Raw genomic sequence first — 56733 nt, 5'->3', positions numbered from 1 at the left:
CCATTGTTGCTTCGCTTGTCCTGTTCGGATTCTGGTTCCACCGTCATCGGCAATTGTCGATGGAAGCGCGGGAGGAATGGGAAGAACGCTCGGCGACACGGACCAAGACGGTCAAGGGTGTCGACCGGGAGCACTTCCTGCGCATCTATGTATCCGGTCATGAACCGCGATGGGCACTTTATGCAGGCGGAACCTTGCTGGTGGCCCTGCTGACAACGCCCGTCATGGGGGTTGGGCTGATGTGGCTGTGGCCGATCATCGTCCTGGGGCTGGATGGCGGACCCTGGTATGATGTCGGTTACTATCCGTGGATGTTCTACATGTTCTTTGGAATGTGTTTCAGCTGGGCTGGCGTCGCCTTTGTCATGGCCCGCCTCCACCATGTCCGCCGCCCCGAACCCTTCAACGCGGCCCTGATGCGTGCCCGCGGAGAACCGCTGGACGAGGTCGTCATCCCTCGCAAACGACCGGCCTGGGCCAAAAAAGTGCGACCGTTGGCCAAGGAAGGCGCGCAAGCTGCGATGATGAGCGAGCCCCCGGACGACCCAGAAGACCTTACGATTTCGGCAGCATGGGTTGAGGGAGAAAATTCGGAAACCCGGTTGGTGGTCTATTTCACTACCGATCGGGACGGCGCTGAGCTGTCCCAAGTGCCGGATCTTGAAATTTCGAAATCAAGTCTGAGCCGGGGAATTTCGGAACTAGAACTGGCCGTCCCCGATGTATCAGTATCAATCACTGAGGCATCCAATCCGGTAGTTATAGAGTTTAGCTCGAACGATGGCGGTCTGACCTATGAAGTGCGCACGCTCACTGAGGGTACATCAGGTGTTCTGATCGATGGTAGGTTCAAGCGCGCAGCTATTGTCACAGGACTTCAGTCTGTTCTTTATGTGCTGCGCGAAGAGCGCCCTGTTCGTTAGGTTTGCGTCGGATCAGGGAATATATCCGGCAACGTCACCTGTTTCGAAAGAAAGGGAGAACTGCGAATGCAATATCTCCACACCATGGTCCGCGTGACGGACATTGATGACAGCCTGCGTTTCTACCGTGACGGGCTCGGTCTGAAGGAATGCTCCCGTTTTGACAGTGAGCCGGGACGTTTCACCCTGATTTTCCTGGCGACGGACGAGGATATCGCGCGCGCGGGTTTCGAGCCGGGTTCCGGCAAGGTGCCCGATGGAATGCCCTGCGTGGAGCTGACCCATAACTGGGATCCGGAAGAGTATGGCGGTGGCCGCAATTTCGGGCACCTGGCCTATCGCGTGGAGAATATCTACGAGCTCTGCGCCCATCTCGATGCGATGGGATACACGATCAACCGTCCGCCGCGTGATGGTCATATGGCCTTCGTGCGTTCACCGGACGGCATCTCGGTCGAACTCCTCCAGCGCGGCCAAAGCCTCGCGCCGGAAGAGCCCTGGTCGTCGATGCAGAACACCGGCAGCTGGTAAGGCGCTTCAGACCGAACTTTCACCATAGGGATCGCGGGCCTTCATGTCGGCAAACGTCTTTCCGGGTTCGTCCTCGAAAGACTCGGCCAGAACCGTGAGGCGCTCGATCCGATCTGCCCGGAAATGCCTGAAATCATTTCGCATCTCGCACCAGGCCGAGAGCAGCCAGACGCGCCCGAAACAGGTCAGCGCCAGCGGACGTACAATCCGTGTCGTGTTGTCATCACTCAGCGCTGTGTAGCGAATGCGCAACTTGCGGCGATCGGCGATAGCGTTGCGCACCGGGGCAAAGGCCTCGGGGCGCACGGTTTCATCCAGCATGGTCGCGAACAGGGGTGCGGAGCGAAGACGCTGTCTGTGCGTATCCGGCAGAGCGTGTTCGATCTTCGACAGAGCTTCGGCGGCGGCGGAAGCGAGGTCCTTGTCGCCGGTCGCCCGAACAAAACGCGCGCCCAGGGCCAGCGCATCGAGTTGTTCAAAGCTGAAGGTCATCGGCGGCAGATCAAAGCCCGGGCGCAATACGTAGCCGACACCGGCTTCGCCATCGATGGGGGCGCCGGAGCCGATCAGATGGGCGATGTCCCGATAGATAGTGCGCTCGGAGACTTCGAACTTCTCGCCCATTTCCTGCGCGGTGACAGCGCCGGGTGCGGCCTCCCGAAGAGCCTGGACAATGCGGATCAAACGTTCGGCGCGTCTCATGACGTCTCCTGACCAAATCGAATGTCGGGAATATGTCAAGATTTGCAAAACACAGCAAGCCGGACCCCTCATGACAGGAGGCTGACAGTAGGGGCGCGCTAAATCCTTGGGGTGTTCACCCCAACAGGAGATCTGAAATGTCCAAACCCGTATTCGAAATCGTCACTTATTCTGTCAAAGATCCGGCCGAAGCCCAGAAGGTCCGCAGCGGCCTGAAATCCGTTTTGTCGGCTTTTCCGGGATTTGTCAGCTGGCGGCAGTTTGCCTCGGCGACCAGTGATCGCCGATTTGTCGACCAGGTCGAATGGGTCAGCCTTGTTTCCGCGCAATCCGCACAGGAGAAATTCATGGCTGACCCGGCGGCCCAGGCGTTGATGGCCCAGACCGAAGAGGTCCATGCCATGACTCATGTGGTGGAGCAGGTCTAGGCGGCGACAACGTTCTGCATGGTATAGAGGGCTGGCTCACGGCCCTCTCCATCTGCAAACATCCACCGTGCCGCTTCCAGGGCACCATTTGCGAAAATGCGCCGGTCAAACGCCCTGTGCGATATGGTGATCTCCTCCAACTCCGCGATGAAGCGGACGGAATGCTCACCGACAATCGAGCCTCCACGGGAGGTTGCGAAACCAATCGTTCCGGTTTCGCGCGGGCCCATCGAGCCTTCCCGGCTCCAGATGGCGGCTTCCTCGAGGAATATGCCCCGCTTCTTTGCCGCCGCTCTGCCGAGCATGACGGCGGTGCCTGACGGAGCGTCAGCTTTCATCTTGTGGTGGGTTTCCGTGATTTCGATATCCCAATCGCGTGCTGGCAAGGCGGCGGCCTGAGCGACCAGGGCTTCGGCAACAGCAACGCCCAGCGAAAAATTGCTCGCTTGCAGAATGGCAATGCTTTGAGCGGCAGCGCTCAGCATCTCCTCCTGTTGAGCGGTCAGACCTGTCACACCCGATATCAGGGCCGGTCCACCCAGGGCCGCCAGACGCTGAGCGGCGGACACTGTGGTTCCCGGCAAGCTGGAATCGATTACCAGATCGGCACTTTCAACGGCTTCTTCCAGATGTGTTTCCGCTGATACGCCGATGGGGCGGCGCTCAAGTATCTCGCCGATATCATGGCCGGCAAACTGGGATTCCCCGCGCACCAGCGCACCGACGAGCTGACAATCAGAACTGTCAAGAATGGCGGAGGAGATGGCGCGGCCGAGGCGGCCTGTCGGGCCAAGCACGGCGATACGGATCGGTCGGGTCATGAGGTGGCTCCAAGCACGAGATCAGCGACTTTCTCGAAGAGGTAGGAAGCGATGATGGGCAATACCGGGATCAGGATATAGAGCGCAAAACGCTGCGTCACCGAGGGAGACAAAGGCCATTCGGGACGTTGTTCAATCCATTGCTCATAATCCGTCAGTCCGGCCAGGGCGGATGCCGCCTCTACATCGCCCGCCAGTGCAGCATCCCGCAGCAAGGCCATGCGTTCATGGATGCGTTCGAGTTCGGCTGATTTGGCTTCGCGGATCTGTTCATGGGCGGGTTTGACAGCGCTCCAGAAGACCCACATGCCACCCGCTATGGAAATACCGATCGAGATCAGGCCCACGGTCATCTGAGAGGGGGCGGCGACGAACAACAGGAGTACAGCGGCCATCAACAGCCAGGACAGCGCAGCACGCAGGCCGATGCGTCCGAGCACATGCAGCCTGTCGAGATGATAGAGATCAACTTGCAGATGATCCCGAACCAGCGTCTTCAGCTCGCTGCTTTCGCGCGCCACATCTACACCAGCGCGCACGCCAAGACCGTAAAGGAAGGGCGCAAAGACCAAAAACCACAGTCCGATCGAGGAGAGATAGCGTTCCAGGGTACCGGCATTTACAACGATCATGAAGGCGTTGAAGCCAAGCCCGGCAAGTGCCCCTGCCGCGAAAAAGCCCAGATAACGCCCTCGCCAGCTCACCGGTACACCAGCCGCGAAGGCGCGGGCTGCATTTTCACCCGAGGGTTTGAGCGCTCGAACCAGATCTTCTTCCACTGCTCTCCACAGGCGAACACCATTTTCGCTGAGCGAGAGTGCCGAGGTGAGGATCATGGACAGGACAAAACCGATCCAGACAACACTCGGAAAGCTGATCGAGCCGTCGGCTGCAACTTCATAGATCGGTGGGCGTTGCGTGATATGGCAGATCAGCAGGAAGCTACCGAAACTGATCACAAAAATCGCAATGGTTGTGCCCCAGAAGCCGAACGGAGAGCGGCGATAGAGAAGGTTCTCCATCGGCGTATAGCGGTCAGACTTGGGGTCGAGTTCAGCGTGTGGCATCGGCGCGAAACTAATCCGAGCCGAGTGGCGATGTCACGATGCGATTTTTCCGAGTCGTGGCCTAAGCGCTCGGGCGGCCGTCCTCGGTGGTAACGTCGTCCCAGAACTGTTTGACACGATTGAAGAAACCGGCGCTGTCAGGATTGCAGTTCTCGCCGGAAAGATCGCAGAACTCCTTCAGCAATTCCTTTTGTCGATCACACAGATTGCGCGGAGTTTCCACAAAAAGCTCTACGATCATGTCGCCTCGCGTGCCGCCACGCAGACGGGGCATGCCCTTGCTGCGCAGGCGCATGCGGCGGCCAGTCTGGGCGCTTTCCGGGATTTTCATCTCGGCCTTGCCGCCCTCAATCGTCGGGACCTGGATGGAACAGCCCAGAGCGGCCTGGACCATGGAGGACGGGGCTCGGCAATAGAGATTAGGGCCGTCACGCTCGAAAATCTCGTGTGCGCGGACGGAGATGAAGATGTAGAGATCGCCGCGAGGACCACCGCGGGCTCCGGCTTCACCTTCGCCGGCGAGGCGAATGCGGGTTCCATCCTCGACCCCGGCAGGGATGGTGACGGAGAGCGTACGGTTCTTGCGGACACGACCCACGCCATCACATTCCTGACATGGGGTAACGATGTATTTGCCGCGACCACCACATTGCGGACAAGTCTGTTCCATGGTGAAAAAGCCCTGGCTGCGGCGAATGCGGCCAGCACCATGACAGGTCGGGCAGGTTTCAATCTCGGTGCCGGGCTCATTGCCTTCGCCATCACAGCGTTCGCACTCCAGCGCCGTTGGAACCTCGATTTCGGCTTCCTTGCCGTTGAAGGCGTCTTCCAGGGTAACTTCGAGGTCGAACCGGAGGTCTGCGCCACGGGCCGGACCATTGGAGCGTCCGCCGCCACGGCGTCCGCCCATTCCACCCATGCCAAAGACCTGCTCGAAGATATCGGCGAACTCGGCCGCGCCGGCGCCACCGCCGAAAGGACCCTGGCCGCCACCGCCCATTCCGCCCTGTTCAAAGGCAGCATGGCCCATGCGGTCATAAGCGGCGCGCTTGTCTGCATCGGCGAGCACGGCATAGGCCTCGCCCACTTCCTTGAAGTTGGCCTCGGCTTCCTCGTCGCCCGGATTGCGATCTGGATGGTATTTCATCGCGAGCTTGCGGTAGGCGCTTTTCAGCTCCTTTTCGTCAACACCCTTGGAAACCCCGAGGATTTCGTAGAAATCGCGCTTGCTCATCTGTTTTCACCATTGGGCAGCACCAGCACCGCGTTCTGACGCATTTGCTGGGCGACCTCATATCCATGTTCAAGACACAGGCCCGGCGCACCATCGGTAATGGCAGCGCCTGCATGCAAGGTCTCGAGCAATACTGTTCGTGGCCATTTTTCACGCGGCCACATCTTGAAGAAGGCCGAGAGCACAGGCTCTTCGAAACCTTCGATATCCATTTTCATGATGTCGACATGGTCGACACCGGCGTCTTCCAGCACCATCGACAGGGGTTTCATCGGGATGGTCCCGTCTTCATCCGTGTCATTGATGCGGACTTCGCCGCGATTGCGATCATCCTGGATCAGGCTGATCAGCTTTTCCTCAGCGCCAAGCGCGAAAGGTGCGACGTGAACATTCTTTGCATGTGATGCCTGAAGATTGAAATTCAAGCGCCGGCGGTTTTCTTCGTCAGGCTCGACCGCGATTACCTTCACAGGGCGATCAAACTTGCGGGCATCTGCGAGGACGGAAAGCGTGTAAAGACCGGCATTGGCTCCGGCGTCGAGAAAGACCAGAACGCGTTCGCGCGGGATGTTGCGGATGGCGTCGCGAATTGCGGTGCGTTCCCCACTGTCCCAGGTTTTAGAGCCGACAAAGGCGCGTTTCTCACAGCGATTGTCGCGCATGTGGACACGCGCATGCTGGCCGGGGAAGACCTCGACATCCGCGATATCACGGCCACCCGACATCAGGATGCGTCGAACCACGCTCTCCGCTGCGCGACGCATGCGGTCGCCGGGCAGTTTCATGGCGGCACGGCGTAGCCATTCCTCCGAAGGAGAAAGAGAAAACGCCCCGTAGGGCGAGGATACCGGGTCGAATTCGCTCATGACCGCCCCCTAAAGCCTGACCGGCCGGGCTTACACCCGGCCGGTTTGATCAGACCTTAAGCGTCTTTTTTGGCGTCGTCGTCAACTTCGGAGAATTCCGCGTCGACAACATCATCATCGCCAGAGGCCTCGGCACCGCTCTCTTCAGAGCCGGCTTCAGCCTGTTGGGCGGCATACATGGCTTCACCAAGCTTCATGGCAGCCTGTACCAGGGCCTGGGTCTTTTGCTGGATAGCTTCGAGATCTTCGCCATCCTTGACCTCTTTCAGCTCGTTCAGTGCGGTTTCGATGGCGTCCTTGTCGGCCGCCGGAACCTTGTCACCAAATTCCTCGAGCTGTTTCTCGGTCTGGTGGATCATGGCTTCGGCACCATTGTGGGCCTCGACCAGTTCACGCTGTTTCTTGTCCGCTTCGGCATTGGCCTCGGCGTCCTTGACCATCTGGTCGATATCGCCGTCGGACAGACCACCGGAAGCCTGGATGCGGATCGCCTGTTCCTTGCCGGTCGCCTTGTCCTTGGCGGACACGTTGACGATGCCGTTGGCGTCGATGTCGAAAGTGACTTCGATCTGCGGCACACCACGCGGAGCCGGCGGAATGCCTTCCAGGTTGAACTGACCGAGTTCCTTGTTGTCGGCCGCCATTTCGCGCTCACCCTGGGCGACGCGGATGGTCACGGCGTTCTGATTGTCATCGGCCGTGGAGAAGACCTGGGACTTCTTGGTCGGGATGGTCGTGTTGCGCTCGATCAGGCGGGTGAAGACACCGCCCAGCGTCTCGATGCCCAGCGACAGCGGGGTCACGTCGAGCAGCAGGACGTCTTTCACGTCACCCTGCAGTACGCCGGCCTGGATGGCGGCACCCATGGCAACCACTTCATCCGGGTTCACACCCTTGTGCGGGTCCTTGCCGAAGAAGGACTTCACGGCCTCCTGGACTTTCGGCATGCGGGTCATACCGCCGACCAGCACCACATCGTCAATGTCAGATGCGGACAGGCCGGCATCTTTCAGGGCTTTCTTGCACGGCTCCAGCGTACGCTTGACCAGGTCCTCGACCAGGGCTTCCAGCTTGGCGCGGGAGAGCTTGATGTTGAGGTGTTTCGGGCCGGACGCGTCCGCGGTGATGAAGGGCAGGTTCACTTCATAGGAGGTCGCAGAAGACAGCTCTTTCTTGGCTTTCTCCGCTTCTTCCTTGAGGCGCTGGAGAGCCAGCTTGTCGGCCTTCAGGTCAATGCCGTTCTCTTTCTTGAACTCGTCCGCAAGGTATTCAACGATGCGCAGGTCGAAGTCTTCACCACCGAGGAAGGTGTCGCCATTGGTCGCCTTCACTTCGAAGACACCATCGCCGATTTCCAGGACGGAGACGTCGAACGTACCGCCGCCGAGGTCGAAGACAGCAATGGTCTTGCCGTCGTTCTTTTCCAGGCCATAAGCCAGGGCCGCTGCGGTCGGCTCGTTGATGATACGGAGCACTTCCAGACCGGCGATCTTGCCGGCGTCCTTGGTCGCCTGACGCTGGGCATCATCGAAATAGGCCGGGACCGTTATGACAGCCTGGTCGACTCCCTGGCCGAGATAGCTTTCAGCGGTCTCTTTCATCTTCTGCAGGATGAAGGCGGAGATTTCGGACGGCGCGTATTTCTTGTCGCGGCCCTGGACCCATGCCGCATTATTGTCGGACGGGACGATCTTGTAAGGCACCATGCCGGCGTCTTTCTGGACCGTCGGATCGTCCATGTTGCGGCCGATCAGGCGCTTGATGGCGAAGAAGGTTTGTTCCGGGTTGGTGACAGCCTGGCGACGCGCCGGCTGACCGATCAGGCGCTCGCCGTCTTCGGCGAAGGCCACGAAGGACGGCGTCGTGCGCATGCCTTCGGAGTTTTCGATGACTTTAGGCTGACCGCCCTCCATCACTGCGACACAGGAATTGGTGGTACCAAGGTCGATGCCGATGACCTTACTCATATTTTCTCTCCGTATTCTCGGCGGAACTGTCCCGGCCGGGCCTGACCTTCGAGCGAAGCGCCAGACGCCGCGTTTGACAGCCCCCGCGGGGATCGTCTGTTAGCTACCGGTGATGCCGACACCGGTCAGTGGTTCAAGATTGGCGGGGAATACCCCTGCCGTTGATAGGCGATTTAGGTAGTGCAGGCAGAGAGCGCAAGCCTTGTAACAGAATCAATTTCAATGCTGTGCAGTCATATGAGATGCACCGGGCCAGCCGATCGCAGGAAGCGGGCTGACCAAAGCGGGAGTGGCGGCCTATATCTTCGGTATGACCGACGCCTTTTCCATGCCCGCCGGATTTCGCTACCTGCCCGAATATTTCGGTCGGAACGACCAGGCCGAGCTGATCCAGGCGGTTCTGGGTGCGCTCGCCAGCGCGCCTTTCTGGCGCCCGGCCATGCCGCGAACCGGGCAACCCCTGTCCGTGCTGATGACCAATTTCGGTCCGCTAGGCTGGGTGACCGACAAGGAGAAGGGCTATCGCTATGAGCCGTCACATCCGCAGACCGGCGCAGCCTGGCCTTCATTGCCGCAAAAGCTTCTGAGCCTGTGGCAGGAGGTGGCGAATTATCCGGCCCCGCCGGAAGCGTGTCTGGTTAACTGGTATGCGCCGACCAGCAAGATGGGCATGCATATCGACTGGGACGAGGAGGCAACGGATGCCGCCGTGGTCTCGATCTCGCTGGGGGACAAGGCGCGTTTCCGCCTCGGCGGCCCGAAGCGAGGCGGCAAGACGGCGTCCATGGTCCTCTCCTCCGGCGATGTGGTCGTGCTGGGCGGTGATGCACGCCGCTGTTATCACGGTGTGGACCGGATCTATCCGGGCACCTCGACACTGCTCCGCGAAGAAGACTTCCCGGGTGGCGGGCGCATCAATCTGACGATGCGACGGGTAACGATTCCGGCTTCGTCTCCCGAGTAATCGCCGGAGTGTTTCGGTGCTCGTTAGTGTCGCGAACGACTTCAAACCCGCGCGCTTCTGGGCAGTTTTCCCCAGTGAGAAATGATCCGACGGTCATCTCCCTTTCCCACCGGACTTCCGCAATCGGTTGAGCGCGTACAACACGAATATCTGACGGTATGCCCGACAAACCGGACAAGGCCTCGCGGATGCCGACAATGATACTATCCCCAGCCGGGCCATCCCCTATTCCATGCGGCCCGACGATCCGGACGCCGCCCATCGCCAGCACATTGGCCACTTCCGGCTCGACCCGGAAAACCGGCGTTCCCCGACCGTAACACACCGTGGTGGAATTCGGGTATGAAATCGTCTGATAGCCCGCGATTACGTAGTCCCCGGGAGGGAGCTGCGTCACGTAGGCACTGGTCTGGTACTCCGCGAGCGGCGTTCGGATGTGGACGTAGTTAAGCTCGTTGCCCATCCCGACGGTCAGGACCCGGCGCGGCCCGGAAAAGGCGCCGGCTTCCAAGTCCACGCCTTCCAGAATGAGCATGTGCCCGCGAGCAAGCGAACGGTCGATCAGCACAAGGGCATCGTCGCCGGTCGGGTCGAAGCTGTAACTTGACGGCAAGGTGGATGCGCAACCTGCGGCGAACAGAGCCGCCAAAAACAAAAGTACCCGCATGTATTCCTCCCAGTACACGTCCTCTACGTGTATACTGCTCTCTCACATGTGATCAAACGCCCGGCTTAGACATTGCCCCGATCTAGGCAGTAGGCCTCGCCTTGCCGGACTTGCGGGTAGCCGTATGGCAGCAAGAAAACTCGGTGCGTGGTGTCTGGGTAGGCGATCAGCACCGCAGCCTCCCACTCCGAAACCAGTATGGAATAACGCATGCGGTCCAATTTTGACATGACGATGTTGTGGCGGTCGGCGACGTCGCTGACATTTTCGTATCCGCCCACGACGCAAACATGGGACCAGGCTGGCCCGGGAAATTGTCGCCAGTCGATGAACAAATTGGACGTGTCACCACGGTCGAGTGACGCCCGCGACTCGTCGACCCTTTGCATGATCCAGCGATAGTGCGGATCGCTGCGTTGATATCGGAATGGCTTGTAGGCAATCAGCAGAAACGCCGCACTGAGCAGCAGTGCGAACCAAAACAATATCCACCGCATAATATTTCCTCGTGCATCCGGTCCGGTGAAGGTTAAATCGAGATCAGGGCACGCACCCCAGCCGCCCCGACCGTCACTATAAATACCGGCAGCATGATCCTGACCACGCGAACCGCCCAGCTTTCGGGCAGGAAGAGGATGTCGCGTACCCAGCGCGGATCATCCTCGGCGACACCGGACCAGCGGCGGGCCAGGGTTTGCAGGATACAGCGTCCGCCATTGAGCTGGAGCCCGACGAAAATACCGATCGGCGGCAGCAGCGCCCACAGGGCCAGTGTCTGGCCCTGGCCGCTCAGGGCATACCAGCCCAGCGGCCCCAGTGTCGCTATACAGACGGCAAAGACAAGGGTGTGAACAAGCTGGAGCAGGAAAAGCGGCGACATGCCCCTAGTGCTGCTCGGGCAGGTCCTTGTCGTCAAGTTCGTCCATCACAGGCATGAAGCGCATATCGGTCATCGGTACAGAACGGCCGTGCTCCTGAACGATCCTGACATGTTTGCGCTTGAGGCCGCGCGGCTCCGATACCCCGCAGGAATGCGCGATCATCTCGACATGTTTGACCACCGTATGCGCGTACTCGGCGACCCGGTCGGCCTTGTCCTTGACCACCAGCCCGCGCTGCAGGCTTTTCTTGTGCGTGGTAACGCCGGTTGGACAGGTGTTTTCGTGGCATTTCAGCGCCTGGATACAACCGAGCGAGAACATGAAGCCCCGCGCGCACTGGACGAAATCAGCGCCGGAGGCGAGCGCCCAGGCGACGGCACCGGGAATGATCAGCTTGCCCGAGGCAATGACGCGGATGCGTTCGCGAAGGCCATGGCGTCGCAGGATTTCCGTGACCATGGGCAGGCTTTCCCGGATCGGCAGGCCGACATTGTCCATCAGGGCCATCGGGGCCGCGCCGGTACCGCCATCGCCGCTATCCACGGTAATGAAATCGGGCGCGCTGTCCTCGCCGCGGCCCTTGATGGCAACGGCCAGCTCGTCCAGCCAGCCATAGGCGCCGACAACAAACTTGATACCGACGGGCAGGCCCGACACGTCGCGAATGCGGGCAATCATGTCCAGCAGGTCCTCGACACTGTCGATCTCAGGGTGGCGATTGGGCGAGATGGACGCCTTGCCGACCGGGATGCCGCGGATCCTGGCGACTTCCTTGTTCACCTTCTCGGCGGGCAGGATACCGCCCTTGCCCGGCTTGGCGCCCTGCGAGAGCTTGAGTTCGAACATCTTGACCTGGGGCGTGGCGGCGACTTCGCGCAGCTTGTCGTCAGAGAGATTGCCCTGTTCATCGCGTACGCCATACTTGGCGGTGCCGATCTGGAAGACGATGTCGCAGCCGCCCTCCAGGTGCATCGGCGACATGCCGCCCTCTCCCGTATTGTACCAGACGCCCGCCTTGGCCGCGCCGCGCGAGAGCGCCCTTACAGCCGGCTTGGACAGGGCGCCATAACTCATGCCCGAGATGTTGAAGAAGCTCGGCGCATCATAGGGTTCGCGGGCAAAGGGCCCGATCCGCAAGGGCTTGGTGGCGGCGCCATCATCATCAAGAACCGGGAAGGGGCAATTGACGAAAATGGCGGTGCCAACGGGGGTCAGTGGTTTGGTCGAGCCGAAGGGGATGGTGCCGCCCTTGCCCTGCGAGGACCGGTAGACCCAGTCGCGCTCGGCACGGTTGAAGGGCAATTCCTCACGGTCCATGGCAAAGAAATACTGGCGAAAGAATTCCCCCAGCGTTGTGAACAGACCCCGGAACCGGCCGACCACCGGATAGTTGCGGCGCACGGCATCGGCCGTCTGCGTGGTGTCGCGTGCATACATCAGGATGGCGATCGCGACGCCAATACCGACAGCGAGAATGAAAAGCTGGGTGAGGATGTTCATCACATCCATCGCCCATTGCGGAAGACCCATCATACCTACAGCCCCAATTGAACTAGGCGTATCATGCAAAAGCGCCCGCCATTTGGCGAGCGCTTCTCGTGGATCTGGCGAATTTTTGAGGCGGCGTGATGGATGGGAGGCGCGATTGGCGGTGAACTCTAACGCGTTGACGTGATTACCTTCACCGGTAAAGTCAAAAACAATCTCAAGGGGAGTGGCGCGTTGTTGCGATTTTTGTATTTGCTGCTCACCCTCTCACTTGTGGCGGGCTGCCATGAAGATTTGGTGGATGCACCAGTCGACCGGCTAACTATTCGTGTCGAACTGGATGAGAGCACACAATCCTTCGAGGTTCATCTGGTTATCCCGAGCTCCGGGATTCATGAGTTATGGCTACGGGATATGAGCCGACGCTCGGATGCTTGTCCTGGGGTGGAGTACACCGTCGCTAGGCATGAGAACGCCAACCTTTCCAGTGAGAAGATCAACGATCTACTACTGACTCGCCTGACGCCAAGCCGGCTGGGTTCCATCGAAATCTCCTACAGTGTTTCACCGGTCTCCTCGCTCGAAGGAATATCGCCCGCGATGCTGTCCGAATGCAGCGCAATCCTGGCCTCATCCGACAACATCTTTGCAGATGGGTTAGCGCTGTTTCTTGCGATGCGACCATTTGATGAAAATGGGCAACCGTTTCGATTTGGGGAAACAGAGATTGTACTAGGTGAATCCCTTCGTGGGCGATCGTCCGTGTTTTCAACAGGGACTGAGCTTGGTGAGGGGCGATGGTTGGTCGAACGGTTCGACGACGCCAGATTTGCTCTGCTCGGTGTTGGTAGTTGGGTCGAAGCATCCATTCATTCGTCTGACCCTGCCAGGGTGGCGATCTACCATCTTGGTGATGAGAGAGCGACGATATCGACGACGACGGAGGGATTCGCGGCTGCCGTGCTGGAGGCTGGGCTCAGGAATTTATCCGAGGCATTCGAAGCGGGCGGACAAGTTTCTGGATACAAAGCGTATGTTTTAGAGTCTAACACGACCGCCGCGCAATTCGGGAGTTATGCAGGAGAGGCCCGTGAGAACGCGCAGATTGCGCTATTTGATGCCTCTATAACCCCGCAGAGGTTATCTTTACTTTTGCTCCATGAGGCAGCCCATACTTGGGTACCTGGAAGGTTGGGGCAGTATGACCCGGCTTCAACGCCGATTTGGATCGGTGAGGGGCTTGCGGAGTATCTGGCTTGGAATGAGTTCGTAGGCCACGGTGTTTCACCTTCCTCAGCAATAATCGCGCGATTGAATGCCGCGCTACAAAATCGGTCAGTGGATCGCACCCCGGAGATTCTTGATTATGATCATGGGGTTTTGGCTGCGTTTCTCGTCCACGTGTATTCGGACGGAGGTTTGGACGGAGATGGGATTGCCCGATTTGTGAGGACACTAATGCTCTCAGCGGATGAGGTTTTGACCGAAGACCGGTTCTGGTCCGCTGTTGAAAGCAATGAGTTAAGAGCGGAAATTGCCGCAGGTTCCACACTTGAACAGCTGTTGCCCTGTCGCATAGCCATTAGCGGCACCGAATTCACACTGGCTGAGGGGCTTTGGCCGACATTTGACACCGGATGGAGCCTATCAGAGCAGGAACCGGGGCTGATTTCTGATGTGCGCGTTGATGGCCCGGCAGCTCTGGCCGGATTAGCGCCGGGCAACACTCTTATTCGCCATGTCAGCGGCGGTTATGGGGATATCCATCATCCAATCGAGGTTTTGGTTGAACGAGATGGTATTACTGGTGTTGTCTCGGTTATGCCTCGCGGTGACACCAGCTCGGAGCCGCATTTTCAATATGTCCAGGACGTGGAAGCGGTCGCCAGCTGGGCCCAGGTGTCGCCCAGCACGAGTTGTCTCAGCACGAGTGAAATGCTGCAGTGAGACCCCAAACAAAAGCGCCCGCCGTTTGGCGAGCGCTTCTCGTGGATCTGGCGAATTTTTGAGGCGGCGTGAGGTCTAGGCCTTCACATCCACGCTGCCGCCTGCGGGGGGTGTATCACCGCCACCGGCCGGCGCACCGGCAGATACCGCAACCATGGCCGCACGCAGAGTGCGCTTGCCGATCGTATAGCCGATCTGCATGACCGAGGCGATCGTGCCATTGGGCTGATCCGACGGGATCTGGGCCACGGCCTGGTGGATATTCGGGTCAAAGGCCTCGCCCGGTGCCGGGTCGACCTTCTTGATGCCATGGCCTTCCATCTTGGACAGCAGGGCCCGTTCGGTCATGGCCACGCCCTCGATGAGGTTCTTGAACGCGTCGGACGCGCCATCCAGTGCGCTCTCATCAACAGCGCTGACGGCACGGTTGAGATTGTCGGCGACATCCAGCATGTCACGGGCAAAGCTGGTGATCGCGTATTCGCGCGTATCGGCTTTTTCCCGTTCCGCGCGGCGGCGGGTGTTCTGTTCCTCGGCGACCGCGCGCAAAAGGCGGTCACGCAGATCATCCAGCTCGGCTTCCAGCTGTTCCACGGACTTGCCGTCTTCGGTCGTTTCCTCAGCGGCGACAGCCTCTCCGGCAGCAGCTTCCGGGGTCAGTTCCTCATCGGAGATGTTGTTGTTTTCGTCACTCATCTTCGTGTGGTCTCTTTTACTTTCGGTTCCCGTCGAGGATCTGTCCGACCACTCGGGCGGTATAGTCGACGAGGGGGATAACACGGGCATAGTTCAAACGCGTGGGGCCAATTACACCTAACGCGCCGACAATCTGCTGTTCGCTATTCATATAGGGAGCCACGATCACACTTGAACCCGAGAGGCTGAAGAGCGGATTTTCCGCACCAATAAACAGGCGAACGCCTTCTGCATCCCTGGCCTTGTCCATCAGGGCGATCAGTTCCTGCTTGCGTTCCAGGTCGTCGAAAAGCAGGCGGATACGTTCCAGGTCTTCGCTGGCCTCGACATTTTCCAGCAGTCGCGCCTGGCCACGCACGATCAGGGCGCGGTCCTCGCCGCTGCCACCCCATTCCGCCAGGCCGCGTGTGACCAGGGATTTCGCGGCTTCATCGAGCGCGGTCTTCTGCTGGGCCAGCTCCTCGGCGATGGCGGTCCGGGCCTCGCCCAGTGTGCGGCCCTTCAGCCGTGCGGACAGGTAGTTGCCAGCCTCGATCAGCGTTGCCGGCAGGGTGCCCGCCGGGGTCGGCATGAGGCGGTTCTCGACCGTGCCATCGGCGAAGACGAGCACGGCGAGTGTCTCGACATTCGACAGCGGCACAAATTCGATATGGCGCAGCGGCGCTTCCTGTTTCGGTGTAACCACCAGCCCCGCGCCTCCGGCCAGGCCAGACAGCATGGAGGAAGCTTCCGAGAGCACATCCTCGACCGATTGGGCCGAGCTCATGACCTGGCCCTCGATATTGCGCCGTTCCTGTGTTGACAGTTCCCCGACCTGCAGCAGGCCATCCACAAACAGGCGCAGGCCCATGTGCGTGGGCATGCGCCCGGCGCTCTGGTGCGGGGCAGACAGCAAGCCCAGCTGGGCCAGGTCTGCCATCGTATTGCGGATGGAGGCGGGCGAAAGTGTCACACGACCGGTCTGGGACAGGGTACGCGAGCCCACCGGCTCACCCGTGGTCAGATAGCTCTCCACGATCTCGCGAAAGATCATGCGCATGCGCTCGTCGAGCGAGGCCAGGGGCGAAGTCGATCCGGTCATGGTCATACAGATGACTTAGGCAAATCCGGCCGGATCTTCAATTCCCATGCGTACAGGCGGCGATTGCTTGATGCGATGGAAAAAGCCCGCTACCAGCTCCCCAACAACACTCTGGAGATATCGATGAGACCTGATGGACGTGTGCGCGACCAAATGCGCGAAGTCACCCTGGAAACCAATGTGACGCGTTACGCCGAAGGCTCCTGCCTGGCCAAGTTCGGTAATACGCACGTCCTGTGTACCGCCAGTGTCGAGAACAATGTGCCGCCGTGGATGCGTGGCTCCAACAAGGGCTGGGTAACAGCGGAATACGGCATGCTGCCGCGTTCCACGCACTCACGCATGCGCCGTGAGGCGACGTCGGGCAAGCAGAGCGGTCGCACCCAGGAAATCCAGCGCCTGATCGGCCGTTCCCTGCGGGCTGTCATTGATCTGCAAGCTCTGGGCGAGCGCCAGATCACGGTCGATTGTGATGTAATCCAGGCCGATGGCGGCACGCGTACGGCGGCCATTACCGGTGCCTGGGTCGCGCTGAAAATGGCGACGGCCTATCTGATCGAGGAAGGCGTGCTGAAAAGCGACCCGGTCTACGGTCAGCTGGCGGCGATTTCCTGTGGTGTGATTGACGGCGAGACCCGTCTCGACCTGGAATACGAGGAAGACAGTTCCGCTGAGGCCGATGCCAATTTCGTGCTGACGTCCGACGGCGGCATCGTTGAAGTCCAGGCAACGGCCGAAGACCGTCCGATGGCAGAAGCAGACTTCCTCGAGCTCTTCAGCCTGGCCAAGGCCGGCGTCGCGGAATTGTCTGAAATTCAGCGCGCTGCACTGGAAAAATAATCCCGAATGAGGGAAAAGACAGATGGCGGGAGTGCGCTGGGGGGCTGGAAATGGCCTGCCCGGGCTCTTGGGAAGGGGCGTACCGCGCAGGCCCACTCCCGCCATCTGCATCATTCACACACCGGCGAATGAATTCTGTGTGCGAGGACATCGCGCCTAGTCGGCTGCGTCGTCGTCCTCGTCTTCATCGAAGGACAACAAGTCCCCCGGTTGACATCCAAGCTCCTTGCACAGCGCTTCCAGGGTCGAGAAGCGGACTGCCTTGGCCTTGCCCGTCTTGAGGATGGACAGGTTGGCCATGGTGATGCCGACACGGTCGCACAGTTCAGTCAGCGACATGCGGCGCTCCAGGAGCATTCGATCGAGAGTGACGCGAATTGGCATGAGCGGCGCCTCCCTAAATCGTATATTTCTGTTCTTGGCGCATTCTCGCACCTTCACGGAAGACTTCCGCAAATACCAGCAGTGCAATCACTGCGAACCAGCCTCCGAGATTGATGTCCGGAGCGACGTCGAGTTCAACGCCTCCGCCAATCGGCTGGTCGACCAAGGTCAGCAGCATGGCCACGGAACCCTGGAACACATGGCGCAGGATCTGATAGGCGGCGATCGCGATGGCGATGACCTGCAGATGGCCTGCATTTTCCGGCACGAAGGGATCTCCAGCCACAAGGGTTCCGAAAATCCGGCGGAGCCGGTCTATGACGATCATCAGGGCGACGATTTCGGCGACGAGAAGCGGGAAGAACATCCCGAAATCACGTAATGCTGTCAGCGTCTCTGACAATACACCGGGCTGATAGCCCAGGAAGTTCATGATGAATGCAGCGCCGGCCGCGACGAGAAATAGCGAGGCCAGGACCAGGGCGGCCCAGGATAAATACCACGCTACATCGAGCACGATCTTCAAGGCCGAAGCCAGAGATCCGCGTCCAAGTGCTTTCATTCCCTTCCCTTCCTACTCATCGATGAAGATTGGCCTGCGGTCTTCTGTTGGCCGCTGGGCCAATCTCATCGGCTTTGCGAAATCATGCAACCACCGGAGCGATAGCGTAGAACGCGCCTGCAGCAACCGTTACCAGCAGCACGACATTGATGACTGCCGCTGCGAAGTTGCGACTGTTAGAGTTTTCGGGCCTGACCATCTTTCTGTTTCCTTCTACTTGCATCTGACCAATTACCGTTGTCATTCGTGTTTTCAGGACAGTGTCTCCCGTCCTTGTTGTTTATCGATAAATGATATGATTGACGGGTGCAAGCAAAAAATATCGTTTTTCGATATGAATTTTTCGAAATGCGATATGAAGGTGGTCGTAATGAAGCAGCAAAAGACGCCGAAAGCCTGGGTGTTGGCGAGCCATAATCGCGGTAAAATCAGGGAATTAGAGGATATTCTTGCGCCCCGCGGGCTGGAGTTGAAATCCGCTGCTGATATTAACCTCGATGAGCCGGAAGAGACGGAATCCACCTTCGAGGGGAATGCGGCGCTCAAATCCGAGGCGGCCCGCGCCGCTACAGGCCTCGTCTGTCTCGCAGATGATTCCGGGCTTTCCGTGGATGCGCTGGACGGGGATCCGGGTATTTACTCTGCGCGCTGGGCCGGTGAGCCACGTGATTTCGGCCGTGCCATGAAACGGGTGCATGAAAAGCTGGAGGCTTTGGGCGCTGCGGATCGTACAGCGCGGTTTGTCTGTGTGATTACTGTCTCGGAACCCGGTCAGGAAACGCGCGTCTATCGGGGCGAGGTCGAAGGGGAGATCGTCTGGCCGCCGCGCGGGGATGCCGGTTTCGGATACGATCCGATCTTCCAGCCGATGGGGCATGACCGGACGTTCGCACAGATGACGTCCGAGGAGAAGAAATCCATGAGCCATCGGGGCCGGGCCCTGGAGGCGATGATCGCGGCGGAGTTCAAGGCGTGAGCCTCTCCGGCGCACTGGGGCTTTATGTCCACTGGCCCTACTGTGCGCGCATCTGCCCCTATTGTGATTTCAACGTCTATCGGCTCAAGGGGTCCGAGGGCGCGCTGCTGGATGCGATCCTGGCGGATATGCGCGGCTGGCGGGAGCGAACCGGTGCGCGGCGGTTGACCAGCCTTCACCTGGGGGGCGGTACGCCATCATTGCTCTCACCTGTTGCTCTGGAACGTATTATCAGTGCGGCGGCGGAGATTTGGGGATTTGATGCGGTGCCCGAGATCGGGCTGGAAGCCAACCCTAACGACCTGGCGAGTTTCGCGGACTACGCGTCGATCGGCATCAATCGTTTGTCGATTGGTGTGCAGAGTTTCGATGCGGATGCCCTCGCCCGGCTGGGGCGGGATCATTCCGCCGATGAAGCTGTCCGTGCCGTTGAGGCGGCGCAAAAGGCTGTCGACCAGGTTTCTCTCGATCTGATTTACGCCTGGCATGGCCAGACCCTCGAGCACTGGCGCGGCGAGCTGGGGCAAGCCGCCGCACTGGGAGTGGGGCATGTTTCACCCTATCAGCTGACAATCGAGAGCGGGACGGCGTTTGGAAAACGCGTGGCGCGCGGCGACAAGCTCGCACTGGAGCCAGACGATGCCGCGGATTTCTACAGCCTGACCGAAGAAGTGCTCGGCGAGGCGGGGTTCGAGCGCTATGAGATTTCCAATCATGCGCAGGACCTGGCCGCACAATCCAGGCATAACCGGCTTTACTGGGAAGGCGGAGACTGGATCGGCGCTGGTCCGGGGGCGCACGGCCGTCTGGGGGCCTACAGCAAGGCTGGCCGTATAGCGACAGAGGCCGCGCGGCGCCCGCAGGACTATATCGACCAGGTGATGTCGACCGGCTGGGGGGTGAAATCCCTTGAGACGCTCAGTGCTGATGATGAACGTACCGAGCGTGTGTTGATGGGCATGAGGATCGCTTCAGGCCTCGACCTGGCAGAGGTTGCGGGGTTCACCGGCCTTGGCATTGACGAAGCGGAATGTCAGCGCATGAGCGAGTTGGGATATCTCGTCAGGGATGGCGAGCACCTGTCCCTGACCCGGGAGGGTCAGGTGCTGGGCGACGCGGTTTCGATGGCGCTTATTCCCTAGCCCTCAACCTCTTCATCAAGCTCGATGGGATTGCCGTCCGCATCGACCGGATTGCCGTCTTCATCATAGAAGATCTCCTCGTCACCCGGACGCGGATAGTCTTCCGGCATTTCCAGGCGGAAGAGGGTGTAGTCCACCGGTTTTTCGGTCGCTTCTTCCTCGATGACACCCGCATCCTCGTCACCAATGATGACACGCAGCTGCGGCTCTTCGGCCTCGTCATCGAGATTGGCAAACGGATCCGTCGGGATGGGGAGGCCAAGTTCGATAGCAGCTTCGACTTCACGGGCATAACGCTCGCGTTGCAGCTGTTCGATCAACAGCGGATCAACGCGAGGCTGGTCAAAGCTGAGCGGTGCCGGCTCGATTTCGCGGAAACCGCGGGAACGAACCTCGTAAATGGCCAGTCCACGTTCGATCACACCGTTCTCACCGAAACGGAACAGGCCATCGGCGCCCTGGAAACCCTGTGGGTCCTCAAGCGCCTCGCGGCTGTATCCCAGCTCGCCGCCATCCAGGTGAGCCGCCAGTGCCATGGCGTCATAGGCGAGGCTGGCAATGCGGGAAGCCTCGCTGCCATAAGTCTCTTCATAGGAGGCGTCGAAACGCGCGCGCATGTCCAGGTCAGGGCCGGCGAACCAGCCACCATTGAGCGCCGGCTCGCGCAGCAGGTCCTCGTCATTCCACAGGCCCGTGCCCAGGAAACGCACAACCAGCGGGTCGACCTGCTGGGAAATGAGCAGCGGGCCGAGTGCGCGCAGGCGGGTTCCGCCTTCCGGCAGGATGACGGCCTGGAATGCAGCTTCCGGGTCTGGGATCCACTGACGGCGGCGCAGCTCGTCAGCCTGTTCCGGACGAAGCGGCGGGAAAACGCCTTCGGCCAGCCGTGCAGAGGCGCGTGACATGGCTTCGACATCGCCAGTGTAGAAGGCTTCAGCCGAGACGTGACCCATCGTGTCCGCCGCAGAGTTCTGCAGCGCATTGTAAACCGCCATGCCATAGCGGTTCTGCGAACCTAGATAGGCGTATTTCCACACGCCCTGGCGAGCGGCGTATTCGACGATGCGTTCGACCTCGATCTCCGGCGGGAAGCTCAGCAGGTAGACGCCGTCTCCGGCCGTCGTGGTATCGGTAGAAAAGGCGACAACGGGAACGTCGGACTGGCGGGCGACTTCACCAGCGGCGCTTACCGCAGGGGCGAAGAGCGGACCGATGATCATGTCGGCGCCATCCTCGATGGCGGCGCGAGCGGCGTCTCGGGCACCATCCGCCGTGCCCTGCGTGTCTTTCGGGATCAGCACCAGATTGCCACCGCCGCGCTCGAACAGCGCCAGCTCGGCAGCGCGCAGCAGGCGGATGGCTTCTGCGCGGGCGCCGCCATTCTCCGCGGAGAAGGGCAGGAGGACGGCGACACGGGCGAGGTCACGATCAGCCATGTGCGGAGGGATCAGTCCGGTCAGTTCCTCGATTTCGTCGACCGGTTCCGGTTTCGGCTCTTCCACCGGTTCCTGAACCGGCGGCTGGTCAACGATGACGGGTGGCGGAGGCGGGGTGGATGTAGTACCGCAGGCGGCAAGTGTCAGCGACGCGGTCAGGATCAGCGAGCCTGGGCGTGCGGCTGATGGCAGACGCAGGCCTGCGTCGAGAACTCGCGAAACGATATCTGAGAACATGACTGGATCACCCCGGAAATTACAGCCCGAAGCTAGCCGGACTGGCCCGAGCGGGCAAGCATTTGAGCCCGGGCTTTATGTGGTTTCGACGCCGATCGGCAATCTGCGTGACATAACCCTGCGCGCGCTGGACGTGCTGGCGGGCGCCGACCTGGTCCTGGCAGAGGATACGCGGGTTACCCGGCGCCTTCTCGATGCCTATGAGATTGATGCCAGACTGCAGTCATATCATGACCATAACGGGGAAAAGATAAGGCCGATCGTTCTTGAGCGGCTGGAAGAAGGCGCGCGCATTGCCCTCGTCTCGGATGCGGGTACTCCGCTGATTTCCGATCCGGGTTTCAAACTCGCACGCGATGTGATCGAGGCCGGATATGAGGTCATAGCAATCCCCGGGGCCTCGGCGGTCTTGTCCGCCCTGTGCATCGCTGGCCTGCCGACGGACAGTTTCACCTTCGCCGGCTTCCCGCCACCCAAGACATCCGCTCGCGAGAGCTGGATGGAGGGGTTTGCCACGGCGAAATCGACCCTGGTCTTCTATGAAGGTGCTTCCCGGGTGCCCGACTGTCTGGCCAGTGCCGCCCGGATTTTCGGGGATCGTCAGGGTGCCGTCTGCCGGGAACTGACCAAGCTGCATGAAGAAGCGCGCCGGGGTACGCTGGCTGAGCTTGCCGCCGAGTTCGCGCAAAGTGGCGCTCCACGCGGTGAAGTCGTCATCGTCATCGGTCCGCCCAGTGATGACAGCTGGGACCAGGACCGGATCGACAAGGCACTGGCCATCGCCCTGGCCGAAATGCGGATCAAGGACGCGTCCGCCCTGGTCGCCGAACAATCCGGCTGGCCGCGCCGGGATGTCTATGCCCGGGCGCTGGCGCTGAAAGACGCGAGCCGGTGAGTGCGCGGCGCCAGCGCGCGGAGGCTTTCGGTCGCTGGGCCGAATATTTCGCCATGCTGGTGCTGTTCCTTAAGGGCTATCGTCTGCTGGACCACCGTGCCCGCACCGCAGCCGGTGAAATCGACCTCGTTGCGCGTCGGGGCGATGTGCTGGCCTTCATCGAGGTGAAGGCACGAGCGAGCCTGGACGAGGCGCGCCAGGCGCTGAGTTTTCACCAGACCCGGCGTCTGACCCGGGCGGCGACGATCTGGCGGTCTGGTCGTCCCAGCCTGCATCACCTGGCCATGCGGTATGACCTGGTCCTGGTCGCGCCCTGGCAATGGCCCCGTCATGAACGCGCGGCCTGGGAGCCGGAGGAGCATATCGCCCGCGATCTCCTGTGACAGGAATTTCCGGCGTGTAAGGTGATGCTTGGGAATGCGTGGTGTATTGATGTGATTCGGGGCGCACGAGATTGACAGGAGAGACCTCCCATGAGCCTTCGCCGAGGCCTGACCAGCATGCTTATTCTGGCCACGTCGCTGCTTGCGGCCTGTTCCACGATCCAGCCGGAGCGATCCATCGGCCGCGAGCTCGATGACGCCAATGCGTCCCTGTCGATCAAGTCAGCGATGCTGCGTACCGAGGGTTTCGCGCTGGAAGGCGTGGATGTCGAGGTCACCGAAGGGATCGCCCTTCTGACCGGCACCGTGCCGCGTGAGGATGACAAGCGCATGGCGGAATGCCTGACCTGGTCGTCTGTGGCCGTGCGTGCGGTCGCCAATGAGATCAATGTCGGCCAGGCGGCGGGTTTTCGCGATCGCACACGCGATGCCTGGATCACCCAGCGGGTTCGGGCGCGACTGCTTTCCGATCGGAATATCCGCAGCGTCAATTTCAACGTCGAAACCTATGGCCACACCGTCTATCTGCTGGGCCTGGCCCGGTCCCAGGCCGAGCTGGAGCGGGCGAGCTCGCATGCGGCCCTGGTGGATGGCGTCACCGATGTGATCAGCTTTGTGCAGGTCGCCGGTACGCCTTCCAGCCTGCCGGCGCGTGGTGAACGCCGGGCGGCGGCATGTGCGGGTGAACCCAATCCCAGCCTTGATCCGGACGCAATCGATCCTAACTCCGGGCCGGAACTTCTCGGCGGACCGGAGAGTAATTGATGAGCCTGCGCGTAGCGGTCCAGATGGACCCGATTGAAACGGTTGATGTTGATGCCGACACGACCTTTGCCCTGATGGAAGAAGCCCAGGCGCGCGACATGGCGCTCTGGGTCTATCAGCCTGACCACCTGTCCTGGCGCGAGGGCAGGATTGTTGCCCGCGCCCGCCCGGTCACGGTGAAACACGTGCAAGGCGACCATGCGGATCTGGGTGAGGAGCTGGAGCTTGATCTGGCCGAGGATGTAGACGTCATCCTGATGCGCCAGGACCCGCCCTTCGACATGGCCTACCAGACAGCTGCGCACATTCTTGAAGGCCTCAAGGGCAAGACGCTTGTGCTCAACGATCCGGCCTGGGTGCGGTCCAGCCCGGAAAAGATCATTCCGCTGGACTATCCCGAGCTTATCCCGCCGACGCTGATCAGTCGCGACGAGAAAGCCATTCGTGCTTTCCGGGAAAAGTATGAGGACATCATCATCAAGCCACTCTATGGCAACGGTGGTGCTGGCGTGTTCCGGCTCAAGCCGGGTGACGGCAATCTGGCCTCGCTGCTGGAAATGTTCTTTGCGCAGTCCCGCGAGCCCTTGGTGACGCAGGCCTTCCTGCCAGCCGTGTCTGCAGGTGACAAACGTGTCCTGCTCATCGATGGCGAGCCGGTTGGCGCGATCAATCGCGTGCCGCAAAAGGGCGAGACCCGATCGAACATGCATGTGGGCGGCGTTGCCGAGCAGTCCGATCTGGATGAGCATGATCTGCGTATTTGCGCGGCGATTGGTCCGATGCTGAAGGAGCGCGGCCTGGTGCTGGTCGGCATTGATGTCATCGGCGGCAAGCTGACCGAGATCAATGTGACCTCCCCGACCGGTGTCCAGGAACTCAAGCGCTTTTCCGGTATCGATACCTGCGCGCGTTTCTGGGATGTCGTCTCCGAAAAAGTGTCCTGACGGATTTAAACACGCTTGACGTGTAACCTGTGATTGTGATGCACTCCTCTGGCTCGACAGGGCTGGAGGAAAGGCATGGCGTCCAGAACCTTTACAGTCGCGTTCGAAGGTGCCGAAGCCCGGCTGGTGGATGTCCAGGTCCAGCTGGCCGGTGGCTCTCAACCCATTTTCTCTGTTGTTGGACTGGGTGACAAAACCGTGGCCGAGAGCCGGGAGCGGGTGCGCGCAGCCTTTTCCGCGCTGGGGCTGTCCATGCCGTCACGGCGCCTGATCGTGAACCTCGCCCCCGCTGACCGCCCCAAGGAAGGCTCGCATTTCGACCTGCCGATTGCGATCGCCATCCTCGCCGAGATCGGCGTGGTGCCCAAGGATGTGGCGGAGGAACATCTCGCCTTTGGTGAGCTGGGTGTGGACGCCAGTATCAATCCGACCCCGGGAGCCCTGCCGGCCGCGATGGCCGCCAGCAGTGCGGGGCGTGCACTCATCTGTCCCGAGGCCAGCGGCCCGGAAGCAGCCTGGGCGGGCGGTGAGCTGGCCATTCTGGCGCCCGCGTCGATCATCCAGCTGATCAATCATTTCAAAGGCACGCAGATGCTGGCGCGACCGGCGCCGGGCGAATTGCTGGAACCGACGGATCAGCCGGACCTGCGTCAGGTGAAAGGCCAGGAAAGCGCCAAACGAGCCCTCGAAATCGCTGCAGCGGGCGGGCACAACCTGTTGATGGTTGGGCCGCCCGGGTCGGGAAAGTCCATGATGGCGGAGCGCTTGCCGGGACTTTTGCCGCCTTTGGCTGCGGACGAATTGCTCGACGTCTCCATGATCCATTCCGTTGCCGGGTTGATCGAACGGGGCAGTCTGACGCGGCATCGCCCCTTCCGGTCGCCGCACCACTCCGCCTCGATGGCTGCGATGGTGGGTGGTGGCACCAAGGCCAAGCCGGGAGAAGCGTCACTCGCCCATCGCGGCGTGCTGTTCCTGGATGAATTGCCAGAGTTTCATCCGCAGGTGCTCGACAGCCTGCGCCAGCCGCTGGAAACCGGTGCCATCACGGTCGCGCGGGCCAATGCCCATGTGAACTATCCGGCCCGTTTCCAGCTGATCGCAGCAATGAATCCCTGCCGGTGCGGAGGGGGTGGCGAGGATGGTGTGGCCTGCAAGCGCGGGCCGCGCTGCGCGATCGACTACCAGGCCCGGATTTCCGGTCCGATGCTGGACCGGATCGATCTCCAGATCACCGTTCCTCCGGTCACTCCGGCCGATCTGGCCCTGCCACCGCCGGAGGAGGGAACGCAGCAGGCTGCGGCCCGGGTGCTCAAGGCCCGTGAGGCCCAGCTTGAGCGCGGTTTTCTAAATGCGCAGCTGCCAACCGACCGCCTCGACCATGTCGCCGAGCCGGACCGGGCCGGTCAGGATCTGCTCAACCAGGCCGCCGCCATGCAGGGCCTGACGGCGCGCAGTTATCACCGTGTCCTTAGGGTCGCCCGGACCGTGGCCGATCTTGATGGATCGGAAGCCGTGCGGCGTGTGCATATCGCCGAAGCGCTGGCCTGCCGCCGGGCTCTGGCCAATGCCGCCACCGCAAATGTTTGAAATATCGGCTTTGACGATGCTACGTTAGCCTGAAACCGTCAGACGTGTAGTGAGTGGAGGAGGGGAACCAAAATGAGGCGTGTTCTCATTCTGTGCTTGGTTGCTGCGCCATTGTTTGGTTCGGTGTTTCTAATAAGAGCGGGCATTCTAACGGATGCGAGGTGGCTTGTTGCTGGATTGGTTGTTACTCCATTGGCGGCCTATTTGACGTTTAAAAAGCCCGCGACCAGAGGATCATCCCGTAGCGGCCGCTAACACGGTGAAAGACAGATGTGTTTTGCGTATTTCGCCGTAACTCACAGGCTTGCCCCGATGAGTGTTCTTTGCTGATGCGTGTCATCTTTTTTCCTCTAACGCGGTTTGAGCACCGGGAGCCTTTGAAGCGAGCTTTTGAGGAAGCTGAGGCTTTGGTTGCCCGCGCGACGAACGACACCCAAACCTCCTTCACAGAGCCGACCCTTAACTACTTCAGTTTGACGATCATTCTGTTTCCCGCAGACAGTCCGCAATATGAAGAGGTTGTCGACTGGAAGCGAAAAGATCGAGACCTTGGTGTATCCAAGAGAATTGATTTCAACGATTTCATGGCGGCTGATGAGGGCCGACGAGCGGGGCTTGTTATAGGAGCGCTTCACAAGGCCTGTGTTGAACTGTCGGAAGCGCACCCAGTTTTGGGACGGTTAGCGGAGGCGTTGCGAGCGCACATCGTTCCGGAGCATCTGTCCTCTGACGTCGTTCCGATCAACCCTGTGTACGAACGGCCCGTGAAACGCATTGAGGTCGATCTGTCGGGGTCAGCTGATCCGGCGGGGAATCTCGAGCTGGGACACAGGATTCAAGACCTTTTGGAGAAGCATGGCGGACAGGTGGTCGGGTTTGAGGTTTCGGCGACTTGTATCGAATTTGATGTTGATGATTCCGCTGTTCCAGTCGCTGCACTTGCCGCTCTACTCGGATCGAGGTTCGGCGCCTCCAACGTTCGATTGCTTGAAACCGATGAAGCGAGTGTCTGAGGAATCTCGCCTTAAGTGTGGATCGTTGGGGGCCTGGCTGCTCATACCCAGATTAAAAACCCGGCCAACGCCTCCACCGCAAGCACCTGAAATCATGATGCTGACGACGCTTCGTTAACCCGAAACAGGTTAGGCCGGATGGGTCATGACAAAAAAACCGTCCGACAATTCCGGAAGGTCCCCGTTTTCGCGCCCCAAATCCGGCGTGGAGACAGGGCTGACCACATTCCTGATGACCGCCTTCGACTCGATGGGCGAGCTGGTGCTCATGCGCGGCTCCAATGGCCGGGTCCTGCACGTGAACCGGCCCTTCCTGGAGGCTTTCGGAGGCGATGCGGGCGACTGGGTCGGACGCTGGTTCTCCGTCGCACCGCCGCTCAAGGAAGACGGCTCCCGTCGTTATGAAATGTTGATGCGCACGCGCACCGGTCCCTTGTGGATCGAGTGGGATGAGCGCCAGATGGATGGCGGTATCGGCGTGATCTCGGTCGGACGCGATATCACCGCCCGCCGCGAACACCACGACAATCTGGAAGCCTCCCAGCGCGCCAAGAACATGTTCTTTGCTGCCGTTACGCACGAGCTGCGGACGCCGCTGGCCGGGACGCTCGGTGTTGCGCGCCTGCTGCAAACAACGCCGCTCCAGCCGGACCAGGCAGATTATGTGCGCTCGCTCTCCGCCTCGGCGGAACACGCGCTGGAGATGATCGACGACATTCTTGATCTCTCGCGCCTTGAGGCCGGCAAGCTGAACCTGCGCCCCGAGAGTATTGATGTTGCGGATCTTGTCCGCGAAATCATCGAGCTGGCGGCGCCCAAGGCTCATGAAAAGGGCCTGGAGATCGGCGCGGTCTTCACCCGCGACGCGCCGGCGCAGATCACGGGAGACGCTGCGCGGCTCAAACAGGTCCTGTTCAACCTGATCGGCAATGCCGTGAAATTCACCGAGACGGGTGGGGTTCGCCTGGACATCTCCAATGCGCCCTGCCCGGACGGCAAGCCGCGCCTGTCCATCGCCGTCAGTGATACCGGCCCGGGCATTTCCGAGAATGACCAGGCCGCGCTCTTCGAGGAATTCGAACGCGGTGCGGCCGAGCGTGAGGGCAAGGAGGATGGCGCTGGCCTGGGCCTGGCCATGGTGCGCCGCCTGGTTGAAGCCATGGGGTCCGCCATGGGCCTGGAAAGCGAGCTGGGTCAGGGCTCGCGCTTCTGGATCACGTTTGAATTGCCGGTCGAGCGCTGTGTGTCCGATCAACCGCTCACGGGCCGTGAACTGGCTGTCGCTGTGGCCGATCCGACCATGCGGTCCATTCTGGTCGACCAGATCGAAGCCCTGGGCGGGCATTGTTTCGCCATTGATAATCCCAACCGGCTTGCTGCGGCCTCGGGCCGCGAACTGCTCATCGACTGGGCCTGGTTCGACCGGGTCGTGGAGGCCAGCGCCGCGCATTCCTGGGTGCTCGTCACGCCGGCGGAAAAATCCAGGATCGCTGAAGGATTGCCGGAAGCGATTGACGGCTGGTTCGTCAAACCCCTGCGTCGCTCCACCCTGATTGCACAGATCACCGGACGCCCTGACAGGATTGTGAAGACACAGGTTCAGCCGGAACTGGTCGAGCTGGACAGGCTTCGTGTGCTGGTCGCCGAGGACGATCCGGTCAACGCCCTTATTGCGCGCAAGACACTGGAACGGCTCGGCGCCGAGGTCGAGGTCGTCGAGAGCGGCACCGCTGCCCTCAAGGCGCTGGAACAACTGTCCTTTGACGCCGCCCTGCTGGACCAGCGCATGCCCGGCATGGATGGTCCGGAACTCGCGCGCATGGCCCGCGCCAATGGCTGGGACATCCCGCTGATCGCCCTGACGGCCAATTCTACTGAAGCGGATCGCAAGGTCTGCCTGGACGCGGGAATGGATGAATTCCTCACCAAACCTGTCGACCCGGTAATCCTCGGCGACACCCTCAAGCGCTTGTGCAACAAGGAAAAACGGTCCAGTTTGGGTTAGATTTCAGACGACCGGAGTTTCAAGGACATGTCCGATGCCGTAACTGCCCAGCGCAAGTCTTGGCGGCAAACCGTCGAGCTCTATGGCAAGCCGATCATGCTCTCCATGCTGATCCTGGGCTTCGCCTCCGGTCTTCCGCTGATGATGGTGTTCCAGAAGTTGAGCTTCTGGCTTCGAGCAGAGGGAATTGATCGGACAACGATCGGTTTCATGTACTGGGTCACCGGCGCTTATACGCTGAAATGGATCTGGTCTCCGGTGGTCGATAAACTGCCGATCCCCTTCCTGACAAAGTCGCTTGGTCGCCGCCGTTCCTGGATGGTCCTCGCCATAGCGGGGACGATGATCGGCTTGCTTGTCATCGGTTTCTCGCGCCCGTCCGAGGGGCTCCTGATCACGCTCGCGGGCGCCGCGATCCTGGCCTATTCGGGAGCGACACTGGATATTGCGATCGATGCATGGCGCATCGAGTCCGCGGAATCGGAGCAGCAGGCGAACATGGCCGCGGCCTATGTCATGGGTTATCGCGGCGCGATCATGTTTGCCGGTTTCGGCCTCGCGATTGCGGATCAGACCTCCTGGCCGATCTCGTTTGCGGTGATGTCCGGAACCATGGGCGTTTGTGCCTTCCTCATCCTGTTCATGAAGGAACCGAACAAGGAATTGGTGGTGACACCGCCCGAGCAAAGCCTCGGCATGCGGGTGACGACGGCCATTATCGATCCGTTCAAGCAATTCTTCTCCCGCATGGGTTACTGGATAGTGCCGGTCTTCATCCTCATCACGATTTACCGGATGAGCGATTTCACCATGGGCATCATGGCCAGCCCTCTATACGCGGATCTTGGGTATTCCGGCACGGTCGTGGGTGGAATCCAGAGTGGACCCGGCATTATCGCGACAATCGCGGGCGGTTTCCTCGGCGGCGTGGTCGCGTACCGGATGGGTGTACTCAAGGCGATGGTGGTTGGGGCGCTGATCACACTTGCGACCAATGGTGCCTATGCCTGGCTGGCCCTGACCGGAACCCCGGAAGATACCTGGCGCATCGCCATCTCTATCGTCGGTGACAATATCGCCGGTGGCTTTGTCGGTACGGTCTTCATCGCCTATCTGTCATCACTGACGGATCCCGCGAATGCAGCGACACAGTACGCGCTCCTGTCCTCGGCCTACGCCTTCGTGAACAAGATCATCGCCGGTTTCTCAGGCGTTCTGGCGGACGCCGTCGGGTATTTCCACTTCTTCCTGATCACCGCGAGTTATGCGGTTCCGGCCGGGGTTTTGGTGATTGTCCTGATCATGTTCGGACCCGCCGCCGCCAAGGGCGAGATCGACTGGTCCGAAAAGGAAGGCAAAAAGCCTGTCGAAGCCTGATTACTCCCCGGCGGCTTCCTCAACCTCGTGGGCGTCCGGGTCGTAGGCCGCCAGGGTTGCCAGGTGGGTGATCTCGCTGACCGAGGCGCCCAGGCGGGCGATCTGGACCGGACGTTCAAAGCCCAGCAGCATCGGTCCCAGCACCGTCGCGCCACCGCCCGCGCGCAACAGCTTGGTGGCGATCGAGGCGGAGTGAATGGCCGGCATGACCAGCACGTTCGCCGGACCTTTCAGGCGCGAGAACGGGTAGAGGAAACGGTGTGACTTGTCCAAGGCGACATCCACGCTCATCTCGCCCTCGTATTCGAATTCCACGCCGCGCTCATCCAGGATCTCGACCGCACGCTGGAGTTTCTCCGAGCGCTGGCCGGCCGGATTGCCGAAGGTGGAATAGGACAGGAAGGCGACACGGGGCGTGAAGCCAAAGCCTTGCGCAGCCTCGGCCGCTTCCGTGGCGATATCGGCCAGGGCCTCGCTGTCTGGGAACTCGGTGACATTGGTGTCGGCGATGAAGAGCGTGCGTTCCTTGGCCAAGGCAATCGACATGCCCATCACCCGCTGGCCCTCGGCCGGGTCCAGCACCAGCTGAACATCGCGCAGGGCAGCATCATAGGCGCGGGTGGTACCCGTCACCATGCCGTCCGCATCACCCAGCTTGACCATACAGGCCGAGAAGACATTGCGGTCATTATTGACCATGCGCTGCACGTCACGACGCAGATAGCCCTTGCGCTGCACACGATTGTAGAGGAATTCGGCATAGTCGGCATTGCGGTCGGAGAGGCGCGCATTGACGATCTCGATAGAATCCTCCGGCACCCCGACCAAGCGCATATTGGCGCGGCAGATCTCTTCCCGGCCGACGAGCACGGCCTTGCCCAGTTCCTGGTTCTGGAAGGCATAGGCGGCGCGGATGACGGCCGGTTCCTCACCCTCGGCAAAGACGATGCGGCGACCATGTCCCATCACCGCTCCCTGGATGCGCTGCAGGAAGGAGGCGGTCGGGTCGAGACGACGGGCCAGCGAGGCGCGATAGGCGCTCATGTCCGGGATCGGCTTGCGCGCGACGCCCGTGTCCATGGCGGCCTGGGCCACATAGGGCGGGACATAGGAGATGAGACGCGGATCGAAGGGTGACGGGATCACGTAGTCCTTGCCAAAGCTCGGACGGGCGCCGTGATAGGCGGCGGCGACCTCGTCGGGGACGTCTTCCTTGGCCAGGGCCGCCAGCGCCTGGGCGGCGGCGATCTTCATCTCTTCATTGATGGTCCGGGCGCGCACATCCAGCGCACCGCGGAAGATGTAGGGGAAACCCAGGACGTTGTTGACCTGGTTGGGATAGTCGGAACGACCAGTGGCGACGATGGCGTCGTCACGGACGGCGCGAACGTCTTCCGGCAGGATTTCCGGATCCGGATTGGCCATGGCAAAGATGATCGGCTCATCCGCCATGGACGCGACCATCTCCTTGGTCAGGGCGCCGGCGACCGAGAGGCCGAGGAAGCAGTCTGCACCGTCCAGGGCTTCGGCCAGCGTGCGCTTGTCCGTTTCGACGGCGTGGGCGGCCTTCCACTGGTTGAGGTTTTCGCGACCGGTATGGATGACGCCCTTGCTGTCGCACAGCAGCGCGTTGTCGGACTTCACGCCCATCGCCTTGATCAGTTCCAGCACCGCGATGCCCGCGGCGCCAGCGCCGTTGACGACGACTTTCAGGTCTTCCATGCGGCGACCGGTGATCTGGCAGGCATTGATCATGCCAGCGGCGGAAATGATGGCAGTGCCGTGCTGGTCATCGTGGAAGACCGGGACATCGAGCAGTTCGCGCAGGCGCTGTTCGACGATGAAGCTTTCCGGTGCCTTGATGTCTTCCAGGTTGATGCCGCCAAACGTATTGCCGAAGCGCTTGACGCATTCGATGAAGGCGTCGGCATCTTCTTCCTCGACCTCGATGTCGATGGCGTCGAGATCGGCGAACCGCTTGAACAGGACCGCCTTGCCTTCCATCACCGGCTTGGAAGCCATGGCGCCCAGATTGCCCAGGCCCAGAATGGCCGTGCCGTTGGAGATCACCGCGACCATATTGCCCTTGGAGGTGTAGTCGTAGACCGCGTCCGGATTCTCTGCGATCGCCTTGACCGGAACAGCGACGCCCGGACTGTAGGCCAGCGAGAGGTCGCGCTGGGTTGCCATGGGCTTGGTCGGCTGCAGAGCCAGCTTGCCGGGGACAGGTTCACGGTGAAAGGCCAGGGCCTCTTCGTCTTCAACCGGGCTGGTTCTGTCATTCATGGCGATGTCCTTGATGATCGGGGGTTTTCCCACTGCTATAGCCGCTCTAGCCGCTTCGCACCCTTGCGCGCAAGCCGAAACCTCGCAAGTGTCTGCCGCAATGAACGCACTGACGACAATACCCGTTCCGACAGACCGGACATTCCCTTCTGCAGAGGGCGCGACGCCGATGATGGTGCAATTCCTTGAATTGCGCGCCCGGGCTCCGGCGGACGCCCTGCTCTTCTATCGGATGGGTGATTTCTACGAACTGTTCTTCGACGATGCCGTGCGTGCTGCGGCAGCCCTGGACATTGCCCTGACCAAGCGCGGCGAGCACCAGGGCGAGCCAATCCCGATGTGTGGCGTACCGGCAGCGACGGCCGAGGCGTATCTAGCGCGCCTGATCAAGGCCGGGTTCAAGGTCGCTGTCGGCGAGCAGATGGAAGACCCCAAGGCTGCCAAGGCCCGCGGCTCAAAAGCCGTTGTGCGGCGGGATATCACGCGGGTCGTCACGCCGGGCACCTTGACCGAGGACAGCCTGCTCGACCCGCGTCGCTCCAACCGGATTGCGGCCCTGGCGCGCACCGGCAGTGGTGAGGCGGCTATCGCGTGGGCGGAAGTCTCCACGGGCGAGTTTGTGGTGTCTGCGGTTGATCCCGCCAATGTACCGGCCGAGATCGCGGCCATGGCCCCGGCGGAATTGCTGGTCGATGAAGCACGTTATTCCGAGACGGTCGAGATCGCCTCGCGTGCCACCGTTACGCCCCTGCCTCGGGCCAAATACGATACAGGCTCGGCACAACGTCAGCTGAAGGCGCAATTCGGCGTGCAGGACCTCGACGGGTTCGGGGATTTCTCCAGGGCAGAGCTGTCCGCGCTGGGGGCCTTGCTGGATTATCTCGCGCTGTCCCAGGCCGGGGCGCCGGCCAAGCTGGTACCCCCGCGCCAGGGCAAGCAGGGCAGTGTTCTCGCGGTCGATCCAGCGACCCGTGCCTCGCTCGAAATTGACAGGACATTGTCAGGGTCTCGCGCGGGTTCCTTGCTGGATGCGATCGACGAAACCGTCACGGCGCCGGGTGCGCGTTGCCTGGCAGAGCGGCTTTCCCGCCCCCTGACGGATGCCGGCGTTATCGAGGCGCGTCTGGATGCGGTCGGTTTCTTCCTCGCCCAGGAAAATCTGCGCCGGGATGTGCGCGAGCGTCTCAAGGCTGCAGGTGATGCAGAGCGGGCGCTGTCACGCCTGCTGCTGGGCCGGGGTGGTCCGCGAGACCTCAAGGCGCTGTCGGCGACGCTGTCGGAAGGCGAGGCTCTTGCCGCTCGTTTGACCGGTGATCCGTTGGGGCAGATGCCGGCGGAAGTCTCCACCTGCACCGCCGCGCTTGTCATGTCCGACAAGTCCGAGCTCGCTGAACTGGTCAATGATCTCGAGCGTGCGATCCGCGATGAACCGCCGCTGATGGCGCGTGATGGTGGATTTGTCGCCGAGGGCTGGCGTCCGGAACTGGATGAGACGCGCGGCCTGCGCGATGAAAGTCGCCGCATCGTGGCGGGTCTGCAGCAGACCTATGCCGAGGCGACCGGCGTTTCCACGCTCAAGGTCAAACACAATAACGTGCTGGGCTATTTCATCGAGGTAACGGCCAAGAATGCCGATGCCCTGATGGGAGAGGAGCTCTACATCCACCGCCAGACCATGGCCAATGCGGTGCGTTTCACCACAACCGAGCTGGCCGAGCTGGAAGCCAAGATCGCCAGTGCCGGCGAGCGGACGCTGGCGATGGAGCTGGAAGTCTTCAACGCCCTGCGTGACCGGGTCGAAGTGCTGGGACCGGTGATCCGTGATTGCGCACGGGCGCTGGCGGATATCGATGTCGCCTCTGCCCTGGCCGAGTGGGCGAGCGATACGGATGCCTGCCGACCGGAAATCGAGACAGGCACGGTGTTCACGGTTGTTGGCGGTCGCCACCCGGTGGTCGAGCAGTCGTTGGCGCGCACGGGCGAGGGCCGTTTCACCCCGAATGATTGCCAGCTTGATGGTGAGGGCGGTGAAGGCCCGCGCCTGATGCTGGTGACCGGCCCGAACATGGCCGGTAAGTCGACCTACCTCCGGCAGAATGCGCTAATCCTGATGTTGGCCCAGGCCGGATGTTACGTGCCAGCCCGCAAGGCCCGGATCGGTATTGCGGACCGGCTGTATTCACGTGTGGGCGCGGCGGATGACCTGGCCCGCGGCCGCTCCACCTTCATGGCGGAGATGATCGAGACGGCAGCCATTCTCAACCAGGCGACCGAACGCAGTTTTGTCATTCTCGATGAGATCGGGCGCGGCACGGCGACATTTGATGGTTTGTCCATCGCCTGGTCTGCCGCGGAGCATCTGCACGGCGTCAATGGCTGTCGGGCGCTGTTTGCCACACATTATCACGAGCTGACCCGGCTGGCAGACGAGCTGGAAGCGGCGGGTAATTGTTCGCTCAAGGCGCGCGAGTGGAAAGGCGAGCTGGTCTTTCTTCACGAGGTCGGGCCGGGGGCCGCGGATCGGTCCTACGGTATCGAGGTTGCGCGCCGGGCGGGTCTGCCCAAACTGGCCATCAAGCGTGCCCAGACCATTCTGGATCGTCTCGAGGCGGAGGGGGCACCGGCGGCCGCGCTGGCGGATCTGCCGCTCTTTGCAGCGGTGGAAGTTGCCGAACCCGCGGGACCATCCCCGGTGGATGAACGCCTGGCCGAGGTTGATCCGGACAGTCTGACCCCGCGTGAAGCGCTGGACCTGGTCTATGCGCTCAAACAACTCGCCAAAGACAGGTGACGCAGGCGGCGCCCGGATCTAAAACAAGGTCATGACCGCGTCTTTCCTGCCTGCCTCACTGGAATCCCTGAAACTGCGCGCCCGACTGGCGTCGGCTATGTCGCAGGATGGCTGGGACTCACCCTCGGCGCGTATGGCCGGCCTGGCGACCCTGCGGGCGTCGTTGGAGATATTCCGGAAATCTGCCAACACATTGCTGGCCGGTGATCATGGGGGCGCGGCTGCTGCCCATGCCCTGGCTGACGGCGTTTCCGTGTGCCTGGGCGCGCTTTTTGACAGCCTGGCGGCCGAGGATCCGGAAGGCGCGCGTGGCGTGGCCCTGTGTGCCCAGGGTGGATTTGGTGCAGGCGAGCTGGCGCCCTATTCCGACGTCGACCTGATGCTGCTCAAACCCGGCAGTGCGAACGGGAAGACGGATGAATTCCTGCAGCGTGTGCTCTACGCGCTCTGGGATCTGAAAATCGATGTCGGTGGCGGCGCCTGTCGGACGATCGAGGAAACGCTCGAGCTGGCGCGTGAAGATGCATCCGAGCGCACGGCCCTCCTTTCCCTGCGATACATCGCCGGTAATCAGAACCGGGTCACAAAACTGGCCAAGCGGTTTCGCGATGAAGTCGTTTCCGGTGACGAGATCGCCTTTGTCGAGGCCAAGCTGCGCGAACGCGACGCGCGCATCGAGAAGGCCGGGCGGTCGCGTTATACCGTTGAGCCGCACCTGAAAGCGGGCAAGGGCGGGCTGCGGGACCTGCAGCTGATGCGCTGGCTGGCGCTGTTTCTCTACGGCGCCGATGCGTTTGAACGCTGGGTGGGTGATCGCCTGCTCTCGGTTGATGATGTCGAGCGTTATGTGGCAGCCGATGATTTTCTCTGGACGGTGCGGTTCCATTTGCATCAGCTGGCCGGTGGCAAGGATGAACGGTTGAGCTTCGAGCTGCAGCCGGAAATCGCCAAACGTATGGGGTTCGAGGACACCGAGACCGAGAGCGGTGTCGAGCGCTTTATGCGGCGCTATTTTTTCACAGCCATGCATGTGGGGTCGCTGACCCGTCTGGTTTGTTCCAAGCTGGAAGCGGATTCTCGCAAGGCCAAGCCGAAAAACCTGGCGCGTTTCCTGCCCAATATGTTGACGCTGGAAACGGCGGATACCGGTTCCTTCATCCTGCGTGATGGCCGGCTGGATTTCGCCAATCCCACCCAGATTGCCGACGACCCGGCCAAGCTGATGCAGTTCTTCCATGTGGCCGCATCCCGCCAGTTTGATTTACACCCGGAAGCCGTTGCGCGCATCGGCCGGACATTGTCGCATGTGGATGATGACTATCGCCGCGATCCCCGTGTCGCACGGGCCTTCTTTGCGGTCTTGCTGGATGCTCCGGCCCCGATGGCCGTGCTGCGCCTGATGACCGAGGCGGGGCTTCTGGGGCGCTACATCCCGGAGTATGGCGATATCGTCGCGCGTACGCAGTTCAACATGTATCATCGATACACGGTCGACGAGCACACCCTGCAGGCGATCGGTTTGTTACGGGAGATCGAGCAGGGGCTGCATGTCGACGAACACCCGTTGTCGACAGGAATTATCAGCGAGATCAAGAACCGCCGCGCCCTGCATCTCGCGGTGCTGTTGCACGATACAGGCAAGGGCAATGGGGATCAGTGTATCGAGGGCGCTGCACGGGCGCTGACAGCATGTGAGCGATTGGGGCTGGATGCCGAGGAAAGCGAACTGGTCGCCTGGCTGATCGAGAACCATCTCCTGATGAGCGACACGGCCCAGCGCCGCGATATCGGTGATCCAAGAACCATTGCCGATTTTGCTCAAGTGGTTGGCAGTGTTGAGCGATTGCGTCTTTTGACAGTCCTGACAGTTGTTGACATACGCTCGGTCGGGCCAGGTGTCTGGAATGGCTGGAAAGCCCAGCTGATGCGCGATCTCTATGCCGCGGTGGAGCCGGTGCTCCAGCGCTCCGGTGATGCGGTCGAGCTCGCTCGTGAGGCACTGGCCGAAAAGGCGGATGCGGGACGCAGCCGTGTCTGTGACCGGCTCCAGCGCTCCTATCCGGAGTTTGCAGATTTCTGGCGTGAGGAACTGGACGACACCTATTGGGTGACCTCGACGGAGGAGGACCGGTTCCGCCATGCCGCCTTTGCTCGTCAGGCCCGCGCGCGCGGTGATGATGAGGCCGCGACCGCCATTCGGGTCGACCGCCGACGCAAGGCGACGGAATTGATGATCTGGACCGAGGACCGGTTTGGCCTGTTCGCGGATCTCGTCTCTGCGCTCGCCCGGCGTGGCGCGGATATTGTTGGCGCGACCATCAATACGACCCGGTCCGGCAAGGTGCTGGACATTTTCTATATCCAGGATGCGGGCAGCCAGCCGTTCGGCTGGGATGACCCCTATCTGATGGATGAGCTTGTGGCCTATGTGCGCGAGATAGTTTCAGGTGCCCGTGAGGTAGAACGTTCGCGCGAAACGGCGCTGAAACGGTCAGGTGCGGCGTTCAAGGTGACGCCTTATCTCAACTTTTCCAACGACCTCTCGGACAGCGCCACGGTCATCGAAGCCTCCGGTCGTGACCGTCCGGGCTTGCTTGCGGACCTTTCCGACATGATCGCCAAACAGGGGCTGTCCCTGCACTCAGCGCGGATTGATGGATATGGCGAACGGGCGACGGATGTGTTCTATGTCACCCTGGAAGGCGCCCAGCTGACGGATGAGGCGCTCAAGGCCGAGGTGGAAGAAGCGCTGATGAATGTCCTGAGCGAGGGAGAGGCGCAACTCGAAGCGCAGGCGGCCCAGCGCGGCATCGCGCGCGCTCCGGCGAGTCTCTTGCGGTAAGCCTATGAGATTATTGCGCTCCTCTGCAGTTGTTGGCCTTTTCACAATGGTCAGCCGGATCCTCGGTTTTGTCCGCGAGATCATGTTCGCGGCCTTTATCGGTCCGGGTTCGGTGCTCGATGCCTTCCTGCAGGCCTTTCAGTTTCCCAATCTCTTCCGGCGGATATTCGCTGAGGGGGCGTTCAACTCGGCCTTCGTGCCGCTTTATACCGAGCGCCTCGAGGGCGATGGCCAGGATGAGGCGAGGGAGTTCGCCCGACAGGTCGCTTCCGTCCTGTTTACCGCCATGCTGGTCCTTGTTGTCGCGGCGCAACTGGCGATGCCGTGGCTGATGGTCTTCCTCGGTCCGGGTTTTGTCGGCCAGCCGGAGATTTTCGAAACGGCGGTGCTCTTTACGCAGATTACCATGCCGTATCTGTTGATGATGTCGCTCAGCGCGATGTTTTCCGGGGTATTGAATGCGCACGGCAAGTTTGCCGTTGCTGCGGCCGCGCCGGTTCTGCTGAACCTGACACTGATCGGGATCATGTTCTTCAGTGAGCTGCGTGGGCGAGAACTTTCCTACTATCTGACCTGGGGCATCACGCTTTCCGGCGTCATCCAGCTGGCCTGGATCTATGCTGCCATGCAGCGGCTGGGCATCGGGTTGGCGCTACGCCTGCCGCGCCTGACACCTGGGGTAAGAAAACTGATTGTGCTGGGGATTCCTGGCGCGGTGGCGGCAGGTGTCACGCAGATCAATATCCTGGTGACCTCGGCGATCGCGACTAACCAGGCTAGCGCCCGATCCTGGCTCTATTTCGCGGACCGTCTCTACCAGTTGCCGCTTGGTGTGGTTGGTATTGCCATGGGTGTCGTGTTGTTGCCGACGCTGAGTGCCCGCCTGCGTAATGGCGATGACGAGGGTGCGTCCAATGCGATGAACCGGGCGGTAGAGATTTCCATGGCGCTGACCCTGCCAGCTGCCGCCGCGCTGCTCGCCATGCCGGAATTCTTGGTCGGGGCGCTCTTTGAGCGGGCCCGGTTTGATTCAAACGATACCATCATGGTGGCCAGAGCGCTGGTTCCGTTTGCGCTCGGACTGCCCGCGTTTGTTCTGGTAAAGGTGCTCGCACCGGGCTTTTTTGCCCGCCAGGACACGATGACCCCGATGAAATTCGCGACCGTCTCCGTTGTCGTCAATTTGGCGTTGGGTCTGGCGCTGTTTAGCACGCCGTTGCGTTATGTCGGCCTGGCAATCGCCACTGCGATCGCCGGCTGGGTGAATACGCTGCTGCTGGCTTGGACGTTGCACAGGCGCGATGTGTTTAAGCCGGACGCACGTTTGATGTCGCGCTTTCCGCGTATTCTGGCGGCAGCCATCATCATGGGCCTAGCTCTCAGGGCGGCGCAGTATTACAGCCTGGAACTTACGCAGCTCTTTTTCGGCGTTCCGCTACTGGCCGTTATCGCTGTCAGCGCTGCGGGAGCGGTTGTTTATGGAATCGCCGCGATCGTTACCGGTGCCCTGCGCATTTCCGATGTGACCTCTTCCCTGAAGCGTTCTTGACACAAACACGCTTGAGACCCGGAGCCCGCAAGGCTAAGACCGCGGCTCCTGTTTTCCTCCGTCCACACGAGGCTATCCGATGAGTGCTACTCCGACCGATTACACTGGCCCGCAACGCGTGCTTTCCGGCATGCAGCCGACCGGTTCCCTGCACCTTGGCAATTATCTGGGTGCCCTGAAGAACTGGGTGTCGTTGCAGGAGGATGGAAACTGGGACTGTTTCTATTGCGTTGTTGACTTGCACGCCGTCACCATGCCGCACGACCCGGCCACCCTGCCGGACGCTGTGCGCTCTGCCGCCGCGGCCTACATCGCGTCCGGAGTGGACCCGTCAAAGAGTGCGATTTTCGCCCAGTCCGCAGTGCCCGCCCATGCCGAGCTGGCGTGGATCTTCAATTGTGTGGCGCGGCTGGGCTGGCTCGAGCGCATGACCCAGTTCAAGGACAAGGCTGGCAAGGACAAGGAGCGCGCTTCGGTAGGGCTCTTCACCTACCCGGTCCTGCAGGCGGCCGACATCCTGGTCTACAAGGCGACCCATGTCCCGGTGGGCGAGGACCAGAAACAGCATCTGGAACTGTGTCGCGACATCGCCGCGCGTTTCAATCGCGATTTCGGCAATGGCGAAGCGATTTTCCCGATGACCGAGCCGGTCATCCAGGGGCCGGGCGCGCGCATCATGTCCCTGCGTGACGGTTCTGCGAAGATGTCCAAGTCCGATGTGTCCGATAATTCGCGCATCAATCTGGACGATGACGCAGACAAGATCGCCCGCAAGATCAAGAAGGCGAAGACTGATCCCGAACCGCTCCCATCCGAGGAAGCCGGTCTTGCTGATCGTCCCGAGGCCAATAACCTGGTTGGCATTTATGCCGCACTGACGGGCCAGACCAAGGCCGATATCCTCGCCGAGTTCGGTGGTCAGGGTTTTGGCGCTTTCAAGCCTGCCCTGGCTGACGTGGCCGTGCAGTATCTCGCCCCGATCTCCGACGAATATCGTCGCCTGGTCGAGGACAAGACCGAGATTGACCGGATCCTGGCTGCCGGTGCCGAACGTGCCAACAAGATCGCGGCACCTGTCGTGACTGAAGCCAAGGAAATCATGGGGTTCTGGGGATAGCATGTCCAAGACGTCTGTATTGCTGGCCGCGCTGGCCAGCCTGTCCGTTGCCGCTTGCGGCGCGCCTTCTGACACCGAAGAAAGCGCGTCCATGGGTCATGGCGACATGCATCATGGGGAAATGAGCGAGATGGCGGAACTTCCGCCGCTTGCCGATGATGGTGTCATGCCGGTCATCGACGTTCAGGAAGCCTGGATGCGTCCGCACCCGGGTGGCCGCGATGTCACGGCCGCCTATTTCACGCTTGCCCTCAGCGCGGGCTCTGTGGACCGCCTTCTCAGCGCCCGTATCGACGGCGCCGAGCGTGTCGAGCTGCACGGTCATTCGATGAATGATGAGGGCATGATGCAGATGCGCGCCATCGGTCCTCAGGATGTGTCGGCCGGTGAGACGATGGTTTTCGCCCCGGGGGGCCATCACCTGATGGTGTTTGGTCTGGCGACGGTGGTCGAGGGCGATACGGCCACCGGCACTCTGGTTTTCGAGCGTGCAGGCGAGGTCGAGGTGAGCTTCCAGGTCAGCCCCCTGCCACCGAGCATGTCCGCCGACAACTGATCTGCGACAATCCGCGCCATTGAGCGCGGATTGTTTTTACCTCAAAACATACCGCATGGTATGATTTGAGGGTGAGATGAATAACTGGCTGATTGCTGCCGCGGCGCTCGCGGCCCTGACAACACTGGTGCATTTCTTTGTGGGGGGCCGACAGGTGGCCAAACCCCTGCTGGAAACCGGCGAGATCAACTCACTGGTCAAGTTCACGCACTATTTCTGCTGGCACATTGTCACCATCGCCCTGGCCGCGATGGCCATCGGCCTGGCCTATGCCGGGCTGAACCCGGGCGGGCGTGATGTGGCCATCGTGATGGTGGGGCTGGCCGCGGCCATCGCAGTGTGGAATTTTGCCATGAATGCCCGTCACAGGCTCAAGGCGAGCCGTCATCCCCAGTTTGTGTTTTTCATTCCGATAGTCGCGTTGGCCATGCCGGGATTGTTGCAGGCATGACCAGGATTTCGCGTGAAGACTGGCTGGAGACCGGGCTGGCCCAGCTGGGGCGCGAAGGGCCGGCCGGCCTGCGCATAAGCCGTCTGTGCAAACGTGCGGGGGTGACGCGAGGGTCGTTCTATCACCATTTCGCGGACCAGAAGGTCTACAGCGAGACCCTGCTCGAGCACTGGGAACACAGTCACACTCTAGCCCTGATCGACGCTGCGGATGCAGCTGGCGAAGGCGCTCTGGAGCGACGTCACAGGCTCAGCGCGTTGACGTCGAAGCTGGACATGCGCGTCGAGGCGGAGATCCGGCGCTGGGCGGCAAGTGATGATCAGGCGCGTGTTGTGCTGGCGCGGGTGGATAATCGCCGGCTGGATTACCTTGCCGAGCTCAACCGAATGGAGAACGGAATGGACACGCAGGCTGCCCGCGATCTGGCCGCTATCGAATACGCCGTGTTTCTGGCCTATCCCGGGCTGTTCCCGAAGAGCGGTGAAGCGGATTTCCGGCGGGTTGGCCGGTTGCTGGACCGGCTGATCACCGGTCTGTCTCAGTCCTGAGAAGCGTCGTCCGTGCCAGCCTCGGCCCTGGGGGCGTCGAACTGGTTCTCGGCCAGGTATTTTTCCGGGTTATAGGCCTGTGGCCCGCGGGGCCAGAACATGCGCATCAACCCACCACCCATCAGCGTGACAGGGACAAGAAAGAGGCCATAGGCATTTTCCTGCAACAAGAAGAGCACCACGAAGAAAACAACGCCCATAACGGCGATGAGGGCTCCCAGGATGAACATTGTGATCATGAAGGCCATCGACTGGCCTTCGACGAACTCAACCTGTTCCCGGTGGGGCAGAAGCGCTTCGTGCAATCCGGTAAGCAGGGCGCGGAACGTCTCGTATTCACCCCGGAACACACCCGCCGAGACAAAGGTCATCGAGCCAAACACCATCTCCTCGCCAGCGCTATTGGTGATGCGCAATACGACCTGGGAGGTCTGTCCTGCCATTTCCGCTGCCAGGCGCACCTGGCGGATGTCAGCGAGCGCGAAGCTGTGAACGGGCGTGCCATCCTCCAGCGTTTGCACCAGGGCATTCTCTTCCAGCCAGGTCAGTGTTGGCCGGGTGCCCAGATTTCGCCGGTCGGGATGCCGCACAGAGCTCATTGAATCCTCTCCTTTTCTAGCGACTTAGCAGCAATTACTGGACGAGTCGCGTGAAACTCGCCACAGTCGTACGGCATGCCAAATCGAACACGCAAATTCCTGGTCGTGGCGGATGAAAGCCCGGAAGCGCGCACAGCGCTGTACTTTGCCGCCCGCCGCGCCTTCAAGACCGGCGCCAAGGTCACTGTCCTGGCGGCGTATGAACCTTCCGACTTCAATCACTGGATCGGCGTTGCTGAAACAGCGAAACGGGAATCCGAGGCCGCAGCCGAGACCTTGCTGGAATCCATGGCCGAAGATGCGGAAGCCGTCACCGGCGAGCGTCCGGAATTGCTGTTGCGTGAAGGGGATCGCTCCAAGGTCCTGTCCGAGCTGCTATTTGAGGATCCGGAAATATCGCTGTTGATCCTGGGGGCGTCGCGCTCGAGTGAAGGGCCGGGACCGCTGGTTTCTGCGCTGGCACGAGGCAAGGGTTTGTTCTCCGAACGCAATGTGCCTGTAACCGTCGTCCCAGGGGATATGGCGTGTGAGGAAATCGACGCCCTGACCTGAGCCCCTGCAGCTCCTGAGGTTGAAGTTTTTGTCCGTTACCGCCAAGTGATGGCCAAGGAGACCTGCCATGTTCATCCAGACCGAAGCCACACCCAATCCGAACACGATGAAATTCCTGCCCGGTCGTGAGATCGCGCCAGCTGGATCGCGGGAATTCGAGAATGAGGAAGACGCCGCCGTTTCGCCGTTTGCCTCCGATCTCTTCCTGATCGAAGGGGTAACGGGTGTATTCCTGGGCGCGGACTTCATTGCCATCACCAAGAGCGACGGCGTGGAGTGGGACCACATCAAGCCCTTCCTGCTGGGCGCGATCATGGACGGGCTTCAGTCCGGACGTCCGATCCTGGGTGATGCGCAGGAGGAAAGTGGTCACGCGGTTTATGACGGTGAGAGCTCGGAAGTGGTCAAGGAGATCATCGAGCTGATCGATACGCGGGTGCGACCGGCTGTGGCCCAGGATGGTGGTGATATTCTGTTCCACTCCTATTTGGCCGATACGGGCGTTGTGCGCCTGAAAATGCGTGGGGCGTGTTCCGGCTGTCCGTCTTCGACGATGACGCTGAAATCCGGCATCCAGAACCTGCTCCAGCACTACATCCCGGAAATCCAGTCCGTTGAGGCGGTGGAGTAGGCAGGCGACGGCGCCACCGAATTCCTCTAAACCGCCGCCATGGCCATCCTGGTTTTTGATACGACCGGAGCGGAATGCTCCGTGGCGCTGCGCATTGACGGTCAGCAGGACATTGTCCTGAGCGAGACAATCGGGCGCGGCCATGCCGAGCGCCTGGCACCCATGGCGCAGGAAGCGTTGAGGCAGGCGGGTATGGAGCCGCGTGCACTCAAGCGCATTGGCGTGACGATCGGACCGGGTGGATTTGCCGGAACGCGTGTCGGTGTGGCTTTTGCCCGAGGGCTAGCCCTGTCGACCGGCGCTAGGGCCTATGGCATCTCAAACCTGGCCGTGATTGCGCATTCCCTGTCCGCGACGCGCCCGCTGGCAACGGTGCATGACGCCAAGCGCGGGGAGGTCGTGCTGCAGATCTGGCGCGATGAAGCTGACGAGGCACAGCGGCTCTCAATCGAAGACGCATCTGCGCGCGTGGCCGGGCTCGCTCTGGCCGGTGGAGGTGCTGCACTGGTGGCGTGTGAAGGGCAGAATATCCTCGATGATGGCAAGCTTGATCTCGTCGCCCTGCTGGACGTTGCTGGGCAGGCAGGCGAGGACCAAAGTCCGCCGACGCCCTTTTATGTGCGCCCGCCCGACGCCAAGCTACCGGGCGGAGTGGATCCGTGATCGTCGAACAGGTCGCCGCCCAGAGCGCAGAACGCATGGCGGCGCTGCACGAGAAATGTTTCGATCATCCCTGGCCGGCCAGCGAGTTCGCCTCGCTTCTGTCCATGACATCGACCCGGGCTTTTGCGGTCCAGCGTGACGGCTGTCATATCGCACTTGTTCTGGTCCGGATCGCTGCTGATGAGGCGGAGATACTGACGGTTGGCGTCGACCCGGCTGAACGTGGCAAGGGCCTCGGTTTGGCCGTGCTGGAGCGGGCTGAACAGGCTGTCGCAGACCGGGGTGCCGTCTCGCTCTTCCTGGAGGTCAACCAGCATAACGACCCTGCCCGTGCGCTCTATACCCGAGCCGGATACTCGGAAATCGGCCGTCGCCCGCGTTATTACCGAGGCCGGGATGATGCGCTTATCTTCCGAAAAACTCTGTTGGAGCGTGGACAAACAGGGGCGTGACCGAATATCACTCCGATATCCAACCGGGGGAATCAACATGCCGGACCGCATCGAGAAAATCTGTATCGAAAAAGGCCTTCGCATGACGGAGCAGCGCCGCGTGATCGCGCGTGTCCTGTCCATGTCGCATGACCACCCCGATGCCGAAGAGCTGCACCGCCGGGCGGCCGCCGAGGATCCGCGCATCTCCCTGGCCACCGTCTACCGCACGGTCCGCCTGTTCGAAGAAGCGGGCATTATCGAGCGCCACGACTTCCGCGACGGAAGGTCGCGTTATGAAGAGGTCGGGGACGACCATCATGACCACCTGATCGACCTAAAGTCCGGTGAAGTCGTGGAATTTGTGAATGACGAGATCGAGCGACTGCAGGAAGCGATCGCTCGCAAGCTGGGCTACAAGCTTGTCGATCACCGTCTCGAGCTTTACGGCGTACCCCTCTCCAGCGCTGAGGAGTAGGCGCGAGTTTCCAAGGGGACACCATGTCCGCGCGCCAGCCCGGCAAGCACGCCATCACATTCATCTTCATCACCGTGCTGATCGATATGATCGGTTTCGGCCTGATCATTCCAGTGATGCCCGAGCTCATCAACGAGCTGACCGGACTCGGTGCGGATGACGCGGCCGTGCTCGGCGCGTGGTTGATGATGACCTATGCGCTGACCCAGTTCATCTTTGCGCCGATTGTGGGCGCCCTGTCGGACCGTTTCGGGCGCAAGCCGGTGCTGTTGGCAGCTCTTGCCGGTTTCACGATCGACTATGCGATCATGGGCTTTGCGCCCTTTTTCTGGATGCTTGTCGTCGGTCGTCTTCTGGCAGGAATTTTCGGCGCAAGTTATTCCACGGCCAACGCCTATATCGCCGATATAACGCCTCCCGAGAAACGGGCTGGTCGGTTCGGGATGATCGGCGCCGCTTTTGGTCTGGGCTTCATAATCGGCCCCGCGGTTGGCGGTATTCTGGGCGACCTTTATGGCCCGCGTGCGCCTTTCTTCGCGGCTGCGATCCTGGCCGGGCTGAACCTGGTTTATGGCTTGATTGTTCTGCCGGAGACCCTGGCGCCGGAAAACCGACGCAAGTTTGACTGGAAGCGTGCCAACCCGTTCGGCGCTCTCATCCAGATCCGCAAATACCCGGCCGTTTTCAGCCTCATCTTCGCGGTATCGCTGATGCTGCTCGGGCATGCGGTGTTCCCGGCGATCTGGTCCTATTACACCGCCTACAAGTTCGACTGGGATGCCGGAGATATCGGGTTCTCGCTCATGGTTGTCGGTATAACGGCGGCCATCGTTCAGGGCGGTTTGACGCGTGTACTGGTGCCCAGGCTGGGTGAGTGGCGGGCAATTACGATGTCCCTGCTGCTGGGAATTATAGGTTACGCCGCCTATGGTCTCATCACCGAGGGATGGATGGTCTATCCGGTGATCATTGCCGGAGCGATCGGCGGTATCGGCCAGCCCGCACTGCAAGGCGTGATGTCGCGTATCGTGCCACCGAACGCCCAGGGCGAGTTGCAGGGTGCCATGACTAGCCTGCAAAGCCTGTCCATGGTCATTGGCCCGCTGGTCATGTCTCGGATTTTTGCTGGCTTTTCAGGCGAAGGAGCTCCGGTCGAATTTCCGGGCGCGCCCTTCATGCTGGCATCGGTGCTCACGGGTCTTGCGCTGGTCATCGCCCTCGGCGCCCGCCGCAAGGATGACGGCAGTGCCAATGAGACGACGCCGGAGAATGAACCCTCTCCCGTCTCCCCACGCGAGGCGGAATAGCCACTCCTCTTGCCCTGCAAGGGGTTTTCAAGCATAACCCCGGCCTCTTCGGCACAGGGTCGAAGGCTGCTGGATTGACGAATTCGAATGAGCGACGCGCGTAAACGCCTGTTTATCAAGACCTATGGCTGCCAGATGAATGTCTATGACTCCGAGAGGATGAAGGATGTTCTGCACCCGCTCGGCTATGAGCCGGCCGAGCAGCCTGATGGCGCTGATCTTGTGATCCTGAACACCTGTCACATTCGTGAGAAGGCGGCAGAGAAGGTGTATTCCGAGCTTGGTCGCCTGCGCCCGCTGAAAGAGGCCAAGGCCGACGAGGGTGGCATGACCATCGCTGTGGCCGGCTGTGTCGCCCAGGCGGAAGGCGCGGAGATCATGAAACGCGCGCCGGTCGTGGATCTGGTCGTCGGCCCGCAGACCTATCACAAGCTTCCCGAGCTGATCGCCAAGACGCATCGCGCGCGCGGCGAGGCGCTGGACACCGAATTCGAGGTCGAGGACAAGTTCGACCAGCTGGGCAATGACCGCCAGGTCGATGGCTACACGGCCTTTGTCACCGTGCAGGAAGGCTGTGACAAGTTCTGCACCTTCTGTGTCGTGCCGTACACGCGTGGCGCCGAGTGGTCGCGTCCGGTTGACCAGATCGTTGCCGAGGTCCGCGCACTGGCGGCCAAGGGTGTGCGTGAAGTCACCCTGCTGGGCCAGAACGTCAACGCTTTCCACGGCGAGGCGCCGGCGGGCAGCGAGGCTGACGGCCCGTGGGGACTGGGCCAGCTGGTGCGTCATCTGGCGCTGATTGGCGGTATCGAGCGCATTCGTTTCACCACCAGCCATCCGCGTGACATGGATGATGATCTCATCAACGCCTTTGCCGACACGCCTAAGCTGATGCCGTATTTCCACCTGCCGGTACAGGCTGGGTCGGACAAGATCCTCAAGGCCATGAACCGCCAGCACACGGCGGAAGAATACCTGGCGATTATCGAGCGTCTGCGCGCGGCGCGTCCCGATATCGCGATCTCCGGCGACATGATCGTCGGCTTCCCGGGTGAGACGGACAAGGATTTCGAGGCGACGATGCAGCTCGTGCGCGATGTGAACTACGCCTCCTGCTTCTCGTTCAAATACTCCAAACGTCCCGGCACGCCGGGCGCGGCGATGTTTAACCAGGTCGCTGAAGAGGTGAAGACCGAGCGTCTCCTGGCCCTGCAGGCACTGTTGAACGAACAGCAGGTCGCTTTCAACGAAAGCCAGATCGGACAGACCCTGCCAGTCCTGTTCGAGCGTCCTGGTCGCCTGGACGGCCAGCTGCATGGTCGCAGTCCCTATCTGCAGGCCGTGCATGTCGAGGCGCCAGCTGATATGATCGGCAAGATCGGAAATGTCCGGATTGAGGGCGCCAGCCGCAATGCTCTCTCCGGTATTCTTGTAACCTCGGAGCAAAGCGCCGCGTGAGCAGCCAACCGACGTCTCGTAAACGTGCAGCCCGGCCCCGCCGCCAGGCTTCCGAAACCCTGCATCTGGATGACAAGGACCGCGTCCGTGCGATTGCCGGTCCGGGTGACCGCTTTCTCATCCTGATCGAGGAAGAGCTGGATGTACGGCTCAGTGCGCCGGGCGCCGGCCAGATCGTCATCAGTGGCGATTCTGCCGAGGCCCGCGACGAAGCCAAACGCGTTTTGCGGCGCCTTTATGCCAGCCTGGAGCACGGCCTGACCTGTGACGAGGCGGCTGTACGGGCGGCCTTGCGCACGCGCGACGACGAGGAGAGCGGTGCCGAGGATGATGGTGTCATCCGCGTGCCGCGCGGTTCCAGTCTGATTGCCCGCACCGAAGGCCAGCGCACCTATGTGCGCGCGCTCAAGAACGAGAAGGCCTATGACCTGATTTTCGGTGTCGGTCCCGCCGGAACCGGCAAGACGCTGCTGGCCGTGGCCTATGGCGCCTCGTTACTGGTCCAGCGCAGGGTCGAGAAGCTGATCATCACACGCCCGGCCGTTGAGGCGGGCGAAAAGCTGGGCTTTCTGCCCGGCGATCTGACCGAAAAGGTCGACCCCTATCTGCTCCCGGTCTGGGATGCTCTGGCGGATACGCTGGGGCGCAGCCAGCTGGAAAAGATGCGTGAGGACGGCCGCATCGAGGTGGCGCCGATCGCCTTCATGCGCGGCCGCACGCTCAACCGGGCCTTCATCGTCGTTGACGAGGCCCAGAACACGTCACGCGCGCAGATGCAGATGGTACTGACCCGCCTGGGTGAAGGCTCCCGCATGGCGGTGACGGGCGATCCGAGCCAGTGCGACCTGCATCCGCGTGACCCTTCCGGCCTGCCCCACGCCCTGTCCATCCTGGCCAGGACCAAGGGTGTCGCGACGATCACCTTTGATCGCAATGATGTCGTTCGTCATGACCTCGTGGCCCGTATCGTGGCGGCCTATGAAGAGGATGCGGCCAAATCTCCGCGCGAAAGCTCATGAACGCAGTTGATGTCATCGTCGAGGATGACAGTTGGAATGCCCTGAAGGGCAAGGCACAGCGCGTTCAATCCTGTCTGGAAGCCTCGCTCGCCGAGATCGGAGAGGGTCATCCCGGCGTGGTAGCGGTTCTTCTGACAGGCAATGATCCCGTCGCCGAGATGAATGAGCGCTTTCGTGGCAAGCAGGGACCGACCAATGTGTTGTCCTTTCCCGCCATTGAAGGCGCGGACAACCAGCTGGGCGACATAGCCCTGGCCTGGGGCGTGGTCGAGCGTGAAGCGACTGACAAGGGCATCAGCATCGAAAATCATCTCAGCCACCTGATTGTGCATGGATTTTTACACCTTCAGGGTTATGATCATCTGACCGATGCAGAAGCGGAAGAAATGGAAGGCATTGAGCGGCGGGCGCTGGCGCGCCTGGGGATTGCAGATCCCTACTCGCTCGACGGAACGACCCATGAGGGCACTATAGAATGAGTGATGGCTCCAGTCCGAGCGGTAGCGAGAAATCCTGGCTCCGCTCGATATTCAACGGCTCCAGCTCTGCCGCGGACGAAAAAGCGAAATCCTCCCAGTCCTATGTGATCAAGCCTGACGCGCTGGAAGAGCTGCGCGTGGCCGATGTCATGGTTCCACGCGCCGACATTATCGGTGTCGAGATAGCGACACAGCTGGGGGAGCTGGCGGGAGCCTTCTCGGCGGCCTCGCACTCGCGTCTGCCGGTCTATCGCGAGACGCTTGATGACCCGATCGGAGTGGTTCACATCAAGGATGTGGTCAGCCATCTGACTCCGTCCGAGGATGGCCGCCGTCCCGAAGGCTGGGCCGAGCAGGAAGTCCTGTCAGATATCCATCGTCCACTTCTCTACGCGCCACCCTCGATGAAGGCCGGTGACCTGTTGCGCCGCATGCAGGCACGTCGCATGCACATGGCCCTGGTGGTCGATGAATATGGCGGCACTGACGGTCTGGTCACGCTTGAGGACCTGATCGAGCCCATCGTCGGGGAGATCGAGGACGAGCACGACGAGGATGATTCGCCGCTGATCCGTGTGCGCGCACCTGGTGTGTGGGATGTGGACGCCCGGGCGGAAATCGACGAGTTTGAACGGGTTGTCGGCGAGGAAATCGCTGCGGACGACGAGGATGATGATGTCGACAGCCTTGGGGGGCTGGTCTTCACCATTGCCGGTCGGATCCCCGAGCGTGGTGAAGTGATCCGCCACGCCACCGGCTATGAATTTGAGGTGCTTGAGGCGGATCAGCGTCGTATCCGCCGCATGCGCGTACGCACGGCCCGCGCCGGGAAATCAGGCATGGCGGAGTAAACTTGCAGATCGAGCGCAGATTTCAGCCCTGGACCTGGCGTGTCCGGCTACGGCATCTGGATGGATGGCGTGGGCTGGTGGCGAGTTTCCTGGCTGGAATGCTCGCTGTGCTCGCCCTGGCACCCTATCATATCTGGCCGGTCTGGATCGTCAGTCTGGCAGTTTTGCTCTGGCGACTTGATGGTGCACGACGTGGACCCAAACCCTTGCGTGGTGGGTTTGTTACCGGCCTCGTCTTTGGTATGGGCTATTTTCTGGCCGGTACTTTCTGGGTTGGCTTTGCCTTTATCAATCGGGGTCCGGAATTTGCGGCCCTGGTGCCGATCGCCCTGCCTCTGTTCGCTGCCATGCTGGCAGTGTTCTGGGGAATTGCCGGAGCGATCTACGCGCGTTTTGCCCAGAATACCGAATGGCGGGTGCTCAGCTTTGCCGCGATCTTTGCGCTGACCGAATGGTTGCGCAGCCATATCTTCAGTGGCCTGCCTTGGAATCTCCCGGCTTATACCTGGTCAGCGGGTGGAGCGGTCAGCCAGTCGGCGTCCTGGCTGGGCGTTTATGGTCTGAGTTTTCTGACACTGTTGATGTTCGCCGCTCCGGCCATGCTGGCGACCCGGGGGTTGGGCCCGCGCCGATTGCTTCCGGCCCTTTCCGGTTTTGCGCTTTTGTGTGTTCTCTTCTTCGCGGGCGGTTTGCGTCTGCTGAGTACGACCGTGCCAGATGTGCAGGATGTGCGCCTGCGGATCGCCCATTCCAACATCACCCAGGCCGAGAAATGGGGCGATGACGGCGAGCATGTCGCCCGTGATCGGTACATGTCACTGACCCGCCAGCCCGGTCTGGACGAAGTGACCCATGTGCTGTGGCCCGAGGGCGCCCTGCCGATCTACATGCTGGAAGACGGCCAGACACTGTCGCGACTGGGTGCTGCACTGAATGACGGTCCAGCCCTGATTGCCGGCATCAATCGCCGGGCGCGGGCTGGCGAGGAGGTCGTGTACCACAATTCTCTTGCGGCGATGCGTTTCCAGGGCGGTGAGCTGTCGGTCGACGCGCTCTATGACAAGGTCTTGCTGGTCCCGTTCGGCGAGACGATCCCGATGGCTTCGTTGATCTCGGCGATCGGGTTTGACGAGTTTGCACGCCTGCAATTCACGCCGGGCCCCCGTGCGATCGTGGCGGAAATCCCGGGATTGCCGCCGATGATGCCATTGATCTGTTACGAGGCGATCTTCCCGCATTTCTGGCAGTCCACATCCGAACGGCCGGAATGGTTTTTCAACCTCTCCAATGATGCATGGTTTGGTGACACCTCGGGCCCTCGCCAGCATCTGGTGCAGTCGCGCTATCGCAGTATCGAGGCTGGCATTCCGCTCATTCGGTCGGCCTCTCGCGGTTTTTCCGGGGTGGTGGATCCGCTGGGGCGCATGCCGGTGATGATCGCGCCGGACCAGGAGGGCGCGTTCGACGTCACATTGCCGCGAGCGCTCGCACCGACGCCCTACTCACTGTATGGTGATTTATTGTTCTGGCTCATGGTGTTAGGCGTTTTCGCCGGGCTCGCAGTGCAAAAGTTACGTTTTATTAAAAAACAAAAAATCTCGCAGCCCTGACCTGAACTCTGTTATACTGCCAAGCACGGGTTGTGCTCAGCAGTCCGAAAGAGAGGTGAGACGCATGTTGCAGGGTGACACGATCGAGAAAAAGGTCAGCCCTCGGGGTCCCAACCCCGTAGACGTTCACGTCGGTTCCAGAATTCGTCTCCGCCGACAATTGCTCCGGATGAGCCAGGAAAAACTGGGTGATGAGCTCGGTGTGACTTTCCAGCAGGTCCAGAAATACGAACGCGGTGCGAACCGTGTCGGAGCGAGCAGGCTGTATCGTCTGTCGCGTGTTTTGGAGGTGCCGGTGCAATTCTTCTTCGAGGGCTTGAACGAGAAATCGACAATCAGCGCCATGGCCGAAGGTGACCAGACGCCGATTGTCTATGACTTCATTCAAAGCTCTGATGGCGTGTCCCTGGCGGAGAGTTTCTCCCGCATCAAGGACGCCAAGGTTCGTCGCCGCGTGCTTGAACTGGTACGCACACTGGCGAGCGAAGAGGAAATGGCGCGCTGAAGGGGTGATTTGCGGCTGAAAAGCCGCTAAACGCCCCGCCATGACGAAACAGGAAACAGATCGACCGGATTTCCGGCTGTTTGGCCGCGCGCAGGGCAAACCCCTGTCCGCGCGCCAGCAGGGGCTGGTGGACAATGTCCTGCCGAGCATTGACCTGCCGGCCGAGGGCGAGATGGACGCTGCGCAAATGCTGCCCGGAATGCGCTCGCACGTGCTGGAAATCGGCTTTGGCGGCGGCGAGCATCTTGCCGGCCAGGCCGACCGCAATCGTGAGACCGGATATATCGGCATCGAGCCCTTCCTCAACGGCGTCGCCAAGGCGCTGACCTATCGCGAGGAGAGGGGGCTGGAGAATGTCTGCCTGCACCGTGGCGATGCCCGCGAAGTGCTTCCGCGATTTAAAAATGACAGCCTGGACCGGATCTTCCTGCTCTTCCCGGATCCCTGGCACAAGAAACGCCACGCCAAGCGCCGTTTTGTCCAGCAATCCACCCGCGATGATTTTGCCCGCATTCTCAAGCCGGGCGGCAAGCTGCGTATTGCGACGGATGTAAAATCCTATGCCGATCATTGCATGATCGAGTTCGAACAGGATGAGCGTTTTGTCTGGCAGGCCAGTGCAGCCGATGACTGGCGAGTCCCGCCACCGGACCACATACGCACGCGTTACGAGTCCAAAAATCTCGGCGATTGCGCGCCTGTCTTCATGGACTGGGTGCGGCGCTAGTTGTCGGCATCCCGCCGGTGCAGGTAATCGCCGAACATCGGGACGGTGAAGGCGAGTTTGCCGTGTGCCGGGCTGTAGATCATGCCCTTGTTGATGATCTGGGCACGCCGGGGGCCGAGCGCTTGCGCGGTTTCTCCCAAGGTTTTCGCCACATCGATGGAGCGGATCGGATCCGGGCCCAGGCTGGCCATGGCGCGAACATATTCCTTTTCCTTGGGCGTAAGCCGGTCATAGCGAACTCGGAAGAAGCCGTTGTCCAGGCGTTTGAGTGCAGCTGTGTTGGCGGTTTCTATGTCGCCCGGCGTGATGGGGGACGCCGCCGCACAATTCCAGGCCTGATAACCCCATTCCTGCAGGAAATAGGGGTAGCCACCGGTCTCCTCGACTACCAGGTCCAGCGCCGCGTCCGTGATGTTTTCACCCTCGCTCAGAATGGGTTGCCGGATCGCATTTCGGGTCGCCTCGGGCGATAACGGCCCGGTTTCCGGAAAATCAAACAGTCGCTCGGCGTACGATTTGGCATCACCGGAGAGAGCTGCGAGTTGTGGCAGGCCAGCACCGAACAGGAGTACCGGCAGGCGTTTCTGGTTGATCCTGTGCAGGGCGACGATCAGAGCGCTCAGTTCCTTCTCTTCAAGATACTGAACTTCATCAATCAGCAGGGTCCAGCCGCGCGCCGCATGCCGGGCCGTTTCACCAACACGCAGGAAAAGGTCGGTAATGTCGTCACTCAACACCCCGCTGTCCGCAACGCCCGGCTCGGAATCCACTGACAGGGAAAAATCACCGATTTCGATCTTGAACGTACCTGCGAAGGACTGCAGAGCCTTCATCGCCGTATGGGCGGCTGCGCGGGCGCTTTCCACAAGGGAGAATGTGCGCAGCACACGGTGAATTTTCGGGTAGAGAAGCTGTGCGAGACTGTGGTGTTCCGGCGCTTCCACAAAAGAGGTTGCGTGTCCGTGATCTTCTGCCATTCGCTCGATTGTGTTGAGCAATACCGTCTTGCCGGTGCCCCTTAGCCCGAGCAGGATCTGCGAGCGGTCATGCCGACCCAGAAGCACACGCTGCAAAGCGATATCGGCGCTGGAGATGATGTCCTGGCGCCCTGCGAGCTCTGGCGGCTGTGACCCGGCGCCGGGTGCAAACGGATTTCGAACAGGATCCATACTCGTAACTAACAAAATATATGAATATATACTAGCATCATGTTATACATAGTTAGAAGCGAGTAGATAAGCTGTTGAAGCGTTGGCTTTTGCCCATGAAAACGGCAGCGCGGCGTGGCGCCAAGGCCGAGGGTGCAGGCCAGCTCCCCAATCGAGCCGACTTCGCACCTTGCAAACCGTCCTCGACAGGAGTATACAACGCCAATCAGATGTTCGATTGCATTGGATGATGCATTCGAGCGGTCGCTTTCGGCGGCCGCTCTTTTTGTTTCTGCGGAGCTGTTTTGAAAACCAAGACGCCACAAGATGCCCGGATCCTGGACCTGGCTGAACCTCTTGCCGAGGAGCTCGGCCTGGAAGTGGTTCGTGTTCGCGTGATGAGCGGCAAACGCCCGCGCCTGCAGATCATGACGGATCGTCTCGACGGCAAGGGTGTCGATGTGGACGATTGCGCGCGCCTGTCGCGTGCCCTCTCCGATGTATTTGAAGTCGAGGATCCGGTTTCCGGCGAATACGACCTGGAAATCTCCTCGCCCGGTATCGACCGCCCGCTGACCGATCCGCGCCATTTCGTGCGCTGGGAAGGTTACGAGGCCAAGATCGAGCTGGATCGCCTGGCCGAGGGCCGCAAACGCTTCCGCGGAATGCTCGCCGGTGTCGAGGAAAATGACGTTCTCCTGGACATGGAGGGCGAGGAACACACCACGCTGATCCCGTTTGACTGGATCGCGGAGGCCAAACTGGTTTTGACGGACGCCTTGATCGAGGCGGACTTGAAAGCGCGCGCCAAGAAAGAAACGGCGCCGAATGAAGGAGACGAATAATGTCGCAGCGGACCATCACGGAGATCATCCGATGAGCATTGGTGTCAGCCACAACCGTCTGGAGCTTCTCCACATCGCCCGTGCCTTGGCGACAGAGAAGAATATCGACGAGTCGATCGTGATCGAAGCGATCGAGGAAGCTATCCAGAAGGCTGCGCGTTCACGCTACGGCGCCGAGAACGACATTCGCGCCAAGATCGACAACAAGACGGGTGAGCTGTCCCTTACTCGGAATATGACGGTTGTCGAGGAAGTCGAGAACGAGAACCAGGAGCTCACGCTCGCCGAGGGTCAGAAAATTGACGCCGATGCTGAAATCGGAACGGTGTTTTCTGACGAGCTGCCGCCGATCGAGTTCGGCCGGGTAGCCTCCCAGACCGCCAAACAGGTCATCACGCAGAAAGTCCGCGAAGCTGAACGCCAGCGTCAGTTCGAAGAGTACAAGGATCGTGTTGGCGAGATCGTCAACGGTATCGTC

General features: G+C 61.0%; 57 protein-coding genes (2 of these 57 only partly in view). 38 read left to right on the top strand and 19 right to left on the bottom strand.

Features of this window, described 5'->3' with window-relative positions; genetic code table 11:
• A protein-coding gene (locus JJ889_RS01105) for a hypothetical protein (protein ID WP_291890917.1) crosses the window boundary here: on the top strand, positions 1–923 show its 3' portion. Its footprint begins 34 nt before the window's first position; only the last 923 of its 957 coding nucleotides appear in the window; its start codon lies beyond the left edge, outside the window; the stop codon is at positions 921–923.
• Positions 924–989: 66 nt separating this feature from the next.
• Positions 990–1454, top strand: a complete 465-nt coding sequence (locus tag JJ889_RS01100) for a VOC family protein (protein WP_291890916.1) — start codon at positions 990–992, stop codon at positions 1452–1454.
• Between the two features lie 6 nt (positions 1455–1460).
• On the opposite strand, the gene JJ889_RS01095 is transcribed toward JJ889_RS01100, so the two are convergent.
• Entirely contained in the window at positions 1461–2156 is a 696-nt protein-coding gene (locus tag JJ889_RS01095; protein WP_291890915.1) for a YafY family protein, read from the bottom strand.
• Positions 2157–2293: 137 nt separating this feature from the next.
• On the opposite strand from JJ889_RS01095, the gene JJ889_RS01090 reads away from it, so the two are divergent.
• Positions 2294–2584, top strand: coding sequence for a hypothetical protein (locus JJ889_RS01090; protein ID WP_291890914.1), 291 nt, complete (start codon positions 2294–2296; stop codon positions 2582–2584).
• On the opposite strand, the gene dapB is transcribed toward JJ889_RS01090, so the two are convergent.
• From dapB to dnaK, 5 genes are all read right to left on the bottom strand, one after another.
• Positions 2581–3405, bottom strand: coding sequence for a 4-hydroxy-tetrahydrodipicolinate reductase (gene dapB / locus JJ889_RS01085; protein WP_291890913.1), 825 nt, complete (start codon positions 3403–3405; stop codon positions 2581–2583). The two genes, JJ889_RS01090 and dapB, sit on opposite strands and share 4 nt — an antisense overlap.
• Positions 3402–4472 carry a hypothetical protein gene (locus JJ889_RS01080; protein WP_291890912.1) on the bottom strand — a complete coding sequence of 357 codons (1071 nt, stop codon included), beginning with the start codon at positions 4470–4472 and terminating at the stop codon, positions 3402–3404. Before JJ889_RS01080 ends, dapB begins: the two co-directional genes overlap by 4 nt.
• 61 nt (positions 4473–4533) lie before the next feature.
• The gene (gene dnaJ / locus JJ889_RS01075) at positions 4534–5706 is read right to left on the bottom strand and encodes a molecular chaperone DnaJ (protein ID WP_291890911.1); all 1173 of its coding nucleotides are present in this window, start codon (positions 5704–5706) and stop codon (positions 4534–4536) included.
• A complete protein-coding gene (locus tag JJ889_RS01070; protein WP_291890910.1) occupies positions 5703–6572 on the bottom strand; it encodes an FkbM family methyltransferase in 870 nt (289 codons plus the stop codon). The genes dnaJ and JJ889_RS01070 overlap by 4 nt, the downstream gene beginning before the upstream one ends.
• 56 nt (positions 6573–6628) lie before the next feature.
• On the bottom strand, positions 6629–8539 hold the full coding sequence (gene dnaK / locus JJ889_RS01065; RefSeq protein WP_291890909.1) for a molecular chaperone DnaK: 1911 nt from the start codon (positions 8537–8539) through the stop codon (positions 6629–6631).
• A 310-nt stretch (positions 8540–8849) separates the two neighbouring features.
• Between dnaK and JJ889_RS01060 the strand changes: the two genes are divergently transcribed.
• Positions 8850–9503 carry an alpha-ketoglutarate-dependent dioxygenase AlkB gene (locus tag JJ889_RS01060; RefSeq protein ID WP_366940042.1) on the top strand — a complete coding sequence of 218 codons (654 nt, stop codon included), beginning with the start codon at positions 8850–8852 and terminating at the stop codon, positions 9501–9503.
• On the opposite strand, the gene JJ889_RS01055 is transcribed toward JJ889_RS01060, so the two are convergent.
• From JJ889_RS01055 to JJ889_RS01040, 4 genes are all read right to left on the bottom strand, one after another.
• The gene (locus JJ889_RS01055; RefSeq protein ID WP_291890907.1) at positions 9454–10170 is read right to left on the bottom strand and encodes a hypothetical protein; all 717 of its coding nucleotides are present in this window, start codon (positions 10168–10170) and stop codon (positions 9454–9456) included. The genes JJ889_RS01060 and JJ889_RS01055 overlap by 50 nt on opposite strands.
• Before the next feature lie 65 nt (positions 10171–10235).
• Entirely contained in the window at positions 10236–10667 is a 432-nt protein-coding gene (locus JJ889_RS01050) for a hypothetical protein (RefSeq protein WP_291890906.1), read from the bottom strand.
• A 32-nt stretch (positions 10668–10699) separates the two neighbouring features.
• Positions 10700–11050: a hypothetical protein gene (locus JJ889_RS01045; RefSeq protein ID WP_291890905.1), complete on the bottom strand. Its 351-nt coding sequence runs from the start codon at positions 11048–11050 to the stop codon at positions 10700–10702.
• 4 nt (positions 11051–11054) lie between these two features.
• The gene (locus JJ889_RS01040) at positions 11055–12584 is read right to left on the bottom strand and encodes an FMN-binding glutamate synthase family protein (protein ID WP_291890904.1); all 1530 of its coding nucleotides are present in this window, start codon (positions 12582–12584) and stop codon (positions 11055–11057) included.
• 138 nt (positions 12585–12722) lie between these two features.
• Between JJ889_RS01040 and JJ889_RS01035 the strand changes: the two genes are divergently transcribed.
• A complete protein-coding gene (locus JJ889_RS01035; protein WP_291890903.1) occupies positions 12723–14486 on the top strand; it encodes a hypothetical protein in 1764 nt (587 codons plus the stop codon).
• A gap of 75 nt (positions 14487–14561) precedes the next feature.
• Here JJ889_RS01035 and grpE read toward each other — a convergent pair whose 3' ends face one another.
• Together grpE and hrcA are read right to left on the bottom strand one after the other, a co-directional pair.
• A complete protein-coding gene (grpE, locus tag JJ889_RS01030; protein ID WP_291890902.1) occupies positions 14562–15182 on the bottom strand; it encodes a nucleotide exchange factor GrpE in 621 nt (206 codons plus the stop codon).
• Positions 15183–15198: 16 nt separating this feature from the next.
• Positions 15199–16269: a heat-inducible transcriptional repressor HrcA gene (gene hrcA / locus JJ889_RS01025; RefSeq protein ID WP_291890901.1), complete on the bottom strand. Its 1071-nt coding sequence runs from the start codon at positions 16267–16269 to the stop codon at positions 15199–15201.
• Positions 16270–16386: 117 nt separating this feature from the next.
• On the opposite strand from hrcA, the gene rph reads away from it, so the two are divergent.
• Entirely contained in the window at positions 16387–17103 is a 717-nt protein-coding gene (gene rph, locus JJ889_RS01020) for a ribonuclease PH (protein WP_291890900.1), read from the top strand.
• A 156-nt stretch (positions 17104–17259) separates the two neighbouring features.
• Here the strand turns inward: rph and JJ889_RS01015 are convergent, their stop codons facing one another.
• From JJ889_RS01015 to JJ889_RS01005, 3 genes are all read right to left on the bottom strand, one after another.
• Complete coding sequence (locus JJ889_RS01015) at positions 17260–17487, bottom strand: helix-turn-helix transcriptional regulator (RefSeq protein WP_291890899.1); 228 nt, start codon at positions 17485–17487, stop codon at positions 17260–17262.
• 13 nt (positions 17488–17500) lie between these two features.
• Complete coding sequence (locus JJ889_RS01010; RefSeq protein WP_291890898.1) at positions 17501–18049, bottom strand: DUF2975 domain-containing protein; 549 nt, start codon at positions 18047–18049, stop codon at positions 17501–17503.
• Positions 18050–18131: 82 nt separating this feature from the next.
• Positions 18132–18293, bottom strand: a complete 162-nt coding sequence (locus JJ889_RS01005; protein ID WP_291890897.1) for a hypothetical protein — start codon at positions 18291–18293, stop codon at positions 18132–18134.
• A gap of 126 nt (positions 18294–18419) precedes the next feature.
• Here JJ889_RS01005 and rdgB point away from each other — a divergent pair, with 126 nt between their 5' ends.
• Positions 18420–19025, top strand: a complete 606-nt coding sequence (gene rdgB / locus JJ889_RS01000) for an RdgB/HAM1 family non-canonical purine NTP pyrophosphatase (RefSeq protein WP_291890896.1) — start codon at positions 18420–18422, stop codon at positions 19023–19025.
• Entirely contained in the window at positions 19022–20167 is a 1146-nt protein-coding gene (gene hemW, locus JJ889_RS00995; protein WP_291890895.1) for a radical SAM family heme chaperone HemW, read from the top strand. The genes rdgB and hemW overlap by 4 nt, the downstream gene beginning before the upstream one ends.
• On the opposite strand, the gene JJ889_RS00990 is transcribed toward hemW, so the two are convergent.
• On the bottom strand, positions 20164–21840 hold the full coding sequence (locus JJ889_RS00990; RefSeq protein ID WP_291890894.1) for a penicillin-binding protein activator: 1677 nt from the start codon (positions 21838–21840) through the stop codon (positions 20164–20166). The genes hemW and JJ889_RS00990 overlap by 4 nt on opposite strands.
• 79 nt (positions 21841–21919) lie before the next feature.
• Here JJ889_RS00990 and rsmI point away from each other — a divergent pair, with 79 nt between their 5' ends.
• The 8 genes from rsmI to JJ889_RS00950 all read left to right on the top strand — a co-directional run bounded on the left by rsmI (position 21920) and on the right by JJ889_RS00950 (position 30812).
• Complete coding sequence (gene rsmI, locus JJ889_RS00985; protein ID WP_291890893.1) at positions 21920–22735, top strand: 16S rRNA (cytidine(1402)-2'-O)-methyltransferase; 816 nt, start codon at positions 21920–21922, stop codon at positions 22733–22735.
• Complete coding sequence (locus JJ889_RS00980) at positions 22732–23118, top strand: YraN family protein (protein ID WP_291890892.1); 387 nt, start codon at positions 22732–22734, stop codon at positions 23116–23118. Before rsmI ends, JJ889_RS00980 begins: the two co-directional genes overlap by 4 nt.
• A 90-nt stretch (positions 23119–23208) precedes the next feature.
• Positions 23209–23883, top strand: coding sequence for a BON domain-containing protein (locus tag JJ889_RS00975; RefSeq protein WP_291890891.1), 675 nt, complete (start codon positions 23209–23211; stop codon positions 23881–23883).
• Positions 23883–24827: a glutathione synthase gene (gene gshB, locus JJ889_RS00970; protein WP_291890890.1), complete on the top strand. Its 945-nt coding sequence runs from the start codon at positions 23883–23885 to the stop codon at positions 24825–24827. The genes JJ889_RS00975 and gshB overlap by 1 nt, the downstream gene beginning before the upstream one ends.
• 75 nt (positions 24828–24902) lie before the next feature.
• Positions 24903–26417, top strand: a complete 1515-nt coding sequence (locus JJ889_RS00965) for a YifB family Mg chelatase-like AAA ATPase (protein ID WP_291890889.1) — start codon at positions 24903–24905, stop codon at positions 26415–26417.
• Between the two features lie 329 nt (positions 26418–26746).
• The gene (locus tag JJ889_RS00960) at positions 26747–27430 is read left to right on the top strand and encodes a hypothetical protein (protein ID WP_291890888.1); all 684 of its coding nucleotides are present in this window, start codon (positions 26747–26749) and stop codon (positions 27428–27430) included.
• Positions 27431–27575: 145 nt separating this feature from the next.
• On the top strand, positions 27576–29435 hold the full coding sequence (locus tag JJ889_RS00955; protein WP_291890887.1) for an ATP-binding protein: 1860 nt from the start codon (positions 27576–27578) through the stop codon (positions 29433–29435).
• Between the two features lie 27 nt (positions 29436–29462).
• The gene (locus JJ889_RS00950) at positions 29463–30812 is read left to right on the top strand and encodes an MFS transporter (protein WP_291890886.1); all 1350 of its coding nucleotides are present in this window, start codon (positions 29463–29465) and stop codon (positions 30810–30812) included.
• Here the strand turns inward: JJ889_RS00950 and JJ889_RS00945 are convergent, their stop codons facing one another.
• Positions 30813–33098, bottom strand: a complete 2286-nt coding sequence (locus JJ889_RS00945; RefSeq protein WP_291890885.1) for an NADP-dependent malic enzyme — start codon at positions 33096–33098, stop codon at positions 30813–30815. It lies immediately after the preceding gene.
• Between the two features lie 100 nt (positions 33099–33198).
• Between JJ889_RS00945 and mutS the strand changes: the two genes are divergently transcribed.
• The 7 genes from mutS to JJ889_RS00910 all read left to right on the top strand — a co-directional run bounded on the left by mutS (position 33199) and on the right by JJ889_RS00910 (position 42952).
• On the top strand, positions 33199–35889 hold the full coding sequence (gene mutS / locus JJ889_RS00940; protein ID WP_366940015.1) for a DNA mismatch repair protein MutS: 2691 nt from the start codon (positions 33199–33201) through the stop codon (positions 35887–35889).
• Between the two features lie 31 nt (positions 35890–35920).
• Positions 35921–38731, top strand: a complete 2811-nt coding sequence (gene glnD, locus JJ889_RS00935; RefSeq protein ID WP_291890883.1) for a [protein-PII] uridylyltransferase — start codon at positions 35921–35923, stop codon at positions 38729–38731.
• Positions 38732–38735: 4 nt separating this feature from the next.
• Positions 38736–40280 (top strand): murein biosynthesis integral membrane protein MurJ, encoded by a 1545-nt coding sequence (murJ, locus tag JJ889_RS00930; RefSeq protein ID WP_291890882.1) that lies wholly within the window; start codon positions 38736–38738, stop codon positions 40278–40280.
• Positions 40281–40359: 79 nt separating this feature from the next.
• Complete coding sequence (gene trpS, locus JJ889_RS00925; RefSeq protein WP_291890881.1) at positions 40360–41397, top strand: tryptophan--tRNA ligase; 1038 nt, start codon at positions 40360–40362, stop codon at positions 41395–41397.
• Position 41398: 1 nt separating this feature from the next.
• Positions 41399–41953 carry a copper chaperone PCu(A)C gene (locus JJ889_RS00920; RefSeq protein ID WP_291890880.1) on the top strand — a complete coding sequence of 185 codons (555 nt, stop codon included), beginning with the start codon at positions 41399–41401 and terminating at the stop codon, positions 41951–41953.
• Between the two features lie 76 nt (positions 41954–42029).
• Positions 42030–42404, top strand: coding sequence for a hypothetical protein (locus JJ889_RS00915; protein ID WP_291890879.1), 375 nt, complete (start codon positions 42030–42032; stop codon positions 42402–42404).
• A complete protein-coding gene (locus JJ889_RS00910; RefSeq protein ID WP_291890878.1) occupies positions 42401–42952 on the top strand; it encodes a TetR/AcrR family transcriptional regulator in 552 nt (183 codons plus the stop codon). The genes JJ889_RS00915 and JJ889_RS00910 overlap by 4 nt, the downstream gene beginning before the upstream one ends.
• Here JJ889_RS00910 and JJ889_RS00905 read toward each other — a convergent pair.
• Positions 42943–43551: a hypothetical protein gene (locus JJ889_RS00905; RefSeq protein WP_291890877.1), complete on the bottom strand. Its 609-nt coding sequence runs from the start codon at positions 43549–43551 to the stop codon at positions 42943–42945. The two genes, JJ889_RS00910 and JJ889_RS00905, sit on opposite strands and share 10 nt — an antisense overlap.
• 75 nt (positions 43552–43626) lie before the next feature.
• Here JJ889_RS00905 and JJ889_RS00900 point away from each other — a divergent pair, with 75 nt between their 5' ends.
• The 13 genes from JJ889_RS00900 (at position 43627) to trmB (ending at position 54262) form a co-directional block, all read left to right on the top strand.
• A complete protein-coding gene (locus JJ889_RS00900; RefSeq protein WP_291890876.1) occupies positions 43627–44103 on the top strand; it encodes a universal stress protein in 477 nt (158 codons plus the stop codon).
• Positions 44104–44170: 67 nt separating this feature from the next.
• The gene (locus JJ889_RS00895; protein WP_291890875.1) at positions 44171–44734 is read left to right on the top strand and encodes a NifU family protein; all 564 of its coding nucleotides are present in this window, start codon (positions 44171–44173) and stop codon (positions 44732–44734) included.
• Positions 44735–44773: 39 nt separating this feature from the next.
• On the top strand, positions 44774–45397 hold the full coding sequence (tsaB, locus tag JJ889_RS00890) for a tRNA (adenosine(37)-N6)-threonylcarbamoyltransferase complex dimerization subunit type 1 TsaB (protein WP_291890874.1): 624 nt from the start codon (positions 44774–44776) through the stop codon (positions 45395–45397).
• Positions 45394–45849, top strand: coding sequence for a ribosomal protein S18-alanine N-acetyltransferase (gene rimI, locus JJ889_RS00885; RefSeq protein WP_291890873.1), 456 nt, complete (start codon positions 45394–45396; stop codon positions 45847–45849). Before tsaB ends, rimI begins: the two co-directional genes overlap by 4 nt.
• Before the next feature lie 37 nt (positions 45850–45886).
• Positions 45887–46306, top strand: coding sequence for a Fur family transcriptional regulator (locus tag JJ889_RS00880; RefSeq protein WP_291890872.1), 420 nt, complete (start codon positions 45887–45889; stop codon positions 46304–46306).
• 23 nt (positions 46307–46329) lie between these two features.
• On the top strand, positions 46330–47613 hold the full coding sequence (locus JJ889_RS00875) for a TCR/Tet family MFS transporter (RefSeq protein ID WP_291890871.1): 1284 nt from the start codon (positions 46330–46332) through the stop codon (positions 47611–47613).
• A gap of 87 nt (positions 47614–47700) precedes the next feature.
• A complete protein-coding gene (gene miaB / locus JJ889_RS00870) occupies positions 47701–49071 on the top strand; it encodes a tRNA (N6-isopentenyl adenosine(37)-C2)-methylthiotransferase MiaB (protein ID WP_291890870.1) in 1371 nt (456 codons plus the stop codon).
• Positions 49068–50090, top strand: coding sequence for a PhoH family protein (locus tag JJ889_RS00865; protein ID WP_291890869.1), 1023 nt, complete (start codon positions 49068–49070; stop codon positions 50088–50090). The genes miaB and JJ889_RS00865 overlap by 4 nt, the downstream gene beginning before the upstream one ends.
• Positions 50087–50569 carry an rRNA maturation RNase YbeY gene (ybeY, locus tag JJ889_RS00860; protein ID WP_291890868.1) on the top strand — a complete coding sequence of 161 codons (483 nt, stop codon included), beginning with the start codon at positions 50087–50089 and terminating at the stop codon, positions 50567–50569. Before JJ889_RS00865 ends, ybeY begins: the two co-directional genes overlap by 4 nt.
• A complete protein-coding gene (locus JJ889_RS00855) occupies positions 50566–51420 on the top strand; it encodes a transporter associated domain-containing protein (RefSeq protein WP_291890867.1) in 855 nt (284 codons plus the stop codon). Before ybeY ends, JJ889_RS00855 begins: the two co-directional genes overlap by 4 nt.
• A 2-nt stretch (positions 51421–51422) precedes the next feature.
• Complete coding sequence (lnt, locus tag JJ889_RS00850; protein ID WP_291890866.1) at positions 51423–53030, top strand: apolipoprotein N-acyltransferase; 1608 nt, start codon at positions 51423–51425, stop codon at positions 53028–53030.
• A 64-nt stretch (positions 53031–53094) separates the two neighbouring features.
• Complete coding sequence (locus JJ889_RS00845) at positions 53095–53535, top strand: helix-turn-helix domain-containing protein (RefSeq protein ID WP_291890865.1); 441 nt, start codon at positions 53095–53097, stop codon at positions 53533–53535.
• A gap of 40 nt (positions 53536–53575) precedes the next feature.
• A complete protein-coding gene (gene trmB, locus JJ889_RS00840) occupies positions 53576–54262 on the top strand; it encodes a tRNA (guanosine(46)-N7)-methyltransferase TrmB (protein WP_291890864.1) in 687 nt (228 codons plus the stop codon).
• On the opposite strand, the gene JJ889_RS00835 is transcribed toward trmB, so the two are convergent.
• A complete protein-coding gene (locus tag JJ889_RS00835; protein ID WP_291890863.1) occupies positions 54259–55431 on the bottom strand; it encodes an ATP-binding protein in 1173 nt (390 codons plus the stop codon). The genes trmB and JJ889_RS00835 overlap by 4 nt on opposite strands.
• Before the next feature lie 284 nt (positions 55432–55715).
• Here JJ889_RS00835 and rimP point away from each other — a divergent pair, with 284 nt between their 5' ends.
• Together rimP and nusA are read left to right on the top strand one after the other, a co-directional pair.
• Positions 55716–56255 (top strand): ribosome maturation factor RimP, encoded by a 540-nt coding sequence (gene rimP / locus JJ889_RS00830; protein ID WP_291890862.1) that lies wholly within the window; start codon positions 55716–55718, stop codon positions 56253–56255.
• A gap of 31 nt (positions 56256–56286) precedes the next feature.
• A protein-coding gene (nusA, locus tag JJ889_RS00825; RefSeq protein ID WP_291890861.1) for a transcription termination factor NusA crosses the window boundary here: on the top strand, positions 56287–56733 show its 5' end (the start). 1263 nt of this gene lie beyond the right edge of the window; the window shows 447 of its 1710 coding nt (coding positions 1–447); it begins with the start codon at positions 56287–56289; its stop codon lies beyond the right edge, outside the window.

The sequence above is a fragment of the Maricaulis sp. genome, assembly GCF_017643475.1.
Taxonomy (GTDB): domain Bacteria; phylum Pseudomonadota; class Alphaproteobacteria; order Caulobacterales; family Maricaulaceae; genus Maricaulis.
Note: the sequence above shows the minus strand (reverse complement) of the source record. Positions and strands in the feature narration are given on the sequence as shown.

Coding starts and splice junctions, on each gene's coding strand:
- dnaK (WP_291890909.1), bottom strand. CDS start 8,539: ATGAGTAAGGTCATCGGCATCGACCTTGGTACCACCAATTCCTGTGTC.
- JJ889_RS01070 (WP_291890910.1), bottom strand. CDS start 6,572: ATGAGCGAATTCGACCCGGTATCCTCGCCCTACGGGGCGTTTTCTCTT.
- gshB (WP_291890890.1), top strand. CDS start 23,883: ATGAGCCTGCGCGTAGCGGTCCAGATGGACCCGATTGAAACGGTTGAT.
- JJ889_RS01010 (WP_291890898.1), bottom strand. CDS start 18,049: ATGAAAGCACTTGGACGCGGATCTCTGGCTTCGGCCTTGAAGATCGTG.
- mutS (WP_366940015.1), top strand. CDS start 33,199: ATGAACGCACTGACGACAATACCCGTTCCGACAGACCGGACATTCCCT.
- grpE (WP_291890902.1), bottom strand. CDS start 15,182: ATGAGTGACGAAAACAACAACATCTCCGATGAGGAACTGACCCCGGAA.
- JJ889_RS00955 (WP_291890887.1), top strand. CDS start 27,576: ATGACAAAAAAACCGTCCGACAATTCCGGAAGGTCCCCGTTTTCGCGC.
- JJ889_RS00915 (WP_291890879.1), top strand. CDS start 42,030: ATGAATAACTGGCTGATTGCTGCCGCGGCGCTCGCGGCCCTGACAACA.
- JJ889_RS00900 (WP_291890876.1), top strand. CDS start 43,627: ATGCCAAATCGAACACGCAAATTCCTGGTCGTGGCGGATGAAAGCCCG.
- hrcA (WP_291890901.1), bottom strand. CDS start 16,269: ATGACCATGACCGGATCGACTTCGCCCCTGGCCTCGCTCGACGAGCGC.
- JJ889_RS01055 (WP_291890907.1), bottom strand. CDS start 10,170: ATGCGGGTACTTTTGTTTTTGGCGGCTCTGTTCGCCGCAGGTTGCGCA.
- JJ889_RS01050 (WP_291890906.1), bottom strand. CDS start 10,667: ATGCGGTGGATATTGTTTTGGTTCGCACTGCTGCTCAGTGCGGCGTTT.
- JJ889_RS01090 (WP_291890914.1), top strand. CDS start 2,294: ATGTCCAAACCCGTATTCGAAATCGTCACTTATTCTGTCAAAGATCCG.
- JJ889_RS00920 (WP_291890880.1), top strand. CDS start 41,399: ATGTCCAAGACGTCTGTATTGCTGGCCGCGCTGGCCAGCCTGTCCGTT.
- JJ889_RS00975 (WP_291890891.1), top strand. CDS start 23,209: ATGAGCCTTCGCCGAGGCCTGACCAGCATGCTTATTCTGGCCACGTCG.
- JJ889_RS01100 (WP_291890916.1), top strand. CDS start 990: ATGCAATATCTCCACACCATGGTCCGCGTGACGGACATTGATGACAGC.
- murJ (WP_291890882.1), top strand. CDS start 38,736: ATGAGATTATTGCGCTCCTCTGCAGTTGTTGGCCTTTTCACAATGGTC.
- JJ889_RS00960 (WP_291890888.1), top strand. CDS start 26,747: ATGCGTGTCATCTTTTTTCCTCTAACGCGGTTTGAGCACCGGGAGCCT.
- JJ889_RS00895 (WP_291890875.1), top strand. CDS start 44,171: ATGTTCATCCAGACCGAAGCCACACCCAATCCGAACACGATGAAATTC.
- trpS (WP_291890881.1), top strand. CDS start 40,360: ATGAGTGCTACTCCGACCGATTACACTGGCCCGCAACGCGTGCTTTCC.
- dapB (WP_291890913.1), bottom strand. CDS start 3,405: ATGACCCGACCGATCCGTATCGCCGTGCTTGGCCCGACAGGCCGCCTC.
- ybeY (WP_291890868.1), top strand. CDS start 50,087: ATGAACGCAGTTGATGTCATCGTCGAGGATGACAGTTGGAATGCCCTG.
- JJ889_RS00990 (WP_291890894.1), bottom strand. CDS start 21,840: ATGTTCTCAGATATCGTTTCGCGAGTTCTCGACGCAGGCCTGCGTCTG.
- JJ889_RS01040 (WP_291890904.1), bottom strand. CDS start 12,584: ATGATGGGTCTTCCGCAATGGGCGATGGATGTGATGAACATCCTCACC.
- JJ889_RS00945 (WP_291890885.1), bottom strand. CDS start 33,098: ATGAATGACAGAACCAGCCCGGTTGAAGACGAAGAGGCCCTGGCCTTT.
- tsaB (WP_291890874.1), top strand. CDS start 44,774: ATGGCCATCCTGGTTTTTGATACGACCGGAGCGGAATGCTCCGTGGCG.
- dnaJ (WP_291890911.1), bottom strand. CDS start 5,706: ATGAGCAAGCGCGATTTCTACGAAATCCTCGGGGTTTCCAAGGGTGTT.
- JJ889_RS01045 (WP_291890905.1), bottom strand. CDS start 11,050: ATGTCGCCGCTTTTCCTGCTCCAGCTTGTTCACACCCTTGTCTTTGCC.
- rph (WP_291890900.1), top strand. CDS start 16,387: ATGAGACCTGATGGACGTGTGCGCGACCAAATGCGCGAAGTCACCCTG.
- JJ889_RS01080 (WP_291890912.1), bottom strand. CDS start 4,472: ATGCCACACGCTGAACTCGACCCCAAGTCTGACCGCTATACGCCGATG.
- JJ889_RS00950 (WP_291890886.1), top strand. CDS start 29,463: ATGTCCGATGCCGTAACTGCCCAGCGCAAGTCTTGGCGGCAAACCGTC.
- trmB (WP_291890864.1), top strand. CDS start 53,576: ATGACGAAACAGGAAACAGATCGACCGGATTTCCGGCTGTTTGGCCGC.
- JJ889_RS00855 (WP_291890867.1), top strand. CDS start 50,566: ATGAGTGATGGCTCCAGTCCGAGCGGTAGCGAGAAATCCTGGCTCCGC.
- JJ889_RS01095 (WP_291890915.1), bottom strand. CDS start 2,156: ATGAGACGCGCCGAACGTTTGATCCGCATTGTCCAGGCTCTTCGGGAG.
- JJ889_RS01005 (WP_291890897.1), bottom strand. CDS start 18,293: ATGACAACGGTAATTGGTCAGATGCAAGTAGAAGGAAACAGAAAGATG.
- JJ889_RS00910 (WP_291890878.1), top strand. CDS start 42,401: ATGACCAGGATTTCGCGTGAAGACTGGCTGGAGACCGGGCTGGCCCAG.
- JJ889_RS00875 (WP_291890871.1), top strand. CDS start 46,330: ATGTCCGCGCGCCAGCCCGGCAAGCACGCCATCACATTCATCTTCATC.
- rdgB (WP_291890896.1), top strand. CDS start 18,420: ATGAAGCAGCAAAAGACGCCGAAAGCCTGGGTGTTGGCGAGCCATAAT.
- JJ889_RS00880 (WP_291890872.1), top strand. CDS start 45,887: ATGCCGGACCGCATCGAGAAAATCTGTATCGAAAAAGGCCTTCGCATG.
- JJ889_RS00835 (WP_291890863.1), bottom strand. CDS start 55,431: ATGGATCCTGTTCGAAATCCGTTTGCACCCGGCGCCGGGTCACAGCCG.
- JJ889_RS00845 (WP_291890865.1), top strand. CDS start 53,095: ATGTTGCAGGGTGACACGATCGAGAAAAAGGTCAGCCCTCGGGGTCCC.
- glnD (WP_291890883.1), top strand. CDS start 35,921: ATGACCGCGTCTTTCCTGCCTGCCTCACTGGAATCCCTGAAACTGCGC.
- JJ889_RS01015 (WP_291890899.1), bottom strand. CDS start 17,487: ATGCCAATTCGCGTCACTCTCGATCGAATGCTCCTGGAGCGCCGCATG.
- JJ889_RS00965 (WP_291890889.1), top strand. CDS start 24,903: ATGGCGTCCAGAACCTTTACAGTCGCGTTCGAAGGTGCCGAAGCCCGG.
- JJ889_RS00905 (WP_291890877.1), bottom strand. CDS start 43,551: ATGAGCTCTGTGCGGCATCCCGACCGGCGAAATCTGGGCACCCGGCCA.
- JJ889_RS01060 (WP_366940042.1), top strand. CDS start 8,850: ATGACCGACGCCTTTTCCATGCCCGCCGGATTTCGCTACCTGCCCGAA.
- miaB (WP_291890870.1), top strand. CDS start 47,701: ATGAGCGACGCGCGTAAACGCCTGTTTATCAAGACCTATGGCTGCCAG.